We start from the raw sequence: 57,671 nt of genomic DNA, 5'->3' as shown, positions 1-57,671 counted from the left end.
GGCGAGACCGGCCGCAACTTCGCGGCGGGCATGTCCGGCGGTATCGCGTACGTGATCGACCTGGACCGCGCCAACGTGAACGCCGGCAACGTCGGCGCCATCGAGGCCCTGGACGACGCCGACAAGCAGTGGCTGCACGACGTGGTGCGCCGCCACGCGGAGGAGACCGGCTCGACGGTCGCCGAGAAGCTGCTCGCCGAGTGGTCCGTGTCGGTGGACCGCTTCAGCAAGATCATTCCCAGCACGTACAAGGCAGTGCTCGCCGCCAAGGAAGCCGCCGAGCGAGCCGGACTCCCCGAGTCCGAGATCACCGAGAAGATGATGGAGGCGGCGACCAATGGCTGATCCCAAGGGCTTTCTGAACCACGGCCGTGAGGTCGCCAAGTCCCGCCCGGTGAACGAGCGCCTCAAGGACTGGAACGAGGTCTACGTCCCCGGCTCGCTGCTGCCGATCATCTCCAAGCAGGCGTCGCGCTGCATGGACTGCGGCATCCCGTTCTGCCACAACGGCTGTCCGCTCGGGAACCTGATCCCCGAGTGGAACGACTACGCGTACCGCGAGGACTGGCAGAACGCGTCCGAGCGCCTGCACGCCACCAACAACTTCCCGGAGTTCACGGGCCGCCTGTGCCCCGCTCCGTGCGAGTCGGCGTGTGTGCTCGGCATCAACCAGCCTGCCGTCACCATCAAGAACGTCGAGGTCTCGATCATCGACAAGGCGTGGGACAGCGGCGATGTCGCGCCGCAGGCCCCCGAGCGCCTCTCGGGCAAGACCGTCGCCGTGATCGGCTCGGGCCCGGCCGGCCTGGCCGCCGCCCAGCAGCTGACCCGGGCGGGCCACACGGTCGCGGTGTACGAGCGCGCCGACCGCATCGGCGGTCTGCTCCGCTACGGCATCCCCGAGTTCAAGATGGAGAAGCGCCACATCAACCGCCGCATCGAGCAGATGCGCGCGGAGGGCACGAAGTTCCGTACCGGCATCGAGATCGGCCGCGACATGCCGGGCAGCGCACTGCGCAAGCGGTACGACGCGATCGTGATCGCGGCGGGCGCCACGACGGCCCGCGACCTGCCGGTGCCGGGGCGCGAGCTCAAGGGCGTCTACCAGGCGATGGAGTACCTGCCGCTGGCCAACAAGGTCCAGGAGGGCGACTTCGTGGCGCCCCCGATCACGGCCGAGGGCAAGCACGTCGTCGTGATCGGCGGCGGTGACACCGGCGCGGACTGCGTCGGCACCGCCCACCGCCAGGGCGCGGCCTCCGTCACGCAGCTGGAGATCATGCCCCGCCCGAACGACGAGCGGAACCCGGTCGCCCAGCCCTGGCCGACCTTCCCGATGCTCTACAAGGTCACCTCCGCGCACGAGGAGGGCGGCGAGCGGGTCTACTCCGTCTCGACCACGCACTTCGAAGGCGACGAGGACGGCAACGTCCAGTGGCTGCACCTCATCGAGGTCGAGTTTGTCGACGGCAAGCTGACCCAGAAGCCGGGCACGGAGCGCAAGATTCCCGCCCAGCTCGTCACGCTGGCCATGGGCTTCACGGGCACCGACCGTGAGAACGGCCTGGTCGAGCAGCTCGGCCTGGAGCTCGACGAGCGCGGCAACGTCGCCCGCGACGCCGACTTCCAGACCAACGTGCCCGGCGTCTTCGTCGCCGGTGACGCGGGCCGCGGCCAGTCCCTCATCGTGTGGGCCATCGCCGAGGGCCGTTCGGCTGCTCGCGGGGTCGACCGCTTCCTGACGGGCGCGAGCGACCTGCCGGCGCCGATCCGCCCGACGGACCGTGCCCTGATGGTCTGACGGTCCGTCACCGAAACGTCCCGTACAAAGGCGTACGGAACGCCACGCGGCGCCTGCCCCCTGTCCCCGACCGGACATGGGCGGGCGCCGCGGCGCGTTTCCCTACGGGCGGCAGGCGGGGGCCTGCTTCTGCCCGTCGTCGCCGAGGGCGGGCACAGTTCAGCGTGCAGCTGCTCGGCCTCGATCAGGCTCAGCCGCAGCTGGGCGTCGGCGTGATGCTCGCCGTCGCGGACGATCCACAGCGGCACGGCGAGCGCCGACTCGTCGGGCGCGCGCACCACCCGCCTGCCCGGAATCCGGTCCAGCCGCCAGCCCCGCGCGGGGTCGCGTACCTCAGGCATCACGGGTACCTCCTGTTTTCGATTGCCTTGCGTACGCATATGGTTGCGCTGCGTTGTCTACGCTCGATAGTGGAGACAAGTCCTCAACGCCCGTTGCGGACATGAGGGATTGGTGTTCATGGCGGCACGTCCACGCGAGTTGACCCCAGACCGTTCTGTCCGGGATCTGTTCGGCGCCGAGGTGCGCAGGTGCAGGGAGGAGGCGGGTATGTCGTTGGTCCGTCTCGCCGAGGTCCTGAACTACAGCAAGACGCATCTTGGCAATGTCGAGACCGCCGACCGGACCGTTCCGCCCGACCTGCCCGCGAAGCTTGACGCCGCCTTCGACACGGGAGGCCACTTCGGGCGGCTGTATGCACTGGCGCGGCGGGAGGCGCATCCGGACAAGTACCGGCGGTACATGGACTTGGAGGCGCAGGCCGTCAGCATCCTGGAGTACGCCGGACACGTGGTGCCGGGGCTTCTCCAGACCAAGGAGTACGCACGCGCGCTCCTGCGGGCCGGCGCGCCCAGGGCCACGCGGGAGGAGATTGAAGCGAAGGTCGCCGCGAGGCTCGACCGTCAGGCATGTCTGCTCGGAGAGGCGCCGCCCAGGCTGTCGGTTGTCCTGGAGGAGGCGGTGATACTGAGGCCGGTCGGCGGTCCAGCGGTCATGCACGCACAACTGGGCGCTCTCCTGCCGCTGATGGATGGCCCACAGACGGTGATTCAGGTCCTGCCCTTCGACCACGGAGAACACTTCTTGATGGGCGGGATGCAGATCCTCCTGGAACTGCACGACGGCACGCGGATCGCGTACGTGGAGGGTGGCAACTCCGGCCAGGTCATCGAGGAGTACGAGGACGTGTCCGAGCGATGGTGGGCATACGATCGGCTGAGGGCACACGCCCTCTCGCCACGGGACTCCGCGGCGATGATCCAGTCTGCGATGCAGGAGTACGCCTCATGCGAGCCGCCCTCGACCTGACCGCCGCACGGTGGCGCAAATCCAGCTACAGCAACCAGGACGGCGGGGCGTGCGTCGAGGTGGCCGACGGCTGCCCCGGCGTCGTCCCCGTCCGCGACTCGAAATCACCCACCGGCCCGATACTGCCCGTCTCCGCCTCCGCCTGGCGGACCTTCGTGTCCGCAGTGAACTCGGGCTCCCTGTCCAGCTCGTGAACTTTGATCCCCTTGAGGCGCTCGACGCGGCCGCACTATGGCGCACCGGGAATGTGACAGATCGGGCGTCGAGTGTCACGTTTTCAGGGGGAGATGCGCCCAAACGGTCTTGGGTTGGGCGGGCCCAAGTCCACGCCCCAGTGGTCGGCGAGCGCCTTGACGAGGAGGCCGCGGCCCGGACGCGGCAGTACGGAACACGGACGTGGCGTCTGCCCTGTCCTTGACCGGACAAAGGTAGACGCCACGGCGCGTGTGCGTACCGCATCGGTGTCAGGGACAGTCGGTGTCCTCCCGATGATTACCCGGCAGACAGGAGTCGAGCTCTCCGATCCGGTAGGTGAACCTGCGGTGGCAGTGGCCGCACTCCCGTGACTCGGCGATGAGTAGCCGACCGGAGCAGTGCACTACGGGCATGGTGTGGCGCAGCCGCACCTCCAGGCGTCCGCAGCACGGGCAGACCGCTGCGGCGGCGCTCTGCGGGCGGTCCTTCACCGCACGCTCCCGCCGCTGCGTGCGCCCACCGCGAGACATGCCGCCGCGGGCAGCAGCCAGCCCGCTTCCTGCAGCAGTGCGACGGTGGGTGCGGGCAGGAGCACGAGTACGACGCCGAGCACGAGCGCGGCTACGAACGCCAGGCCTACACCCGAGAGGTCTATCCTGAAGTCGACGAACATGAGGTCTCCTGGGACTTCTTGTGTTTTGAGCCGAAGGCCGCTCCCTGCTTCCGTCCAGAAGCATCAGGGGGCGGCCTCGGCTTTTCTCACGGTCTCCGACGTGACGCGGCCTTCATGAGCCGTTGCCGAAGTGGTGGGTCGGTCACATGGGTGTTCCTCCTCTCGGGACCGGCACCGGTCGGCCGGTACCCCGAGTGTGGAAGCGGTAATGGCGCATGGACAACGGCTGCGAGACGCGCGTAGAACAACACGGACACCCGGGGTGCGCTGACGGACTCTGGCGAACACCGTTGACACTGGCGGACAATGACGGTCACTCAGGAACGTTGTGTGACATGGCGAGGAGGAACAGGGTGACCGAACGGCGCGCAGAGAACCCGCCACCGGCACCCCAACTCGTTTTCGCGGCCCAGTTGCGCGAGCTCAGGCGCCGGACCTACGCCGAGCCCACTGAGGCCACGCTGGCGCGGAAGATGGGATGCAGCCGCAGCACGGTCTCCGCGATCCTCAACGGCCGCAGATTTCCCAGCTGGCCGCACACGGAGGCGTTCGTCGTCGGCTGCGAGGGGAACGTACGGGACTGGCGCGAGCGCTGGCTGCGCGCCAAGCGGCAGATCGACGAGTCGCGCCAGGGGGCAGTGGCCGGCACAGCCGCTCCGCTCGACACGGTGGCCGAGGCGCCGCTCGCCGAGGGCCTGCACGCGGCCGCACACACGGGTCTGGCCGTGCGCTGGTACCGCGACAACCGCGAGTTCTATGGCGCGGCTGCCGAGCGCGTACACCGTGCCAGGTCTGAGATCCGCGTCACCTACACGCGGCGCTATCCGCCGACCCAGTACACGACCAGGGCGTCGGCCGAGTACTTCCAGGCCATCCTCGAGTGGGCCGCTGAGGAGAGTGACGACGAGCGGTGCGTCCGCCGTATCATCGGGGTGCCCGAGCAGGGCGGGGTGCCCGACAAGGACATGCTGGCCTGGGCGCGCAGGCATCATGAGGACACCAGCCATCTGCTCAACTACGAGGCGAACGTGCTGCGTTGGATGGCGCCCGCCGACGGGCTGAACATGGCGCTCGTCGACGACAACGCCGTCTTCCTGGCGTTCTCCGGCGGCTCGCGGCAGCGTCTCAACGGCTTCAGCGTCGAGGACCCCACCTTCATGAGCTACTTCGCGGGCTACTTCGAGCAGCTCTGGGCGGCGCTGCAGCCATTGAGCACCTACCTGGAGGAGATCGACGGCCGGCGCCCGGACCCGCGCGGCTGAACCCGGACGCGGGGGCGACGCGCCAGAGGATCACGGGCTCCGGCGCGCCCCTGGTGGGGTGCTTCACCGTCTGCCTACCGAGGGTAGCCAGAGTGCACCCGACCCCCCACACATGAGGAGTGATCCATGCGCCGTCGTATGTCACCGTCCCGGGCGCACTCGCCGCGGCCACCCTGCTCGTGCTGGCCGTTCCCACCCCCGCCCAGGCTGCGGAGGGCACTCTCATCATCAACGGAACCGCTTACGAGAACCTGGGCCGTCCTCCCCTGCCACATGGGAGGACGGCCCTCCGCCACGCCTGAGAGCGACGTGGAGGCTACGGCACCCGGAACGTCTCCCCGTACACCTGCCACACCAGCGGAGTGTCCAGCTCGAAGTTGGCGTTGTAGAGGAAGCGCCGCTGCGCCGTGTCGATGCGGCTCGTGTCGCGGTCGGGCTTCTCGTGCTTCATCGCCTTGCGGCGGACGTCCAGGAAGATGTCCAGGTACGCCTTCTCCTTGCCGCCCTCGGCAGGCGTGTCGGCCTCGGCCATGGCTGCCTCGCGCAGGCCGTAGAAGCCGCGCGGTCCTGTGCCGGGGCCGTGCAGCACCATCGCGTCGTAGTAGATGAACTGGCCGAGCGTGCCGAGCCCGTCGAGCTTCGCGAGACGCACGGCCGGTTCGAAGTAGATCTCGTCCCGGTGGGTGTCCTGAGCCTCGCGGAACTCGTCCTTCTGCGCCTCCTGCACCCAGTCCTCGGTGAAGCCGGGGTCCAGGCCCTTGTGGGAGCCGGTGCCGTCGACCTTGCGCAGGGCGGGCAGATAGCGGGCGAGACCGTTGTCCGGGTGGGACTTCGTGTAGCGCTCGACCAGCGTGAGCAGGTCGTGGGTGCCGGTGGTGAAGCCGATGATGCCCGCCGTGTAGCCGCGGCCGTCGCCGATGTCCTCGATGTAGTCGTACTGGCCGCGCCAGTCGAGCGTGGAGTTCTCGGCGCTCGCCACGATCTGCTGGGCCAGCTCCTTCTTCTCGGGAGCGGCGAGGCCCGGCGGCAACTTGGCTATCAGGCGGTCTTCCTTCGCCCGTTCCGAGGCCGACGACGCACCGGCTCCCTTGCCCGGGGATGCGGACGCGGAGAATCGCGGTCCTTTGCCGTCCTGCGAATCTTCCGAGCCCGAGTCGGTCCCGAAGAGAAAAACGGCCGCCGTGGCCACGGGGGCGACGGCGAGAAAGAGACAGCCAGCACGCTTCATAACGGGACAGGGTACGGGCGGCCCTGACGGGCACGGTGCCCAGGATGCCGCCGCCCGGCCGCCGGTCGGTGCCGCAGGATGCCGCCGCCCGGCCGCCGGTCTTCTCCTACGACTTCAGACCGCGCCGCCCCCGCCCGTCAGCTGCGACACCTTCAGCACCGCCAGTGCGACCAGCAGCACCAGCACCGCCACCGCCCCGGCGGCCTGCGCGAGAGTGCGACGGTTCCGCGGAGCGTACGCGTAGGCGACCGTGACCGCACCACCCGCGAGCAGTCCGCCCAGGTGGCCCTGCCATGAGGTGAACGACGCCGAGATCACCATCCAGATCAGAAAGCCCGCGATGAAGCGGTTGACCGCCCCCATGTCCGCGCCGATACGGCGGCTCATCACGTAGTACGCGGCGGCCAGGCCGAAGACCGCGCCGGACGCGCCGACGGCCGACTGATCGGGAGCGATCAGCAGCACGAGCACCGAACCGCCCAGCGCGGAGAGCAGGTACAGGACGAGATAGCGCGAGCGCCCCAGCCCGCTCTCCACCGCACGGCCGATGTTCCACAGCGACAGCATGTTGAGGACGATGTGGAGGATGCCGAACGTGCCCTGTGTGGGAGGCAGATGGAGGAACGCCCCGGTGATGAGCCGGTACCACTCCCCGTCGACGACTCCCTCGGTGTGGAACTCCGCCGGATACGTGTCCTGGTAGAGGTAGTGGCCACCGTCCGGGCCGATCAGCCCGGCCCCGAGCATCGCGAACCGGTCGACCAGCTCCGGGCGCACCAGCTCACCCAGATACGCCAACACGTTGAGGGCGATGAGTGTGTACGTGACGACGGGGACCGCCGAGATCCGTCCGCCGAAGACCGTACGGGCCTGGCGTATGGACCGGTTGCCCTCCTTCACACACTCCACGCACTGGTGGCCGACCGCCGCCTCGCGCATGCAGTCCGGGCAGATGAAGCGGTCGCAGCGGGTGCAGCTGACGTACGACTCGACTTTGGGGTGGCGGTAGCAAGTGGTGACGGAAGGCTCCACGACCGGCTCCTCGGAGACTTCGGGGATCAGGGCATCACAGAACAGAAGGCCGGTGGGGACGGCGGCGATCAAAATAGCGAACCTGTAAGGCTGTCGCGGCAGTGGGTGCCCCGGCCGCTCCTGGGCGGTGCCGTAGCCTCGACAGCCGGGACGCGCGGAACCAGCCGGGATGGGGGCAGGCGCGTCGAGGGGACCGAGCGAACGGAGAGCCCGGATGGGACCGGCCATCAGCCTCACCAAGGTGGAGCAGACCGCGCCCGCACTCGTCAGTCTCTACAAGAGCGCGGGCGTATCCCTCGTCAAGCACGGGCTGAGCGGCGAGCGGGCCGCCGTCTACCTGGTCGTCGACTACTCCGGCTCGATGAAGCCGTACTACAAGGACGGCAGCGTGCAGGCGCTCGCCGACCGGGTGCTGGGTCTGTCCTCGCACCTGGACGACGACGGCCGCGTGCCCGTCGTGTTTTTCTCCACGGACATCGACGCGGTCACGGACATCGCCCTCGACAACCACCGCGGGCGCATCGACGAGATCGTGGCCGGCCTCGGCCATATGGGCAAGACCAGTTACCACCTGGCGATGGACGCCGTCATCGACCACTACCTCGACAGCGGTGCGACCGCCCCGGCCCTGGTCGTCTTCCAGACGGACGGCGGCCCGATCAACAAGCCGGCTGCCGAGCGCTATCTGTGCAAGGCGGCGAGACTGCCGATGTTCTGGCAGTTCATCGGCTTCGGCGACCCGGGCAGCAAGCAGTTCGATTTCCTGCACAAGCTCGACGAACTGGCCGTGCCGCAGAAGCGGCCGATCGACAACGCGGGCTTCTTCCACGCCGGTGCGGACCCGCGGACCGTGTCGGACGACGACCTGTACGACCAGCTGGTCGCGGAGTTCCCGGCGTGGCTGGCGGCCGCCAGGGCGCAGCGGCTCGTGCGCTGAGGGCTACCGGTCGGTCGCCTGGTCGCCGGGCCGGGGCGTCTGGGGGCCCAGCACCCTCGCCCGGCACGCCCCCGGCGTCCCCCCACGCGCCCCGTAGCGGGCGGGCCTTGCGGAGCCAGAGGGAGAGGTCGCGTTCCTCGGTGTAGCCGATCGCCCCGTGGAGCTGGAGGGCCGTGCGGGCGGCGGCGTACGTGGCCTCGCCCGCCGTGACCTTGGCGGCGGCGATGCCGGCCGGGGCCATCGACAGCGCGGCACCGGACAGCAGCGAGCGCGAGAACTCCAGGGCGAGCAGGGTGTCCGCCAGCCGGTGCTTGACGGCCTGGAACGAGCCGACGGGTGTACCGAACTGCGTGCGCTGCGTGACGTAGGCGAACGGTGCGGTGCAGCAGCTCCAGGCCGACTCCCAGGGACTGGGCCGCGGTGAGGAACGCCGCCCGGTCCGCCGCCCGCACCGCCGCCAACAGAGTCCGACAATGGTGACGTGCCGAAGAACAGTCAGACCAAGTCCCCGGAGTCCCGGGTGACCCCGCCGCCCGAGCGGCGCCGTGAACTCCTCGCCACCGCGGCCGAGGTGTTCGCCGCGCACGGCTACAAAGCGACCACCGTCCGCAGGATCGCCGACGAGGCGGGCATGCTCGCGGGCAGCCTCTACTACCACTTCGACTCCAAGGAGTCGATCCTCGACGAGATCCTCTCCATCTTCCTCGACGAGCTCTGGGACGGGTACGACGCCGTGCTCGCCGCCGGTCTCGGGCCACGGGAGACCATCGAGGCCCTGGTCACCGAGTCGTTCCGGGAGATCGACCGGCACGGGTCCGCCGTCGCGATCTACCAGAAGGAGTCCCGGCACCTCGCGAGGCAGCCGCGGTTCGCCTATCTCGCCGAGTCCCAGGAGAAGTTCGAGAAGGCCTGGCTCGGCACCCTGGAGCGGGGCGTCGCCGACCGCGTGTTCCGCGCCGACCTGGACATCCGCCTCACCTACCGGTTCCTGCGCGACACCGTGTGGGTCGCCGCGTCCTGGTACCGGCCGGGCGGACAGCACAGCCCCGAGGAGATCGCCCGCCAGTACCTGTCGATGGTGCTGGACGGGGTCGCCGTACGAGCCGTACGAGAAAACCCCGAACCGACAGCGAAAGCCCATAGCGACAGCGAAAGCCCATAGCGACAGCGAAAGCCCATAGCGACAGCTGACCAACGGAGGTCCAGCCATGCCCGAGGCCTACATCGTCGAAGCGGTCCGAACCCCGGTCGGGCGGCGCAGGGGAGGCCTCGCGGCCGTCCACCCCGCCGACCTGGGCGCGCACGTGCTGAAGGCGCTCGTCGAGCGCACCGGGATCGACCCGGCCGCGGTCGAGGACGTCGTCTTCGGCTGCCTGGACACGGTCGGCCCGCAGGCTGCGGACATCGCCCGCACCTGCTGGCTCGCGGCCGGGCTGCCCGAGGAGGTGCCGGGCGTGACCGTCGACCGGCAGTGCGGCTCCTCGCAGCAGGCCGTGCACTTCGCGGCGCAGGGCGTGCTCTCCGGCACGCAGGACCTGGTGGTCGCCGGCGGCGTCCAGAACATGTCCATGATCCCCATAGCGTTCGCGTCACGGCAGGCCACCGAGCCGCTGGGGCTGACGGAGGGCCCCTACGCGGGCAGCGACGGCTGGCGCGCGCGGTACGCCGACCAGCCCGTCAACCAGTTCTACGGCGCCGAACTGATCGCGAAGAAGTGGGGCATCACACGCGGCGACCAGGAGGAGTTCGCGCTGAAGTCCCACCAGCGGGCGATCCGCGCGATCGACGAGGGCCGCTTCGCGCGCGAGACCGTGCCGTACGGCGACGTGACCGTGGATGAGGGGCCGCGGCGCGACACGACCCTGGAGAAGATGGCGGGCCTGAAGCCCGTCATAGAGGGCGGCACGATCACCGCGGCCTGCTCCTCGCAGGTCTCGGACGGCGCGGCGGCGATGCTCCTCGCCTCCGAGCAGGCGGTACGCGAGCACGGGCTGACGCCCCGCGCCCGAATCCACCACCTTTCGGTGCGCGGGGAGGACCCGATCCGCATGCTCTCTGCGCCGATTCCGGCCACGGCGTACGCCCTGAAGAAGACCGGCCTCACGATCGACGACATCGACCTGGTCGAGATCAACGAGGCGTTCGCCCCGGTGGTCCTCGCCTGGCTCAAGGAGACCGGCGCCGACCCCGACAAGGTCAACGTCAACGGCGGCGCCATCGCCCTGGGCCACCCCCTGGGCGCCACCGGCGTGAAACTGATGACGACGCTGCTGCACGAGCTGGAGCGCACGAATGGCCGATTCGGACTGCAGACGATGTGCGAGGGCGGAGGCCAGGCGAACGTGACGATCGTCGAGCGACTCTGAGCCGTTCGGGGGACCGTCCGGGCGGTATTCGTGGTTCTGCCGCCCGGACGTGCTACGGTGAGGGCGTTGCGGTTTTGGTACCCATGAACTTTGTGTGCGCCTGACGGAATGATCGTCAGGCGCATTTTGTTTTACCGGGCTTTCCGGCACGGGGTCATGACGCGGCGACTAGGAATCCACAGGTCGTGGATTTCCGCAGCACACCCGTTAGGGAGATTAAAAATGGCTACTGGAACCGTGAAGTGGTTCAACTCGGAAAAGGGCTTCGGCTTCATCGAGCAGGACGGCGGCGGCGCCGACGTCTTCGCCCACTACTCGAACATCGCCACCCAGGGCTTCCGTGAGCTCCAGGAGGGCCAGAAGGTCAGCTTCGACGTCGTGCAGGGCCAGAAGGGCCCGCAGGCGGAGAACATCCTCCCCGCCTGATCGCCGGGACGCGATTTTCGCAGCCGGGGCCCGCACCTTTTCGGTGCGGGTCCCGGTTTCTGCTGCCCTCAGGAAGGCAAACCATATGACTCGATCCAGCTCAGAACGCCCGGCACGCCCCGCCCGCCGACGCCCCGCGAGCTCCCGCGCGGGGGCTCCGGCGAACTCGGCGAAGAGGCCCGGAAAGATTCCCGCCCGCCGGTCGGCGCCGCCCCAGGAATTCACGCTGCCCCGCAGCACCACCCCCGCGCTGCCCGCCGTCGAGGCGTTCGCCGAGCTGGACATGCCCGCCGCCCTGCAGAAGACCCTCGAGGCCCAGGGTGTGGTCGAGCCCTTCCCGATCCAGGCCGCCACGCTTCCGAACTCCCTCGCGGGCCGGGACATACTCGGGCGCGGGCGCACCGGCTCCGGCAAGACCCTCGCTTTCGGGCTGGCCCTGCTCGCCAGGACCGCGGGCCGGCGCGCCGAGCCGAAGGCGCCGCTCGTCCTGGTGCTGGTGCCCACGCGTGAGCTCGCACAGCAGGTCACCGACGCCCTCACGCCGTACGCCACCGCCGTGAACCTGCGGCTCGCCACCGTCGTCGGCGGAATGTCGATCACCAAGCAGGCCGGTGCGCTGCGGCGCGGCGCCGAGGTGCTCGTGGCCACGCCCGGACGCCTCAAGGACCTCATAGACCGGGGAGACTGCCGGCTCGGCGACGTGGCGGTCACCGTGCTCGACGAGGCCGATCAGATGGCCGACATGGGCTTCATGCCGCAGGTCACGGCGCTGCTGGAGCAGGTGCAGCCTACGGGTCAGCGGATGCTGTTCTCGGCGACGCTCGACAAGAACATCGACCGGCTCGTGCGGATGTTCCTGACCGATCCCGTGGTCCACTCCGTCGACCCGTCCGCGGGCGCGGTCTCCACGATGGAGCACCACGTCCTGTACGTCGTCGACGAGACCGACAAGAAGGCCGTCGCCACGCGCATCGCGGCGCGGGACGGCCGGGTGATCCTCTTCGTGGACACCAAGCGCGCCGCGGACCGGTTCGCCAAGCGCCTGCTGGCCAGTGGCGTACGGGCGGCGGCGCTGCACGGCGGCCGCTCGCAGCCGCAGCGCAACCGCACCCTCGACCAGTTCAAGAACGGCCAGGTCACCGCCCTGGTCGCGACGAACGTGGCCGCCCGCGGCATCCACGTCGACGACCTCGACCTCGTCGTGAACGTCGATCCGCCCACCGACCACAAGGACTATCTCCACCGCGGCGGCCGCACCGCCAGAGCGGGCGAGTCGGGCAGCGTCGTGACCCTCGTACTCCCGGACGAGAAGCGGGAGATGAGCCGCCTGATGAACGACGCGGGCATCCAGCCGCGTACGGCCAGGATCAAGTCCAGCGACGAGGAACTCGTCCGGATCACGGGAGCGCGCGAGCCGTCGGGCGTCGCGGTCACGATCGAGGTTCCGCAGCCGGTGCAGCAGCAGGCGGCCAAGCCGCGGTCGCGACGGGGCGGCGCCCGGCGGGCAGGCGGCGCGGGCCGGCCTGGGCGTACGGGTCAGGGGCAGGCGCCGGCCCATGGCGAGCAGCCGCGGAACGGAGAGCCCCGGGGCACGGCCAGGGGACGGCAGCAGGGTCGCGGTGCGGCGCAGAGCCAGGCGCGCCCGAACCGCTCTGAGCGCGGGGGCCAAGGGGGGCGGCGGGCGGCCTAGGCCCACCACTTCGATCAGCTGTCCGTAGTGACCTTGTGACAGGCAGGGGCCGCGCGGAAGTGCGGCTCCAGGGGGATCGAGTCGAGGGTCGCGAAGGGCGCGATCAGCTTGCGGATGCGGCCGGCCGCGACGAGGAGCCCGACGTCCGGGCCGTGCCCTGCGCGGCGCTCTGCCTGGCGCTGCCCGCGGAGGGCGGTGGCGGCGGGGACCAGTGACGGCCGGCGCTCGCCATGGCATGGGGCCGCGGACCGGGAGGTTCCGCGGCCCCTCCCACGACGACAGCCCTAGGTGTCGCACTCCAGCACCGTCCGGCATAGCGCGCACCGCGCGCGGACGCGCCCCCGCACCGGCACCCTGATCCGCTGATGGCACGTCGGACACGGGAAGGACACCCGCAGTGGCGTCCGCCCGTCGAAGGCGTACGGCCCCGGCTGGAGCCCGGGCGGGGGTACGGGCACCTGGTGGTCCTGCGCGAACCGGCGGTCCTTCGCGTACCGCCGCCGCCCCGCCCACCCGGCCGCCGTCAGCGGCGGCTGCTGCTCATCACGGCGGGCCTGCGCCATGCCCTTCGTATACGCCGTGTACGCCTGCGGACTGGTGAACCACGTCGACGGGTCCTCGCCGAAGGCCAGCGCCCGCTTGGCCAGCACGTACCCGAACTCCTCCGGCGTCAGATAGCCCAGCTTCTGCGACGACACGGCGTCCTCCCGGAACGCGTCGAGCAGCAGCCAGCCCGCGCCCAGATACGCCGCGGCGGTGTCGGTCAGGATCTCGTTGTCGCGCGTGCCGGGGAACGACAGGTCCAGGCGGTGCAGATAGATGTGCGTCACCTCGTGCGCGAGCGCCGCGCCGATGTCCCTGCGGTGGTTGCGGAAGCGGTTGTTCAGCTCGATGAAGTACTCGGGGCCCGCGGCGAGTTCGACGTACGCGGCATGCTCCATCTCGCGGAAGCTGACGATCATGCGGGCGTCCGGCAGCCGGTAGTGCCGCACGATCTCGCGGGCCACACGCTGCACGCCCAGATGGAGATCGTCCTGGTCGCAGAACGCCACGTCGGCCGGGACGACGCTGGTGTCGAAGCTGTTGACCGTGTGGTACGAGAGTCTTCTGTACAGCGCGGTGATGGCCGACCGCACCATGTCCAGATGCGGATAGCCGTGCTCGACCGGTCCGCCGTCCGCCACGTCCGAACCCCCTTCAGACGCCAGAACACATCTCCACGCTGTGGCCTCGCTGCACTGCCCCCACTGTATGCGGGACGGGCGCCGACGGGCCTGGCGATCGACGGGCGCCGGCCCCTTGCCGCCCCGTCGTGGAGGCCACCGTGCCGCCCCCGTCGTGGAGGCCACCGTTCCGCCCCGCCCATCATGGGGGCCATGCGCCGCCCACCGTGCGGGCCATGTGCCGCCCACCGTGCGGGCCACCGCGCCGCCCCGTCGGACAGACCACCGCTCCGCCCGCCGCGCCCCAGCTGACCACCGCGCAGGCCGTCGTGCCGGTGGCTGAGGACCGGGGGCCGTGCCCCACCCTCCACCTGCCACGTAGGGTGTCGCCCCATGACCACCAGCAACATCAACGAGCCCGGTACGCCGCACGGGCCCGGCACGGCCGACGACATCGACCCCGCCGTCCGCGCCGAGCTGTCCCGGCTGCGCGACAGCATCGACAACATCGACGCGGCCGTCGTACACATGCTCGCCGAGCGTTTCAAGTGCACCCAGCAGGTCGGCCACCTCAAGGCCGCCCACCAGCTCCCCCCGGCCGACCCGGCCCGCGAGGCCAGCCAGATCGCGCGGCTCCGGCGCCTCGCGGAGAGCGCCAAGCTCGACCCGGCCTTCGCCGAGAAGCTCCTGAACTTCATCATCGCGGAGGTCATCCGCCACCACGAGACGATCGCGAACGACTCGGCGGGCGGGGACTGATCCGCATCGGCACGGCACATATGCGGGCGCTCACACTCGCGTGAGCCCCGCACCGCTCGCTCCGTCCCTGAGGCCCGCACCGCTCGCGCCGTCCCTGAGGCCCGCACCGCTCGCTCCGTCCCTGAGGCCCGCACCGCCCGCACCGTCCCTGGGGCGAGTGCCCGCTCGCGGTGTCCCTGAGCCGAGCGCCCCCGTGCGCCGCCCCTGAGCTCCCCCCGCACGTCCTCCCCGCATCGGCCGGCCTGGGAAGAAAGCCCCTGTCGCCCCGCCCCGGCCATCAGGCAGCATGGCCCCCATGTCCGTACTGACGCGCGCCGAAGCGCAGAACCGAGCCGAGCTCCTCCACGTCCGGCGATACACCATCGACCTGGATCTGACCCGGGGCGAGGAGACCTTCGACTCCCTCACCGTCATCTACTTCACGGCCCGCTCGGACGCGGACACCTTCGTCGAGCTGAAGCCGGCCGAGCTGCGCTCCGCGACCCTCGACGGACAGCCCCTCGACACCGGCACCCTGGACGGCAACCGTCTCCCGCTGACCGGTCTGACCGCGGGCGAGCACGAGCTGGTGATCGACGCCTCGATGCGGTACTCGCACACCGGTGAGGGCATGCACCGCTTCACCGACCCGACGGACGGCGAGACCTACACGTACACCCAGCTGTTCCTGGACGACGTGCAGCGCGTCTTCGCCGCCTTCGACCAGCCCGACCTCAAGGCCGTCTTCGAGGTGACCGTCACCGCGCCCGACGGCTGGACCGTCCTCGCCAACGGCGTCACCGAACACACCGGAGGCGGCGTCTGGAAGGCCGCGCCGACCCCGCTCATCTCCACGTACCTCGTCGCCGTCGCCGCCGGCCCCTGGCACTCCGTACGCACCGAGCACCGCGGCCTGCCCTTCGGCATCCACTGCCGCCGCTCCCTCGCGCCCTACCTCGACGCCGACGCCGAGGAGATCCTCGACGTCACGCGCGCGTGCTTCGACCGCTACCACGAGAAGTTCGAGGAGCCCTACCCCTTCGATTCCTACGACCAGGCGTTCGTCCCCGAGTTCAACGCCGGCGCCATGGAGAACCCGGGCCTGGTCACCTTCCGCGACGAGTTCGTCTACCGCTCCGCCGTCACCGACACCGAGCGGCAGACCCGCGCCATGGTCATCGCCCACGAGATGGCCCACATGTGGTTCGGCGACCTCGTCACCCTGCGCTGGTGGGACGACATCTGGCTCAACGAGTCCTTCGCCGAGTACATGGGCTACCAGACCCTCACCGAAGCCACCCTTGGGGGGTCTGGGGGGACTCCCCCCAGAAAGTGGGGCACTGACACGTGGGTCGACTTCGGCGTCGCCCGCAAGGCCTGGGGCTACGACGCGGACCAGCGCCCCTCCACCCACCCAGTCGCCCCCGAGGCCGTCGAGGACACCGCCTCCGCGCTCCTCAACTTCGACGGCATCTCCTACGCCAAGGGCGCCTCCGCGCTCCGCCAGCTCGTCGCCTGGCTCGGCGAGAAGGACTTCCTCGCAGGCATCAACACCCACTTCGCCCGCCACAAGTTCGGCAACGCCACACTCGCCGACTTCATCGACTCCCTCGCCGGCGCGACGGAACGCGACGTGCACGCCTGGGCCGACGCCTGGCTGCGCACCACCGGCGTCGACACCCTCGTGCCGAGCACCGCCGGCCACAACGGCAGCCACACCCTCACCGTCGACCACCAGGGCAGCCGCCCCCACCGCATCGCCGTCGGCCTCTACGACCAGGACCTCACCGACGGCAGCCGGCTCACCCTGCGCGAACGGTTCGAACTCGACGTACCGCAGAACCGATCCGCGCACCCCATCGGCAGCCGCCCCGCGCTCATCGTCCTCAACGACGGCGATCTCAGCTACGCCAAGATCCGCTTCGACGACCGGTCCTTCGCCACCGTCCAGGAAGCCCTCTCCGGCATCCCCGAGCCGCTCACCCGCGCCGTCGTGTGGAACGCCCTGCGCGACGCCGTCCGCGACGGCGAACTGCCACCCGCCGCCTACCTCAAGGCCGCCCGCACCCACCTCCCGCACGAGACCGACCTCGCCATCGTGCAGGGCGTCCTCGCCTTCGCCACCGGCCAGGTCGCCGGGCGGTACGTGGCCGACGAGGACCGGCCCGACGCCCTCGCCACCCTGACCGACCTCTGCCGCGACCTCATCCGCCGCACCGAGGACGGCGACAACCCCGGCCTCCGGCTCACCGCCGTACGCCACCGCATCGACACGGCCTCGCGGCCCGACACGATCAGCGCCTGGCTCTCCGAGGGCACCGTCCCCGGCGGGCCCGAGCTCGACCCCGAACTGCGCTGGCGCATCCTCGGGCGGCTCGCCGTGCTCGGCGCGATCGACGACGCCGTCATCGAGGCCGAGCTCGTCCAGGACCCCAGCGCCAGCGGCCAGGAGGGCGCCGCCCGCTGCCGGGCCGCGCTGCCCGACCCCGAGATGAAGCGCAAGGCCTGGGACGAGATGTTCGCCGCCGACCATCTCTCCAACTACCTGTTCACCGCCACGGCCCAGGGCTTCTGGCAGCCCGAACAGGCCGCGCTCGTACGTGAGTACGTGCCGCGGTACTACGCCGACGCGGTCGCCGTCGCCGCCCGGCGCGGCCCCGCCATCGCCGACGCCGCCGGGCGCCACGCCTTCCCTCTCTACGCGGTCGACACCGACACCCTCCGCCTCGGCGAGGAGTGCCTCCGCGACGCGGACCCGATCCCGTCACTACGCCGCCGCCTCGCGGACCAGTTGGACGACTTGGCACGGGCGTTGCGGGTGCGCTCCTCAGCCTGACGGGGCGGGCCGGTCCCGTTGTGGGCAGTCGTTCCTCCCCGGGTGGGCGCGCCCCACGACGGCGGGCCGGTCCCGTTGTGGGCAGTCGTTCCTCCCCGGGTGGGCGCGCCCCACGACGGCGGGTGGGTTCCGTTGTGGGCAGTCGTTCCGCTGGGGCGGAACGGGTGGGCACAACCCACGACGGCGGGGGCGTCGCGTACGGCCCGGCCCCCGGCAGGGGTGGGCGCACCCCACACCGGCGGGTGCCCGACGTGGAACCTGCACCCCGGGTGGGGGTGGCCCCCGCCACAACACGGGCCACGCCAGTACCACTTGCGTGTCCCGATCGTTGAGGCTGGTGCCCCCTGCACCCGTCGCGCCCACCGCCCACCCGAAGGACAGCCCATGAGCACCCCGCCCCCGCGGGCACTGCCGTCCCCACCATCAGAGGAGGAGGGGACGGCAGTGCCGCCCCTCTCCGGCGGCCCCCAAGGCCCCACCGCCCTGCGCCCGTTGCTGACCACCGTCCTCGACGCCCTGCACGAAGGAGCCTCCGCCCGCCGCGGCCCCCTCCCGCCGGGAGGACCGGAGGCCGTGGCCGCCCGCGTGCGCGAGGCCGTAGGCGCCGCCCTCCCCCCAGAGGGCACCGGCGCCGACGAGGCACTCCACACCCTCGTCCGCCTCCTGGCGGAAGGCGCCGCCGACCCCGCCGAACCGCTCTGCGCCGCCCATCTCCACTGCCCGCCCCTGGCGCTCGCCACGGCCGCCGATCTCGCCGTCTCCGCGCTCAACCCGTCCCTGGACTCCTGGGACCAGGCCCCCGCCGCCTCCGCACTGGAAGCCCTCGTCACGGCGGCCCTCGCCGCCGAGGTGTACCCACGCGCCCGTACCGCCGACGCCCTCGTCACCACCGGCGGCACCGAGTCCAACCAGCTCGCCCTCCTCCTCGCCCGCGAACAGCACGGCACCGTCCGGCTCGTATGCGGTGAGAACGCCCACCACTCCCTGCACCGCGCCGCCTGGCTGCTCGGACTGCCCGAACCCGTCACCGTGCCCGCACCGGCGGGAACCCTGAACCCCACCGCCCTCGCGGACACCCTCACCCAGTTGCCGGGCCCGGTCCTCGTAGCCGCCACCGCCGGCACCACCGACGCCGGACTCATCGACCCCCTCCCCGAGATCGCCGACCTGTGCGGCGCCCACGGCGCACGCCTGCACATCGACGCCGCATACGGCGGCGGGCTCCTCTTCAGCGACCGGCAGCGCGCCAAGCTCGACGGTCTCGACCGCGCCCACACCGTCACGCTCGACCTGCACAAACTCGGCTGGCAGCCCGTCGCCGCCGGGCTCCTCGCCGTACGCGACCCGCACGACCTCGACGCCCTGGCCCACCGCGCCGACTACCTCAACGCCGACGACGACACCGAGGCCGGCCTGCCCGACCTGCTCGGCCGCTCCCTGCGTACCACGCGTCGCCCCGACATACTCAAGACCGCCGTCACCCTCAGAGCCCTCGGCCGCACCGGCCTCGGCGCGCTCGTCGACCGGGTCTGCGCGGCCGCCCGCGAATTCGCGCAGCTGATCGACGCCCACCCCGGCTTCGAGCTCTACGACACACCCACGATCAGCACCGTCCTGTTCCGACCCACCGGGTCCGACGACGCCGACCTCGCCCGCGTACGACGGGCACTGCTCACCGATGGCCGCGCCGTCCTCGGCCGTGCCCGGCTCGACGGCCGGCTCTGGTTCAAAGCCACCTTGCTCAACCCGCACACACGGCCCGGCGACCTCGCCGGCCTGCTGAAACTGGTGGAAGGAAACACCGCCCGATGAGCCCGACGCCCTCCGACCCCGGCCGGCACGCCGACCGTCCGGCCCCCCGGCCCGCCCACCGCCGCGGCCCCGCCACTCACCGAGAGTGCACCGAGCCCACACCCCAAGCCCCCCGCGACCTGGTCGGCATCGGCATCGGACCCTTCAACCTCTCCCTGGCCGCCCTCGCGCACCCCCTCGCCGAGCTCGACACCGCCTTCTACGACCAGCGGCCCGCCTTCCACTGGCACCCCGGACTCCTCATCGACGGCGCCACCCTCCAGGTGCCGTTCCTCGCCGACCTGGTCACCCTCGCCGACCCCGCGAACCCCTGGTCGTTCCTCAACTACCTGCGCCACCGCGAGCGGCTGTTCCCCTTCTACTTCGCCGAGCGCTTCCACATCCAGCGCGCCGAATACGACGCCTACTGCCGCTGGGTCAGCGAGAACCTCCCCGGTCTGCACTTCGGCCACCAGATCGACACCGTCCGCTGGGACCCCGAACGCTCCCTGTTCGAGATCGACTTCACCCAGCTCGACACCGACGGAGAAGCCGAGGCACTCGGCCGCACCCACGCCAGGAACATCGTCCTCGGCATCGGCACCGCCCCGTACGTCCCCGAACCCCTCAGAGCGCTCGCCGACGCACCCGCCGTACCCGTCGTGCACTCCGCCGAATACCTCCGGCACCGCGAGCGCATCCTGGCCGCCGGGCACATCACCGTCGTCGGCTCCGGCCAGTCCGGCGCCGAGGTGTTCCTCGACCTCCTACGACACCGTCCCGCCGGGCGCGAGAGCATCCACTGGCTGGCCCGCACCGAGGCCTTCGCGCCGATGGAGTACTCGAAGCTCGGGCTCGAGCACTTCACACCCGACTACACCCGCTACTTCCACGGCCTGCCCCAGCCCGTGCGCGACCGCCTCGTGCCACGCCAGTGGCAGCTCCACAAGGGCATCGACACCGACACCATCGCCGCCATCCACGACGAGCTCTACCAGCGCACCCTGCACGGCGGCTGGCCCGACGCCGTCCTCACCCCGGGCGTCCGCGTCCGTGCCGCGTCCCGCGTCGGGCAGGCCACGATCGAACTCGACCTGGAACACGGTCAGCAGGGCACGAGCTCCCGCCTCCGCACCGACGCCGTCGTCCTCGCCACCGGCTACCGCGAGCGGCCCCTCGACCGGCTCCTCGCCGACCTCGCCCCCCACATCCGTCGCGACACGGCGGGGCGCCTCCGCATCGACGAGCAGTACCGCGTGGACCTCGACCCCTCGATCACGGCAACCGGCTGCAACGTCTACGTCCAGAACGCCGAACGCCACACCCACGGCGTCGGCGCCCCCGACCTCGGACTCGCCGCCTGGCGCAGCGCCGCCATCCTCAACGCCGTCACCGGCAAGGACCCCTACCCGCTGCCCCGGCGCACCGCGTTCACCACTTTCGGCCTGGACGAGCAGCCGACGCCGGACCCCGGCCGGACGGGCGGGGCCGGCGCCGGCCGCACGGGCGGGATCGGCCGGGCGCGGCTGGCAGACCCGGCCTCCCTGTAAGACGGGTATCCCCAGCAGACGGGTACCCCTACAAGTCAGGAATTCATAGAAGACCGGCATTCCTACAAGACCCGCAATCCAAGAAGACCGGCATTCCTAGAAAATCGGCATTCCTAGAAGACCGGCGCCCCGTCCCGCGTCAGCTTCCAGTCCACCGACGCGAACTCCGCCGGGTCGATGGACACCTTCTCCTTCACCCACGCGATCATCGTGTTGCGGATCTCTTCGGAATTCGACCACAGCATCTTGGCGGCGGCGACAAACGGGAAATTGCCGCCGCCATTGGCCCGATAGTTGTTCACGGCCAGCACGAACTGCGCGTCGTCAGCCAGCGCCGCACCCTCGAACTGCACATTCGTCACGCGCGAACCGGCCGCCTTCGCGATGTCGATCTCATAGGTGAGACCGCTGACCACGTCGTAGTTGTAGTCCGGCGTACCGTTCGCGTTCGTCAGCTTCGCCGGGTCGACGTCGGCACCCGCGGCCGTCTGGACGAAATAGTTCGCCGAGAACTCCAGATACGCCTTGATCTGCACACCCGTCATAAGCCGCGCCTCCAGCGTGTTCTCGAAGACATACAGCCCCGCCACATCGCGGATCGTCACCTCACCCGCCGGAATCACCGCGCTCCGCGAGAAACACGCCGCCTGCGACAGCACCGGCAGCGACGCGTACTCGGTGCCCGCCAGCGCGTCCTTCACCGTCGCGGCCTGAATGTGGTTGATCAGATCGATGATCGGCACATCCCTGTACGGAGCCTCCGCCGACGTCATCTCCGCCGCGTTCGTCCCGATCACCTGATTGACGTAGGCCACGACCTTCTCGTGCTCGTCCTGCAGGATCTTCGTGATCTCCTGGTCCTCTTCCACCGTGTTGGAGTTCAGGACCTGCGCGCCCACGGTCTCCACCGTCCAGCGGCCCTTCTCCCACACCAGCCCGAAGTCGAACAGCGTCAGCCGCTGCCCCCACTTCAGCGGCTCCGACAGCACCACCTGCTTGCCGGTCTCCTTGTTCGTCACGAAATACTCGGGGATCTCCGTGTGCGCATGCCCGACCAGAATCGCGTCGATCCCCGGCACCTGCTCCGCCACAAGACCGGCCGCATTCTCGATGTACGGCAGCTGGTCCCCGTACGACGACGTGCCCGACGAACCCGAATGCGCCGACACGATGACGACGTCCGCACCCATCGACCGCAGCTTCGGCACCCACTTGGCGGCCTGCTCCTCCAGACCGGGGAACGTCATCTGGCCCTGCACATTGGCCTTGTCCCAGATCGCGATTCCCGGGTTGGTGAGACCCAGGATCGCCACCCGCACATCACGGCCGTACGGAGTGCGCAGCGTCTTGATGACATACGGCGGGAATGCCGGCTTCAGCGTCTTCGCGTCCAGCGCGTTGGCGCCGAGGAGCGGGAAACGGCACTGCTGCTCGAACTTCCGCAGCACCGGTATGCCGTAATTGAACTCGTGGTTGCCGAGCGCCGCCGCGTCATAGCCGATGGCGTTCATCGCCTGCGCCATCGGATGCACCGGGCCGTTGTCCGCGGTGATCGGATCGACCTTGGCGTAGTAGTACGACAGCTGCGTGCCCTGGATCGTGTCGCCCGCGTCGATCAGCAGCGTGTTGCGCCGGCCCTTCTCCCTGCGGACCTGGTCCACCAGCGTGGAGATCTTCGCCAGACCGACGTCGTTGTGGGCCCTGTCGTCGTACTCCTTGTCCGTGAAGTAGTCCCAGTTGAAGACGTTGCCGTGCAGATCGGTCGTGCCCATGACCGTGAACGCGTACCGCTTCGGCGGGTGCCCGCCCGCGGACCCGGCCGTGGCGGCGGAGGCGGGAACGGCGGCCGCACCCGCGAGGGCGACCCCCGCACCCGTGGCGGCGGACCGGCCCAGGAACGACCTTCTGTCGAACGGCATTTCGTCTCCCTGCTTGACTCAGCGGTCGCGATCTACGCGCGATGACACAACGCGCGTAGAATTCTGTCCCACCGGCCCCAGTCGGCAACACCCCTTTCGCGTTTCGATCTGATGACCGCCAACTCCCGGACGCCGGTGCCACAGTGGGCCCATGACCGCTGAAACCCCACAGCCGCCCGCCCCCCACCCGCCCTACGGCACCCCCGACGCCCCCCGCATCGCGGTCCGCGGCGAAGCACACCTCGAAGCCGACCCCGAGATCGCCCGCATCGGCATCACGGTCAGCGCCCGCGGCACCAGCCGCCGAGAAGCCCTCGACGACCTCACCCGCCGCAACGCCACCGTCCTCGACCTCGTCAAGACGTACGGAGAAGCCGTCGAGAAACTCGAAACCGGCGCCTTCTCCATCGCCCCCGAACTCACCAAATACGGCCGCGGCGAACGCGTCCGCGCTTACCACGGCCGCGTCCACATCACCGCAGAACTCACCGACTTCACGGCACTTGGCGAACTCGCCACCCGCCTCGCCGACCTCGACCTCACCCGCGTCGACGGCCCCTGGTGGGACCTCCGCCCCGACTCACCCGCCCACCGCGAGGCCCGCCAGCAGGCCGTACGAGACGCCGTCCAGCGCGCCCGCGAATACGCCGCCGCCCTCAGCACGACACTCGCCGCCCTCGTCGAACTCGCCGACATCGGCGCCGAGAGCCCCGCCCCCTACGGCGCGATGGGAGCCTCTGCCGCACCGCGCATGCGCACAGCCGCCTACGCCGCCGAGACCGCCGACGAAGCCGCACCCCTCGACCTGGAACCCCAACGGCAGCACATCCACGCCCAGGTCAACGCCCGCTTCACCATGACGCCACCCCGTCTGGAGCCCTAGGCGCTGTCGTCAAACTCCCGCCTGCCCCGCGACGTATCCGGGCGGACCGGCGAATGGACGTGTCCGGACCGGCGCGACCGAGCTCCCGAAGCCCACGCGAAACGACATGGAAGAACCACAGGAATACCCATACGGGGGCACATCGAATGCTCATCGGAGCGGCCCTGCGCACAATTCAACCTTTGTCAAGAGACCTTCACGTAAAGGTTGTTGAGTAGTCATGCGCGACCAATTCTCTACCCGCCGGTAAGGCATACGCTCAAACCATGCGCCGAGCAAAGATCGTCTGTACTCTGGGCCCCGCAACCGACTCGTACGACCAGATCAAAGCGCTGGTCGAAGCCGGAATGGACGTCGCCCGCTTCAACCTCAGCCACGGCACGCACGCCGAACACGAGGAGCGCTACCAGCGCGTACGAAAGGCTGCCGACGAGACCGGCCGCAGCGTCGGAATCCTCGCCGACCTTCAAGGCCCGAAGATCCGACTCGGCCGCTTCAGCGAAGGCCCCGTACTCCTTGAACGCGGGGACGAATTCACCATCACCGTCGAAGAAGGCGCCGAAGGCGACCGCCAGACCTGCGGCACCACCTACGGCGGCCTCGCCGCCGACGTCACCCCGGGCGAACGCATCCTCGTCGACGACGGCAAGGTCTGCCTCGAAGTCACCGCCGTCGACGGCCCCCGCGTCCACACCACCGTCGTCGAAGGCGGCATGGTCTCCGACCACAAAGGCCTCAACCTTCCCGGCGTCGCCGTCTCCGTCCCCGCACTCTCCGAAAAAGACGAAGACGACCTCCGCTGGGCCCTCAACACCGGATTCGACGTCATCGCCCTCTCCTTCGTCCGCAGCGGCGACGACATCCGCGACGTCCACCGGATCATGCGAGAAGAAGGCCGCCGCCTCCCGGTCATCGCCAAGGTCGAAAAACCCCAGGCCGTCGAGAACATCGACGACATCGTCGCCGCCTTCGACGGAATCATGGTCGCCCGCGGCGACCTCGGCGTAGAAATGCCCCTCGAACAGGTGCCCATCGTCCAGAAGCGCGCCATCAAACTCGCCAAGCGCAACGCCAAACCGGTCATCGTCGCCACCCAGATGCTCGACTCGATGATCGACAATTCGCGGCCAACGCGCGCCGAGGCCTCCGACGTCGCCAACGCCGTCATCGACGGCACCGACGCCGTGATGCTCTCCGGCGAGACCAGCGTCGGCAAATACCCCATCGAAACCGTCAAGACCATGTCGAGGATCGTCGAGGCAGCCGAGGAGGACATCCTCGCCAAGGGCCTCCCGCCCCTGACCGACCGCAACAAGCCCCGCACCCAGGGCGGCGCCGTCGCCCGCGCGGCCGCCGAAATGGGCGACTTCCTCGGCGCCAAGTTCCTCGTCGCCTTCACCCAGTCCGGCGACACCGTCCGCCGCCTCTCCCGCTACCGCTCCCCGATCCCCCTCCTCGCCTTCACGCCCGACCCGGCCACCCGCTCCCAGCTCAACCTGACCTGGGGCGTCGAAACCTTCCTCGGCCCCCACGTCGACTCCACCGACGCCATGGTCGACCAGGTCGACGAGCAGCTCCTCAAGATCGGCCGCTGCGAGAAGGGCGACATGGTGGTCATCACGGCCGGCTCGCCGCCCGGGGTTCCCGGGTCGACGAACCTGGTACGCGTCCACCACATCGGCGAGGACGACTCCCCGAAGTAGGGGTAGGGAGCGGGCTGGTCCTCTTCATACGGGCCGAAGTACTGGGGTCAGTACTTCGGCCCTACGTGTGCGTCCATGAGGGCTACGGAGGCTTTGCGGGCGATGGAGATATGGAGTGGGTCGCTGCCGCGAGCAAGAGTGCTCCACTCCACGCCGACCTTGTCGAGGGTGTCGCTGAAGAGCTTCCGGATGTCGTCGGACTTGTTGGTGAAGAAGTACCGCCCGTACTCATAGCGCTTGCGCTCGCCGCCGACCAGACGGGTGGTCCAGTTGGTAATCCGGCAGCCGTCGGAGTGGATGAGCCCGCGTATGAATTCCCACGGGTGTGCGTCCACGATCTCCTGCTGCCACGGCTCGAGGGCAATGGCGCGTTCGTGCTTCTTGCCGGGGCCGTGCTGGGGGAAGAAACAGGGCCAGTGCTTGCTACTGCTGGCGACACTGACGCAGCCCTGGTTCTGGACTCGGAACACACTGTTCTCCGGGCGTACAGCCCGCAGTGCGTCTTCGCACGCGTCAATCAGGCCCGGCCAGGCGTCGGCGCACGCGATGCGGATGACGTACACCCCCCGACGGCTGGGGCTGATGCAGCCGTCGCCGAGGTAGAGGCCGAGGAGGTACGAGTACGCCTCGGGCTCCTCGGGTGGCACGGGCACGTCGCGACATCGCGAGCAGGGTTCGCCGGTGCGCTGGAGCGGCTCGATCCGGGTCTGCCAGTCCCGGATGGCTGCTCGCGAGATGCCGGTCTCCTTGCTGACGGAGTTCAGACTGCGGCCTTGGGCAACCAATGCGAGGGCTCGCCTGCGCGTTTGGGTGTCGTACATGCTGCTGAGCGTGACCGAGCGGCATCGGCCGTGCAGGTGATCGGGGGGCATGTAGCGCGATCAAGTGAAGTTCACGGAGTGTCACGTGACCTTGGAAAAGAAGGAAAGTGCCCCGGGTGGGATTCGAACCCACGCTGTCGGTGGTTTGAGCACCGTGCCTCTCCCGCTGGGCTACCGGGGCCTCCTGCAAAACAAAGGCGGGTACTCACCCGCTGCGCCACCACCTTACCGCAGCTGGGTACCCTCTTGGCAGCAGCACCAGCCCGGAACGAGGAGCCCACGTGACCGCCCCCGAGTCGCCCCAGCCCGTAGCCGATGACGATGACAAGTCGCATGTGCCTCCGCTGACGACGCGTGTCGTCATCGCCGAGGACGAGGCGCTCATCCGTCTGGATCTCAAGGAGATGCTCGAGGAGGAGGGCTACACCGTCGTCGGTGAGGCGGGGGACGGTGAGCAGGCCGTCGAGCTGGCCCGGGAGCACAAGCCCGATCTGGTGATCTTGGATGTGAAGATGCCGAAGCTGGATGGCATCTCGGCGGCGGAGAAGATCGGTGAGGAGTCGATCGCTCCGGTGTTGATGCTGACGGCGTTCTCGCAGCGTGATCTGGTGGAGCGGGCGCGGGATGCGGGTGCGATGGCGTATCTCGTGAAGCCGTTCAGCAAGAGCGATGTGGTGCCGGCGATCGAGATGGCCGTGTCCCGTTTTCAGCAGTTGAAGACGTTGGAGAACGAGGTCGCGGATCTCACTCAGCGTCTTGAGACGCGGAAGCTGGTGGATCGGGCGAAGTCGATTCTGCAGACGGAGTATGGGCTGACGGAGCCGGCGGCGTTTCGTTGGATTCAGAAGACGTCGATGGATCGGCGTTTGTCGATGCAGCAGGTTGCTGAGGCGGTTATTCAGGATTCTGAGGAGAAGAAGGCGGCGAAGGGGCAGTAGGCCGAGGGTTCTTGTCAGTGTTGAGGCCCGCCTCCCTTTCGGGGGAGGCGGGCCTCGTCGTATTGGTCTGCGGGTGCGGGTTGGCTCAGTCCTCGCCGAGGTAGGCCTTGCGTACGGATTCGTCGTGCAGGAGGTCCTGTCCGGATCCGGAGAGGACGATCTTGCCGACCTCCATCACGTGGCCCTGGTCTGCCAGTGAGAGGGCTGCCTGGGCGTTCTGCTCGATGAGCAGGATGGTGGTGCCCTGGGATTTGAGTTCCTGGATGGTGGCCATGATTTTCTGCATCATGATCGGCGAGAGGCCCATGGAGGGTTCGTCGAGCATGAGCAGCTTCGGCCGGGACATCAGCGCCCGTCCCATGGCGAGCATCTGCTGCTCACCGCCGGAGAGGGTGCCCGCGGCCTGCTTGCGGCGCTCTCCGAGGATGGGGAAGAGGTCGTAGGCGCGCTGGATGTCCTTCTCGATGCCCTCCTTGTCGTTGCGGAGGAAGGCGCCGAGGCGGAGGTTGTCCTCGATCGTCATGCGGGGGAAGATGTGCCGCCCCTCGGGGGAGTGGGCGAGTCCCAGCGAGACGACCTTGTGGGCGGGGATCTTCTTCAGCGACTTGCCGTCGAACTTGATTTCGCCGGACAGCGGCTGGAGTAGACCGGACAGGGTGCGCAGGGTGGTGGTCTTGCCGGCGCCGTTGGTGCCGATGAGGGTGACGACCTCGCCCGCGTTGACCTTGAACGAGATGCCTTTGACGGCCTCGATCTTGCCGTAGGCGACCCTGAGGTCCTCGACCTCGAGCAGTGCGGTCACTTGTCGTCCCCTTCCGTGGTGCTTTGCGCCTCGGCCTCCGCAGCCTCGACTTCGGCGGCTTCCTCCTTGCCGGGTGCGCCCTCGAAGGGTGTGCCGAGGTAGGCGGCGATGACGCGTTCGTCGGACTGGACGACTTCGGCGGGGCCCTCGACGATCTTCTCGCCTTGGACGAGCACGGCGACCCGGTCGCAGAGGTTCATGATGAACCGGATGTCGTGTTCGATGACGAGGACGGCGATGCCCTTGTCCCGGATGGCGAAGATGAGTTCTTCGGCGGCCCGGGTCTCCTGGGGGTTCATGCCGGCGGTGGGTTCGTCGAGGAGGAGCAGGCCGGGCTCGCTCGCCAGTGCGCGGGCGATTTCCAGCTTGCGCTGTTCGCCGTAGGGCAGGTTGCGGGCGAGGTGGTCGGCCTTGGCGGCGAGTCCGGTGAACTCCAGGAGTTCCATGGCCCGTGCGCGGGATTCCTCCTCGGCCTTCTTGAAGCCGGGCAGGCGCAGGAGGGCTGACCAGAGGCCTTCCTTGGTCCGGGTGTGCCGCCCGACGAGCACGTTCTCCAGAACGGTCATGTTGGCGAAGAGCCGGATGTTCTGGAATGTACGGGCGATGCCGGCCTGGGTGACCAGGTGCGGCTTGGGTGGCAGGACGGTGCCTTTGTAGGCGACCTTGCCCTCGGTCGGCACGTACAGGCCGGTGAGGCAGTTGAAGAAGGTTGTCTTGCCGGCGCCGTTGGGGCCGATGAGGCCGACGATCTCGCCGGTGTTCACGGTGAGGTTCACGTCGCGTACGGCGGTCAGGCCGCCGAAGCGCATCGTGACGCCGGTGGCGTCGAGCACTGTCGTGCTGGTGGGTGCGGTCGTGGTGGTGGTCATGGCGGTCACGCCCCTGCCTTGGCGACGCCGGTCGCGCCTTCGGGCAATGGCTTGTCCTCCGGTACGTCGAGCTGTCCGGTCTCGTGGAATTCGAGCTGCTTCCTGCGGTCGGCGACCAGGCCTTCTGGGCGGTAGCGCATCAGCAGCATCAGCGCGATGCCGAAGAGCAGCAGCTGGTACTCCGCCATGAACTGGAGCTTGGCCGGGATCAGGTAGAGCAGCGCGGCGCCGATGAGCGGGCCGCTGATGGTGCCCATGCCGCCGAGGATGACGGCGGCGAGCAGGAATGCCGAGTTCGGCGGTACGGAGCCGGCGAACTGGTATTGCTCGGGGGTGACGCTGTAGGACACGTGCGCCTGGACGGTGCCGGCGAGGCCGGCGAGGGAGGCGCCGAGTGCGAAGGCGAGGAGCTTGAGGCGGAAGCCGTTGATGCCCATCGCGGTGGCGGCGGTCTCGTCCTCGCGGATGGCGACCCACGCGCGGCCGATGCGGGATTCCGCCGAGCGGCGGAAGACCAGGACGACGATCGCCGTGCAGAGCAGCATCAGCAGGTAGTAGTTGCCGGACCGGGTGAGTTCGGTCCCGAGGACGTTGTGCGGCAGCCCGAGGTTGAATCCGAAGATTTCCAGGTCCGGGATGTTGGGGATGCCGTTGGAGCCGTTGGTGACGTCCGGTCCGCTGTTGCCGTTGAGGTTGTTCATGGTGATGCGGAAGATCTCACCGAAGCCGAGCGTCACGATGGCGAGGTAGTCGCCGCGCAGTCGCAGGGTCGGGGCACCGATCACGACGCCGAAGATCAGTGAGGCGGCGGCGCCGGTGAGGACGGCCGCCCAGAACGGGAATTCGACGCCGATGCTCGACTGTGGGGAGCCGGAGACCAGGGCGGCGGCGTAGGCGCCGACGCCGAGGAAGGCGACGTAACCGAGGTCGAGGAGGCCGGCGAGGCCGACGACGACGTTGAGGCCCAGGGCGACCGTGGCGAAGATCAGGATGTTCGCGCCGATGAGGGCGAACTGGTCGTTGGTCTGGGTGAAGGGGAAGCAGATCGCCGCGACGAAGGCCGCTGCCATGGCCACGTTGCGGTGCTTGGCGGTGAGCGCCGAGAGCCGCTTGAGGAGGCCTGCGCGGGTCACGGCGGTGAAGCCGAAGGCCGTGACGATCAGGAAGCCGATGAACAGCTCGGAGTACTCGGTGCCGATGCCGTACGCGAAGACGTACAGGCCGACGCCGAAGCCCGCGGCGATGATCAGGATCTCCACCCAGGAGGGCAGGTCCTTGGCACGGCTGGGCTCGGGGGCGGTCAGTGAGTGGCGGATGCGGCCCCAGAGGTTCGGGGTCGGGTCCTGAGCGCCGTAGGGCTGGTCGACCGGGAGGCCGAGGGCGCCGATCACGGCGACGAGTGCGCCGATGCCGGAGACCCAGGCGCCGGGCTCCAGGTTGACCAGGCCGCCGAGTTCCTGGCTGATCGCGCCCATGGCGTAGCCCGTGGTGCCGAACACGCCGAGGGCGGCGAGCAGGACGGGGCTGTTCTTGCCGCCGGGGGTGAGCCAGCCGAGGCCGCGGATGCCGTAGCCGGAGAGGGCGAACAGCAGCGTGAGCAGGGCTCCCACGAGCGTGAGCACCTGCAGGCCGCCGGGATAGCCCGTGACGGTGAGGTTGCCCGGGAACTCGTCGGTCCAGGTCCAGGCGAGGAAGGTGCCGATGAGGGCCAGGGCGGAGCCGGCGACGGTCAGCGCGCGTGCCGCGGCGTGGGGCAGCGGGATGATGGGGGTGGCCGGAGCGGTGGACACCTTGGTGGTGTCGGTGGTCTTGTCCATGGGGGTCTGGGTGGTCATGGGTATCACGCCCGATCCGCGACGCGTTCGCCGAGCAGGCCTTGTGGCCTGAAGAGCAGGACGAGGATGAGCAGGCTGAACGCCCATACGTCCTTCCAGGCGCCGCCGCCGAAGAGTTCCATGCCGGGGATGTCGCCGATGTAGCCGGTGGCGAGGGACTCGGCGACGCCGAGTACGATGCCGCCGAGCATGGCGCCGTAGATGTTTCCGATGCCGCCGAGGACGGCGGCGGTGAAGGCCTTGAGGCCCATCAGGAAGCCCATGCGGAAGCCGACCTGACCGTTCTTCAGGCCGTAGGCGACGGCGGCGATGGCGGCGAACGCGGCACCGATGGCGAAGGCCATGACGATGATGCGGTCGGTGTTGATGCCCATCAGCTTGGCCGTGTCGGGGTCCTGGGCGGTGGCCTGCATGCCGCGGCCGGAGCGCGTCTTGGTGACGAAGAGGCCGAGGGCGAGCATGCACAGCGGGGCGGCGATCAGGACGAAGAGGTCGCCGCGCTGGACGTTGGCGCCCAGGACGTCGATGGGGCCGCCTTCGAACTGCGGGAAGGGCTGGTCCTTCTTCGCGTCCGGGTACCACATCCACACGGCCTGCTGGAGGACGATGGACAGGCCGATGGCGGTGATGAGGGGTGCCAGGCGTGGCGCGGTGCGCAGTGGCCGGTAGGCGAAGCGTTCCGCCGCGGTGGCGACGGCGACCGAGACGATGACGCCGGCGAGGATCATGAGGGGGATCGCGGCGCCGAGGGCGAAGCCTTCGGGGAGTACCAACCAGACGGTGAGGGCCCCGAAGCCCCCGACCATGAAAATCTCGCCGTGGGCGAAGTTGATGAGCTGGACGATGCCGTAGACCATCGTGTAGCCGATCGCGATGAGTCCGTACATCGCGCCGAGGATGAGTCCATTGGCCAGCTGTTGCGGCAGTTCGTTCACCGCAGGGCCTCCGTGGAGTGGTTCGGATACGGCGCCGCGCGGGAGCGCTGGTGGGCGCTCCCGCGCGGCCTGGATCAATGTGTGGTGGGGGAGTGCTCTCTACTCGTCCTCTGCTCAGCCCAGCTTGGGTTCGCCGCTGAACTCCGGCGCCCATGCGTTGTTCTTGACCTTGTACGCGGTCATGGTGTGGTTCGTGGTGTCACCGAACTCGTCGAAGGAGATGGCGCCAGTGACGCCGTCGAACTTGACCTTCGCCATGGCGTCCAGGACCGCCTTGCGGCCGTCGGACGGGACCTTGCCGTCGTTGCCCTCGACCGCCAGCTTGACGGCCTCGATGATGGCCCAGGTGGCGTCGTAGGTGAGGCCGCCGTAGGCCTCGTACGCGTCCTCGTAGCCCGCGGCCTCGTAGTTCTTGATGAACGTCTGGGCGGAGTCGAGCTTCTCGACGGGCTCGCCCACGGAGGTGGCGAGGTCGCCGTCGGCCTTCTTGTTCAGCTTCGGGAACTCGCCGGAGTAGATGCCGTCGCCGCCCATGAGCGGGATGTTCTGGCCGCTGTCCTTGAGCTGCTGGCTCAGCGGGGCCGCGGCCGGGTACTCGCCGCCGTAGTACAGGGCCTCGGCGCCGGTCTTCTTGATCTTGGCGACCACGGCGTTGAAGTCACGGTCGTCGGGGTTGATGTGGTCGCTGCCGACGATCTTGCCGCCGAACTTGGTGAAGTTCGTCTTGAAGGAGGCGGCGAGGCCGGCGCCGTAGGTCTTCTGGTCGTCGATCAGGTAGACCTTCTTGATCTTCGCCTGGTTGTAGAGGTAGTCGGCGGCGAAGGCACCCTGGATCTCGTCCGTGGTGGCGGTGCGGAAGAACGTCTTGAACTGGCGGACGGAGTCGCCGGTCTTCCAGCCGTCGCCCTGGGTCAGCTCGGTACCGGTGTTGGCCGGGGAGACCTGGGTCAGACCGGCGTCGTTGAACGGCTTCTGCATCTGCTGCGAGACGCTGGAGTTCAGCGGGCCGACGACGCCGAGGACGTCCTTGTTGCTGATGAACTTCTGGGCGTTCTGCTGGCCGACGGAGGGCTGGGCCTGGTCGTCGAGGGCCTCGATCTTGAACTCGACGCCCTTGACGTACTTCTCCTTGTTCGCCGTCTTGGCGGCGAGGTCGGCGGAGTTCTTGATGCCGAGGCCGAGGGCGGAGAGGTCACCCGTCAGCGGGGCGTCGACGCCGATGACCACGGTGGTGGTGTCGCCGCCGGTGGTGTCGCCACCGCTTTCGTCGCGCGAGCCACAGGCGGTGAGGGTGAGCGCACCCGCCGCCAGGGCGGCGGTCATGGCTATGAGCGAACGTTGACGCACGATCAGTCCTTTCGTGGCACGGCCGCCCCTCGTGGAACGCGCCGAGTCGAGCGCTGGACCGAAACAGACTTCGAATCCTGTGGCGCGGTGACTGGCGGTGACTCTAAGCGCGTGTGTGGGAATGGAGGAGGGGCTGCCCAATGCTGTGATGCTCTTGTTATGCCACGTCGTAATGCAGAGCGGTGCCGAGTGGGTGATAGAGCTGAATTCCAGCCGTTTCGTCCGGTCCACATGGTGAGAACATGCAGGACTGCTCCGGCGGCTATCAGGACTGTTCGAGTGTTTGGTGCTGACATTCTATCGTTGCCGCAGGCGACTGTGAGGGGGGTTTGACACGGCTCGGCTATAGCGCTTGCCCAGGACGAAATGGGGTTTCTCTATTGCGTGCGTATTACACAGCGTTACGGCAATGAAAAGGGAGTCCGGCGTTCCGCGGCAGTTTTCCGGATTCCGCCACAGGGGAGGCCACGGCGGTGCACCGGCGAAGGCCGCGTTCGTTCGCAGCTGATGCGGGCGCTCCAGCGCCACCGTCGGTGCCGGGTGCCCCGGGTGCGGCTTCTCGGCGCGCCCGGGGCCGGCGCGGGTCAGGGCAGGGCGACGAACGGCGCGAGGAAGGCTCGCGCGCCGGGTGTGTCCAGCCGGTACGTCACGTTGGTCGCGTAGCACGGGGTGTCGCCCGTGATGGTCGTGGCGGCGAGGACGTTCTTGCCGCCGATGACCGCGAAGTTCGGGCCGCCCGAATCGCCGTAGCAGGCGCCGCCGTTGCCCTGGGGTGCGGTCATGGCGAGGCGCACCCAGGAGTCGTTGAGGGCGTTGAAGGTCACGGGGGCCTTCATGCGGACGCCGCCGCCCGGGTGGGTCTGGCCGCCGGGGCCGTTGACAGCCTCCTGGGTGCCGTATCCGGCGACGAACCAGTCGGTGGAGTTCAGCCCCTGCGGGCCGAGCGCGCCCAGCTGGTTCGCGGTCGGCAGGGTGGCCGGGGTGAAGGACCAGCGGGACTTGACCTTCGCGGCGGGCAGTTCGATCACCGAGATGTCGTGCGTGTCCGAGGCGGGTCCTGGGTAGCCGGGGTGGCTGTGGGCCGTGCCCTGGACGGCGACGGCGTTCGCCTGGGCGGCCGGGTCGCCCGGGTACTTCTTCGCGGCGGCGTCAAGACCGGCCTGCACGTCCTGGTCGAGCGAGACGTAGAACTTCACGTTGTCCGGCCAGTCGGTGGTGCAGTGCGCGGCGGTCAAGAACGTGTCCGCGTCGATCATGGTGCCGGAACAGACCCAGTCGACCCGGTCAGGGGTCGCAGGGTCGCCGTCGTTGTCCCAGGTGGCGACGAGCGCGCCGACCTCGGTGCGTTCGGGCGCGGGCTTCGCGTTGTAGGAGTTGATGGCGGAGGACGGCAGCGCGGTGGCGAGCACGGCGGCACAGGCCGCCGCGGTGACGGCGGTGGCGCGTATGGCGGTCAAGAAGAAACCCTTCGATGGTGGGACGGGTGTTCTCCCCGCGGGAGTTGAGCGCCAGTGAAGCGCCTGGGACGGGCTGCCACAAGGGCATGCCCGCCCCGGAGCGGAGCCTTTGCTGTCAGCCCGCGGCGCGGATGCGCTCCTCGTCGCTGGGGCTGACGTCCCGCAGCAGGCACGTCAGACGTGCCGTGCAGACGCGCTTGTCCTGCTCGTCCGTGATGACGATCTCGTACGTCGCCGTGGAGCGCCCCTGGTGCAGCGGCGTCGCGACGCCGGTCACCAGGCCGGACCGCGCCCCGCGGTGGTGCGTGCAGTTGAGATCGACGCCGACGGCGATCTTCTTGCTGCCGCCGTGCAGCATCGAGCCGACCGAGCCGAGGGTCTCGGCGAGCACGGCGGAGGCGCCGCCGTGCAGCAGGCCGTACGGCTGGGTGTTGCCCTCGACGGGCATCGTGCCGACCACGCGGTCCGCCGACGCCTCCTGGATCTCGATGCCCATACGGGTGCCGAGGTGCCCCGCGGAGAAGAGCGCGGGCAGGTCGACGCCGAGTGAGGCGTACTCGTCGATGACCTCTTGCGGGAACTTCACTGTGTGCTGTTCGCCCATGGGATGGCCCGGCTCCGTTCGTTGTCTCGCCGCCGTACGGCGGTGCATGGCATGTGCACCGTTTCTTATCAGGACGACTGAGCGAACGCTTAGGCCGGGGTCCTCTGTTCCCGACGGGAGCGTCCGTTGTTCCCGACGGGAGCATCCGTTCCGTTCCAGCCGTACCGCGACCGGCGTGCTCACCGGCGCCCCTGGTCGTACGGGGGACCGGCTCGCTCGTCGGCGCCCCGGTCACCCGCCGACCGACCTGCTCACCGGCGCTCCAGGCGTACGACGACGGACTTGCTCACGGGCGTGTTGCTGGTGTCGGCGGTCGCGTCCAGCGGGACCAGGACGTTCGTCTCCGGGTAGTACGCCGCCGCGCACCCGCGTGCGGTGGGGTAGTGCACCACCCGGAAGCCGGACGCCCGCCGCTCCACGCCGTCCTCCCACTCGCTGACCAGGTCCGCGTACGCACCGTCGGCCAGGTCGAGCGCAGCCGCGTCGTCCGGGTTGACCAGGACGACCCTGCGGCCGTTCTTGATGCCGCGATAGCGGTCGTCCAGGCCGTAGATCGTGGTGTTGTACTGGTCGTGCGAGCGCAGCGTCTGCAGCAGCAGACGGCCTTCGGGGAGCGTCGGGTACTCGACGGCGGCGGCGGTGAAGTTGGCCTTGCCCGTGGCCGTCGGGAAGCGGCGCTCGTCGCGCGGGCCGTGCGGCAGCGTGAACCCGCCGGGGCGCGCCACGCGCGCGTTGAAGTCCTCGAAGCCCGGGACGACGCGCGCGATACGGTCGCGGATCGTCGCGTAGTCCTTCTCGAACTCCTCCCACGGGGTGCGGCTGTCCTCGCCCAGCACTCGCCGCGCGAGACGGCACACGATCGCCGGCTCCGACAGCAGGAGCGGGCTCGCCGGCTCCAGGCGGCCGCGCGAGGCGTGCACCATGCTCATGGAGTCCTCGACGGTCACGAACTGCTCGCCGCTGCCCTGCAGGTCCCGCTCGGTGCGGCCGAGCGTGGGCAGGATCAGGGCACGCGCGCCCGTGACCACGTGTGAGCGGTTGAGCTTCGTCGACACGTGCACCGTCAGCCGTGCGCGGCGCATCGCCGCCTCGGTCACGTCGGTGTCGGGCGAGGCCGACACGAAGTTGCCGCCCATCGCGAAGAAGACCTTCGCCTCGCCGTCCCGCAGTGCGCGGATGGCCCGTACGACGTCATAGCCGTGCTCGCGCGGGGGAGCGAAGCCGAATTCCTGCTCCAGCGCGTCCAGGAAGGCGGGCGCCGGGCGTTCGAAGATGCCCATCGTGCGGTCGCCCTGCACGTTGGAGTGGCCGCGGACCGGGCACACGCCCGCGCCCGGGCGGCCGATGTTGCCGCGCAGCAGCAGGAAGTTGACCACCTCGCGGATGGTGGGCACCGCGTGCTTGTGCTGGGTGAGGCCCATCGCCCAGCACACGACGGTGCGCTGGGAGGCCAGCACCATGCGCAGGGCCTCCTCGATCTTCTCGCGCGGCAGACCGGTCGCGGCGAGGGTCTCGTCCCAGTCCGCGGCCTGGGCGGCGGCCGCGAACTCCTCGTAGCCATGGGTGTGCTCGCGGACGAACTCCTCGTCGACCGCACCATCCGTCTCGAGGATCAGCTTGTTGAGGAGCCGGAACAGGGCCTGGTCGCCGCCGATGCGGATCTGCAGGAACAGGTCCGTGAGCGCCGTGCCCTTGGTGAGGCCCTTGGGGGTCTGCGGGTTCTTGAACCGCTCCAGGCCGGCCTCGGGCAGCGGGTTGACCGTGATGATCCGCGCGCCGTTGGCCTTGGCCTTCTCCAGGGCCGAGAGCATGCGGGGGTGGTTCGTGCCCGGGTTCTGCCCGGCGACGATGATCAGGTCCGACTGGTAGAGGTCCTCCAGCAGGACGCTGCCCTTGCCGATGCCGATCGTCTCGGTGAGCGCCGACCCCGACGACTCGTGGCACATGTTGGAGCAGTCGGGCAGGTTGTTCGTACCGAACTCGCGGGCGAACAGCTGGTACAGGAACGCGGCCTCGTTGCTCGTGCGGCCCGAGGTGTAGAAGACGGCCTCGTCCGGCGACGCGAGGGCCTGAAGCTCCTCTCCGATGATGTCGAAGGCCCGCTCCCACGGCACCGCCTCGTAGTGATCGGCGCCCTCCGCCAGATACATGGGGTGCGTGAGCCGGCCCTGCTGGCCCAGCCAGTAACCGCTGCGGGTCGAGAGGTCCGCCACGGAGTGCGCGGCGAAGAAGTCGGGCGTGACGCGGCGCAGCGTCGCCTCCTCGGCGACCGCCTTCGCGCCGTTCTCACAGAACTCCGCCGTGTGCCGGTGCTCGGGCTCGGGCCAGGCGCAGCCGGGGCAGTCGAAGCCGTCCTTCTGGTTCACGCGCAGCAGCGTCAGCGTCGTGCGGCGCACACCCATCTGCTGCTGGGCCATGCGCAGCGAGTGGCCGATGGCAGGGAGCCCGGCTGCTGCGTGCTGCGGCTCGGCGACGCTCGGCGCGTCCTGCACCGGATCGCCCTGGGGCGGCTTGGTGGCCATCGCTGCTCTCCTTCGGGACCCTCGTCGGTCACCTGTGATCGCATCTGTGAGGAACGTCTCCGCATCCTCGCACGTACTGCTGACAACGAGGGCGGGTGGGCCGGGCCGGACCTGCAAGCATCGCTTGCCCGGCTGTCAGATCGCTTGCTCGGCTGTCAGAGCGTGGCTCGGTTGTCAGTGGCCCGTGGCAGGATCGGGGGCGTGGCAGAGACAGCATCGAAGAAGACCGAGAAGACGACCGCCGGGGACCGGCCGCGCCTGATGCTCATGGACGGGCACTCGCTGGCGTACCGCGCGTTCTTCGCGCTGCCCGCGGAGAACTTCACCACCGCGACGGGCCAGCCGACGAACGCGATCTACGGCTTCGCGTCGATGCTGGCGAACACGCTGCGCGACGAGGCGCCCACGCACTTCGCGGTGGCGTTCGACGTGTCCCGCAAGACCTGGCGAGCGGAGCAGTTCGCGGAGTACAAGGCGAACCGCTCCAAGACCCCCGACGAGTTCAAGGGCCAGGTCGAGCTGATCGGCGAGCTGCTCGACGCGATGCACGCCCACAGGTTCGCGGTGGACGGCTTCGAGGCGGACGACGTCATCGCCACGCTTGCGACGCAGGCCGAGGCGCAGGGCTTCGAGGTGCTGATCGTCACGGGTGACCGTGATGCGTTCCAGCTGGTCAGCGACCATGTCACGGTGCTGTATCCGACGAAGGGCGTCTCCGAGCTCACGCGGTACACACCCGAGCAGGTCGAGGAGAGGTACGGCCTCACCCCCCAGCAGTACCCCGACTTCGCGGCGCTGCGCGGCGACCCGTCGGACAACCTGCCGGGCATCCCGGGCGTCGGTGAGAAGACGGCCGCGAAGTGGATCAAGCAGTTCGGTTCGTTCGCCGAGCTCGTGGAGCGCGTCGACGAGGTCAAGGGCAAGGCCGGGCAGAACCTCCGCGACCACCTCGAGGCCGTGAAGATGAACCGCGTCCTCACGGAGATGGTGCGGGACGTCGAGCTGCCCAAGACGGTCGACGACCTGGCCCGCGCTGCGTACGACCGCAAGGCCGTCGCCCTGTTCCTGGACACCCTGGAGATCCGCAACCCGTCGCTGCGGGAGCGGCTGCTCGCCGTCGACCCCGGCGCCGAGGTGGCCGAGGAAGCCCCGGTCAGCGAGGGCGTCGAACTGCATGGCGCCGTGCTCGGCGCGGGTGAGGTGGCGCCCTGGATCGCCGAGCACGGCAAGGCGGTCCTGGGCCTGGCCACCGTCGACTCCTGGAAGCTCGGCAGCGGCGCGGTCGCCGAGATCGCGCTGGCCGCCGCTGGAGGCGCGGCCGCCTGGTTCGACCCGACGCAGCTGGACGAGGCCGACGAGACCGCGTTCGCGCAGTGGCTGGCCGACCCGGCGAAGCCCAAGGTGCTGCACAACGCCAAGGGCGCGATGCGGGTCTTCGGCGAACACGGCTGGAGCGTCGAGGGCGTGACCATGGACACGGCCCTCGCCGCGTATCTGGTCAAGCCCGGCCGCCGCTCCTTCGCGCTGGACGCGCTGTCCCTGGAGTACCTGGGCCGCGAGCTGGCACCGGCGGCAGCGGCCGACGGGCAGCTCGCGTTCGGCACCGACGAGCAGGCCGAGGCCGAGGCGCTCATGGTGCAGGCCCGCACCATCCTGGACCTGGGGACCGCCTTCGGCGACCGGCTGCGGGACGTGGGCGCCGCCGAGCTGCTGCGCGATATGGAGCTGCCCACGTCGGAGCTCCTTGCCCGCATGGAGCGGCACGGCATCGCCGCCGACCGGGCGCACCTCGAGGCCATGGAGCAGATGTTCGCGGGCGCCGTGCAGCAGGCCATAAAGGAGGCGCACGCCTCCGTCGGACACGAGTTCAACCTCGGCTCGCCCAAGCAGCTCCAGGAAGTCCTCTTCGGCGAACTCGCCCTGCCCAAGACCAAGAAGACGAAGACGGGCTATACGACGGACGCGGACGCCCTCGCCTGGCTCGCGGCGCAGACCGACCACGAACTGCCCGTGATCATGCTGCGCCACCGTGAGCAGGCGAAGCTGCGCGTCACCGTCGAAGGCCTGATCAAGACGATCGCCGAGGACGGCCGCATCCACACCACCTTCAACCAGACGGTGGCGGCGACGGGCCGGCTGTCCTCCACCGACCCGAACCTGCAGAACATCCCCGTGCGCACGGACGAGGGCCGCGCCATCCGCCGCGGCTTCGTCGTCGGCGAGGGCTTCGAGTCCCTCATGACCGCCGACTACAGCCAGATCGAGCTGCGTGTGATGGCGCACTTGTCCGAGGACGAGGGCCTCATCGAGGCGTTCACCTCCGGCGAGGACCTGCACACCACCGTCGCCTCGCAGGTGTTCTCCGTCGAGCGCTCCGCGGTCGACGCCGAGATGCGCCGCAAGATCAAGGCCATGTCGTACGGCCTCGCGTACGGTCTGTCGGCCTTCGGCCTCTCGCAGCAGCTGAACATCGAGGCCGCCGAGGCGCGTGGGCTGATGGAGACGTACTTCGAGCGCTTCGGCGGCGTGCGCGACTATCTGCGACGCGTCGTCGACGAGGCGCGCGCCACGGGGTACACGGAGACGCTGTTCGGCCGCCGCCGCTATCTGCCGGACCTCAACAGCGACAACCGGCAGCGCCGCGAGATGGCTGAGCGGATGGCCCTCAACGCGCCGATCCAGGGCACCGCGGCCGACATCGTCAAGCTGGCGATGCTGAAGGTGGACCGCGCGCTGACCGAGGCGCAGCTCAAGTCGCGGATGCTGCTTCAGGTCCATGACGAGATCGTGCTCGAGATCGCCCCCGGCGAGCGGGCGGCGGCCGAGGAGCTGGTCCGTCGCGAGATGGCGTCGGCGGTTCAGCTGCGGGCACCGCTGGATGTGTCGGTGGGGGTGGGCGCGGACTGGGAGTCGGCAGCGCATTAGTCCTGCCGGACGGGCGGGAGGGCAGGGGCGCCGTTCCGCCCCGCTGTACCCATCCTGCCCCAAGCTCTCGGCTTCTCCCCCAGCGTTGGCTGGGGGAGGGACGCCTGCCCACAACGGCGGCCGCCGGAGTCAGCGCGGCAGCCGCTCAGGCGGTCGGCGTCAGGTCGTCCAGGCCGTCACGGCCCGGCGTCCGCTGAGGCCGCCTCCGCCTCGGCCTCCGCCGGTGCCGCGGAGACGGAAGCGTCGGTGGCGGCAGAGTTCGGCCCTGCCGGCCGCAAGGCGCGCAGCGCCACGCCGTACACGACGAGCCCCAGGGCGAGGCCCGCCCCCGCCCCGAAGCACACGGTCGGGATCAGCTCCCACGGCTTGGCGGTCGCACCCCAGTACTCCCACCAGCGGAGCGCCCGGTGCACCGCCGCCACTACCGCACACCCGCCGAGCACAGCGCCAGCCAACCACCGCCCGCACACGGACAGCTGAGGCACGCCGACGGGTTCCGCGGGCGCCACCCGGCGCAGCGCGGACGCGACGAACAGGGCGGTCACCACCAGGGCCAGCGCCGAACCGCCGTACTGCGCGTACCAGTAGAGCGGGAAGCCCGCGACCGTCTCACCGAGCGCGGGGAACACCCGCATCCCCCACCGGTCGAAGTGCGTGAACGCATCCCACACCACATGCGTGGCGGCGCCGAGCACCGCGGAGACGTACCCCCACACGAACAGTGCCCCGAGCGACCGTCGCCCCGGCTCTCCTCCGCCGCGCAGCAGCGCATACGTACGGCCCTGCCAGATGCGCGGCAGCAGCGCCACCAACGGCTCGCGAAGCACCCGCCAGACGCCGACGAGCGCCGCCACGACGAGGACGTCGACCGTGAACACGCCCAGGAAAGAATGCGTGACCTCTCCGAACTCCATGGCGCCGGGGAGAACACTCGCCGCGAAGTACGTCATGTCGGGCGCAAAGGAACCCGCGACGAGCGCCGACGGAACCAGCGGCCCTCGCCCCGTGCCGTCACGGCGGATCACCGGCAGTACAGCGGCGGCATGGCTGAGCGTGAACGGCAAGAGGCCCCCTTTTTGACAGTCCCACTGATCGCGCCGCCCCCTGACTGTGGCGCGAGGCAATGCCGCCCAGTATGCGAGACGCGCTGATTAGGCCGATGTGGGTGGCCCGGGCCTGGAGGATGGCTGAAATCCAGAGGTGGCCAACCGGTGAATATCGGGCACGAACAGGTGTCTACGCGCTCCGAGTTGTCGTAGTGTCACGTGGGTCGACGCGCTGGGGAGCGCGCACGGTCCCGCACGATCGTCAATGGGAGGGGTTCTCGGCATGGCGGCGCATTTCCGCAGGAGGCTGCGCAAGGGGGTGGCGACCGCCACCCTGGCGGCGGCCGCGGTCGCGGCACTGTCCGCGTCGCAGGCCCCGGGCCTGACCGACACCGGCACCGGTCGGCAGCGCACGGACACTCCCGCGGCCGACTCCGACACCGACCCCGGCGCGACCGACTCCTCCTACTACACGGATCTGCCGCCCCTCAACAGCCCCACCGCGTCGCCCAGCCCCGGCAACGGCGACGGCAACACGGGCGACACGGAGGCCGGCATACCCGCCACCGTCCTCGACGCGTACAAGAAGGCCGAGGCCGCTCTCGCGGAGTCCAAGCCCGGCTGCAACCTCCCCTGGCAACTGCTCGCGGCCATCGGAAAGGTCGAGTCGGGCCAGGCCAACGGCGGACGCGTGGACGCGAACGGCACCACGACCGGCATCCTCGGACCGCCCCTCAACGGCAACGGCTTCGCGAAGATCACCGACACCGACGGCGGCGCGTACGACGGCGACACGGTGCATGACCGCGCTGTCGGCCCCATGCAGTTCATACCCTCGACCTGGGAGAGCTGGGGATCGGACGGCAACGGCGACGGCAAGCGGGACCCCAACAACATCTACGACGCGGCGCTCGCCGCCGGCCGCTATCTGTGCGCCGGCGACCGCGACCTGTCGGTCACCTCGCAGCTGCACGCGGCCATCCTCAGCTACAACCACTCGCGGGAGTACCTGAACACGGTCCTGAAGTGGCTCGAGTACTACCGCAAGGGCACCCACGAGGTCCCGGACGGCACGGGCGTCCTGCCGAACAACCGCAGCGACGACAGCGACGGGCCGAGCCCCAGCCCGTCACCGAGCACGCCCGGTACGTCCAAGCCCAGCACACCGGGCACCACGAAGCCGGGCGGCGGTACGACGAGCCCCGCCCCGAACGATCCTGGCACCGGATCCGGCTCGCCCTCGCCCAGTCCCACACCGCCCACCGGCACCGACACCGTGGCGCGCCTGGAGGACGCCGGCACAGGGGAGCTGACCGCGATGGCGGGCGACGCGTTCGGTGAGAGGGTGTCCGTGCGGGCCGAGTCCGCGTCGGGCGTCGGCGTGCCGAAGGTCAGGGTGCGTTTCACGATCGTCGGCGACACGGACGCGACCTTCGCGGGCGGCGAGACCGTCGCCACGATCGTCACGTCGGCCACCGGCACGGCCACGGCTCCCACGATCCAGGCCGGCGAGAAGGCGGGCGACTTCACCGTCCGTGCCGCCGTCGTGGGCCGTACGCTCTCCGGTCTCGACTACACGGCGACGGTCACCGAACGCCAGGCCGACACCCTCGTACGCACCAGCGACGCCGCGCTGACCTGCACGCCGGGCGGCGAGTTCGCGAACGACGTCGAGGTCAAGGCCACGTACAAGGGCGCCGTCGCGGACGGTGTCGCGGCCACCGCGACCCTGATCACGTCGGCGGACGACGCCACGGCGAACGACAAGGGCCCCTACTTCAAGGACGCGGACGGCAACCCGGTCCGCAGCCTCGCAAACCTGGAGACGGACGCGAACGGTCTGCTGAAGCTGCCCAAGCTGTACGCGGACGACACGACCGGTACGTTCCTGCTCCGCATCAACACCGCGGGCGGCGCGACGCTGACCGTCGAATTGAAGGTGGCGGCTGCCACCACCTCGTAACGACATCTCGGACGTACCAGCGGCGCCCCTCTGCCACCACCGGCAGAGGGGCGCCGTTCTGCATGTGCAACGTGTTCTCATCTCGCGCGGCCGTTGCTACGGTGCCCCAGCCCTGACGCCCCATCAGTTACCGCCTATGAGCCTGCCGGGAGGCCCCATGCGTGCCCTCATAGCCGCTGCCACCGGTCTCGCCGTCGCGTTCGCCCTGGTCCTCACGCTCACCGCAGTCGGCTCACCCCCGGGCGAGACCTCACCGAAGCCGCTGCTCACCACCGTCCCCGCACACCCCTGACCCGTAGGAGGGCCGTCGAGATGCGCCGCAAGGCCAGCCTGGTCCTGCTCGCCCTCGCCGTGTTCTGCACGGCGCTGTCCCCGCTCGTGCGCTGGTACGCCTTCCCCCGGCTGGCGAAGATCCCCGCGAGCCACTACCAGACCATGGTGCTGGAGGCGAAACCCGCGACCCTCCTCGACTACGGCACCATGCAGGCCAAGAAGGTCGACAAGGTCACCATCGTGCAGACCCTCAAGGGCGATGTGGAGGAGTCCGAGAAGATCGAGAAGAGCGCCGGCCGCGACGTGGTGGTCTGGGACGGGCTCTCCTACGTTCAGGGCCCGGACGGCAAGATGGTCTCCAAGATCCCTGAGCGCTACATCTTCGACGCGCACACCCAGGAGCCCGTTCACGCAGCGGGCGAGATGGTCGACGGGGACCCGGTCGAACGCGAGGGCATCGAGTTCAAGTGGCCCTTCCTGACAGAGAAGCGGGACTACGAGTACTTCGACGCCCAGGCCCGCATCACCGCGCCCATCCACTACAAGGGGACGCAGAACTTCCGCGGTGTCGAGGTCTACTACTTCGAGCAGACGATCCCCTGGACCAAGGTCAGCATGCCGAAGACGATGCCGGTCGAGGGCATCACCCCCGAGTCGGTCGCGAAGACGGGCACCACCCGCTGGTACACGACCGTACGGAAGTTCTGGGTCGAACCCGTCACCGGCGCCCCCGTCTACGGCGAGGAGATCCACAAGGAGGAGCTGCGAGGCGGGACGCTGCTTGGCGACCGCGACAAGGTCACGGCGTTCGCCGGGCACGTCAAGATGCGCGAGGACTACATCAGGTCGACTGTCGACCTGGTTGCGTCCCAGCGCACGCTGGTCCTGCTGCTGACCTCGTATCTGCCGTGGGGCTTCCTCGGTCTCGGCGCCGCGCTGCTCACGCTGTCGCTCGTGCTGGAGGCGCGCGGCCGAAGGCCGGGGGACCCGGCGCCCGCGGGGGAGTGGGAGCCGGAACCGGAACCGGTCAACGCCTGAGCATTCGGTTGCCGGGCGCCAGTGTCCGGCAACGTCAGCGCCTGAGCCGCGCGTTCGTATGGCGGGTGGGCTCGGCGGTGGCAGGGTCCTCGGGCCACGGGTGCTTGGGGTACCGGCCACGCAGTTCTGCGCGTACGGACCGGTAGCCGTCGCGCCAGAAGGAGGCCAGGTCGGCGGTGACGGCGGCGGGGCGGCCGGCGGGCGAGAGCAGATGGACGAGCAGCGGCACTCCGGCCACGCGCGGCGTCTCGGCCAGGCCGAACATCTCCTGCAGCTTCACGGCGAGTACGGGCTGGTCGGGGTTGCCGTAGTCGATCCGGATTCTGGACCCGCTCGGCACCTCCACACGCTCAGGGGCCAGTTCGTCCAGCCGGGCCGCCTCACCGGATGCCCACGGCAGCAGCCGCGTGAGCGCCTGTCCGGCGCCGATGCGCCCCAGATCGGCTCGCCTGCGGGCGCGGCTCAGCTCCGGCTCCAACCACTCGCCCACGCGCGCGTGGAGCGCATCGTCCGAGACGTCGGGCCATGGGGCGCCGCTGTGCCGGTACAGGAAGGCCAGCCGCTGCCGCAGCGCTTCGGCGTCCCCCGTCCAGCGCAGCAGACCGAGCCCCTCGCGCCGCAGCCCCTCCAGCAGCGCCTCGCGTACGAGGCCGGGGTCGGCGTCCTTGAGCGGGCTCGCGGCCAGCTCCACGGCCCCCAGCCGCTCGACACGCCGGGCGACGACGTCGCCGTCCACCCAGCCGACCTCCTCCCCCTCGGCGTACAGGGAAGCGGCGGCCCGGCGCGCGGTCGCCTCGTCGATCACGGCGCCGAGCCGCACGCGCGCGTGCCCGGCGCCCACGGGCCGGTCGGCCACGGCCACCGCGATCCACGGCGCCCCGCGCAACGCGGAACCCTCACCGAGCTCGGCACCGGTCCCGGACACCATGCGATACGCCTCGTCGCCCCGCGCCCGCGCAACCCGCTCCGGAAACGCCAACGCGGCGACGAGCCCGGCTACGAGATCGTCGGTGTACCCGGCACGCGCCGTACCGCCGTACGAGGCCAGGGCGTGCGGGGTGGCACTGCTGTGCTCGTCCTTGCCGCCTGCGGCGCCGGCATGGGCGGCACGGCTGTGCTCGTCCTTGCCGCCTGCGGCGCCGGCATGGGCGGCACGGCTGTGCTCGTCCTTGCCGCCTGCGGCGCCGGCATGGGCGGCACTGCCGTGCCCGCCCCTGCCGCCCGCGGCGCCGGCACGCCCGGCACGAGCCGGTCCGGCACCGTCGTCCGTGTGCCCGCCGCCCGACGGCACGGCGTGTGCGGGTACGGCGTCCTTGGCGGCCGAGCCCAGCCCTGCGGCCTCGACGGCTTCGACGGACCGGGCGTCTGCCGCGCCCCGGCTGTCCGCGGCACTGACAGACGCGGGGCCGTCGTCCGCGCGGCCGCGATCCGTATGCCTGCCCTCGGCGAGCCCGCCGTCCGTGTGCCCGCCGCCCGACGGCACGGCGTCTGCGGGTACGGCGTCCTTGGCGGCCGAGCCCAGCCCGGCGGCTTCGACGGCTTCGACGGACCGGGCGTCTGCCGCGCCCCGGCTGTCCGCGGCACTGACAGACGCGGCGCCGTCGTCCGCGCGGCCGCGATCCGTATGTCCGCCCTCGGCGAGCCGGCCGTCCGCGGGCCCGGCGTGCACCGCGTCCTCGGGGGCCGAACCGGCCCCCGCGGGCCCGACGGCCTCGACGGACCCCGCGTCCGCCCTGCCCCCGCCACGAAGGGCGACCGCGGACGTGAGTCGCCGCGCCTCCGCACGCCAACGCGCGCCGTAGGCGTCACCCCCGCGGCGTGCGGAACGCCACGCCGCGGCGAGGTCGTCGCCGTACTCGCGCGGCGGCTCCTCGCTGAGGAGGGCGATCACCTCGGCCGCACGCCGCGCGCCTACCTCGGCGGCCCCGTCGAGCAGAGCCCTCGCCAGCCGCGGATGGAGCCCGAGCTGCGTCATACGGGTGCCCCGCTCGGTGGCGCGGCCGGCCGAGTCCACGGCCCCGATGGCGCGCAGGACCTCCCGCGCCGCGGCCATCGCCCCGCCCGGCGGCGGATCGAGCAGCGCGAGACCGGACGCGTCAGGGTCGCCCCAGCAGGCCGCCTGCAGGGCGAACGAGGCGAGGTCCGCCACCCTGATCTCGGGCGCCGGAAACCGCGGCAGCCGCCCGTCCTCCGCCTCCGACCAGCACCGGTACACGGCACCCGGCGCCTCACGCCCGGCCCGCCCCGTCCGCTGCCGGCCGGCCGCCTGTGAGGCCCGCACCGTGGTCAGCGCGCTGAGCCCGCGCGCGTGGTCCACCCGCGGCTCGCGCGCGAGCCCGGAGTCGACCACCACCCGCACCCCCGGCACGGTCAGACTCGACTCCGCGACCGACGTCGCCAGCACCAGCCTGCGCGCACCGTCCGCCGACCCCGCCAGCACCGCGTCCTGCACCGCCGCCGGTGCCCGGCCGTGCACCTGCAGCACCTCGACCCCGTCCAGATCCCCCAGCCGGCCGGCCACCCGGGCGATCTCCCCCACCCCCGGCAGAAAACACAGCACATCCCCGTCCCGCTCGCCCAGCGCCCGCCGCACCACCGACGCCACATGCGACAGCAGCGCCGGATCCACCCGCATCCCGTGCGGCGGCCGCACCGGCTGCACGGGTGGCGCCCACACCACCTCCACCGGATACGAGACACCCTCGGCCTCGATCACCGGCGCCGCGCCCAGCAGCCGCGCCCATCCCTTCGCATCGGTCGTCGCCGACGCCGCCAGCAACCGCAGCTCTGGCCGCAGCGCGGCCCGTACGTCCAGGAGGAACGCAGCGACCGTGTCCGCGTCCAGATGCCGCTCATGACACTCGTCGATGACCACCGCGTCGACGCCCGCCAGCTCCGGATCCCGCTGCAGCCGCTGCAGCAGGACACCGGTGGTGACGACCTCCACGCGCGTGTGCCGCCCCACCACGCGCTCACCGCGCACGGTGTAACCCACCCGCTGCCCGGTCTGTTCGCCCAGCAGCCACGCCATCCGCCGGGCGGCGGCCCGAGCGGCGATACGCCTCGGCTCGGCGACGACGACACGCCGTACCGCACCCTCCGCATCCGCCGGAGCGTCGCCCAGCAGACCGGCCAGCGCGAGCGGCACGAGCGTCGTCTTGCCCGTCCCGGGCGGCGCGCACAGCACCGCGGTGCCATGCGCGTCCAGTGCGCCACGCAGGGCGGGCACGGCGGTACGGACGGGCAGCTGTTCCAGGGCGTCGGTACGGATCACGCCCCCAGTCTCGTACGCCCGTCCAAAACGGCCGACACGCCCGCCAAAACGGGCGGCAGCGCGAAGCGGCCGGAACGCGTGCGTGCGTACGCAGACCAGCAGATCACCCGTACCGGCAGATCACTCGTCCCGTACGCAGACGAAGATCGCCGTCCCGGGGATCAGATTCCCGCGCAGCGGGGACCAGCCGCCCCACTCCTGGCTGTTCCAGGCCGGCCACTCCGGCTCGACGAGATCGACGAGCCGGAAACCCGCCGCGGCCACGTCCCGCACCCGGTCGCCGATCGTCCTGTGGTGCTCGACATACACGGCACGCCCCTGCTCGTCCTGCTCCACGTACGGCGTACGGTCGAAGTACGAGGCGGCCACCGACAGGCCCTCCGGGCCCGGCTCGTCCGGGAACGCCCACCGGATGGGATGCGTGACCGAGAAGACGAACCTCCCCCCGGGACGCAGCACTCGCCGCACCTCCCGCAGCACCTGCACCGGGTCGGCGACGAACGGCAGCGCCCCGTACGCCGAGCAAGCCAGGTCGAAGGAGGCGTCCGCGAACGGCAGTGCCTCCGCATCGGCCTGGACAAGGCCGAGCCCCTCGGCGCCGATCCGCAGGGCGTGCTGCAGCTGCCGGTGCGAGAGGTCCAGGGCGACGGGCCGGGCGCCCTGCGCGGCCAGCCAGCGCGAGCACTGCGCCGCGCCCGCACCGATCTCCAGGACGTCCTTGCCCTTCAGCTCGGCCGCAGGGCCGAGCAGCGCCGCATGCGCCTCGTCGAGCCCCTCCGGGCCCCAGACGAAACGGTCGTCGCCGAGAAAGGCGCCGTGATCGCGCTGGTACTCGTCCGCGTTCCGGTCCCACCAGCCGCGGCTCGCGCGACTGCTCTCCGTGACATTCGTGTCACGTCGAGTGGCTTCCGGTTCGGGCAGCTCGGACTCTTGGATGATCGGCTCCCTCGTCGTACTCTTCCGTCACCTGCCGCTGATCTGTCGTGACGGGTCTCGACGGCGGCGCGGCGCGGCGGCGTGCTGTCACGTCAGCCGTGACGCTGTGTGCGTGTCGCGACCGAGCGTTCTGCGGCCCCTGTGGCCTCAGACAACAGGTCTTGTGCCGGGAATGCGGCGATCCGCCCCGGGTGTGCGCGTTCGCGCATTGACCCTGCCCGGCTGCCCCCGTATGCTACAAGTTGCGCTGCGGGCCTGCGCTCCTCAGACATAGCAGGCTGCGCTCGCATCTGTTGTATGTCCCCTCGGTTGTCGAGGCGCTTTCCGTTTTCACATGGAAATCCGGAGAGCACGCCTCCTAAGCTGTCCGGCTTCTGCAGAGCGAAACGGGCTCCCGGCGTAAGCAGTACCTACGACTCAATGTCCGTACCGGAGCCCTTTCCCACATGACGAGCAGCACCGAGACCACCGCCACCACCCCGCAGGTTGCGGTCAACGACATCGGTAACGAGGAAGCCTTCCTCGCCGCGATCGACGAGACGATCAAGTACTTCAACGACGGCGACATCGTCGACGGCGTCATCGTGAAGGTCGACCGGGACGAGGTCCTGCTCGACATCGGTTACAAGACCGAAGGTGTCATCCCGAGCCGAGAGCTCTCGATCAAGCACGATGTCGACCCGAACGAGGTCGTCGCCGTGGGCGACGAGATCGAGGCCCTGGTCCTCCAGAAGGAGGACAAGGAAGGCCGCCTGATCCTCTCGAAGAAGCGCGCCCAGTACGAGCGTGCCTGGGGCACCATCGAGAAGATCAAGGAAGAGGACGGCATCGTCACCGGTACCGTCATCGAGGTCGTCAAGGGTGGTCTCATCCTCGACATCGGCCTCCGCGGCTTCCTCCCGGCCTCTCTCGTCGAGATGCGCCGCGTCCGCGACCTCCAGCCGTACGTCGGCAAGGAGCTCGAGGCGAAGATCATCGAGCTGGACAAGAACCGCAACAACGTGGTCCTGTCCCGCCGTGCCTGGCTGGAGCAGACCCAGTCCGAGGTTCGCCAGACCTTCCTCACCACCCTCCAGAAGGGTCAGGTGCGGTCCGGTGTGGTCTCCTCGATCGTCAACTTCGGTGCCTTCGTGGACCTGGGTGGCGTCGACGGTCTGGTCCACGTCTCCGAGCTGTCCTGGAAGCACATCGACCACCCGTCCGAGGTCGTCGAGGTCGGCCAGGAGGTCACCGTCGAGGTCCTCGACGTCGACATGGACCGCGAGCGCGTCTCCCTGTCGCTGAAGGCGACCCAGGAAGACCCGTGGCAGCAGTTCGCCCGGACCCACCAGATCGGTCAGGTCGTCCCGGGTAAGGTCACGAAGCTCGTGCCGTTCGGTGCGTTCGTCCGCGTCGACGAGGGCATCGAGGGCCTGGTCCACATCTCCGAGCTGGCCGAGCGCCACGTGGAGATCCCGGAGCAGGTCGTCCAGGTCAACGACGAGATCTTCGTCAAGGTCATCGACATCGACCTCGAGCGTCGCCGGATCTCGCTGTCGCTGAAGCAGGCCAACGAGGCCTTCGGTGCCGACCCGGCCTCGGTCGAGTTCGACCCGACGCTGTACGGCATGGCCGCGTCGTACGACGACCAGGGCAACTACATCTACCCCGAGGGCTTCGACCCCGAGACCAACGACTGGCTCGAGGGCTACGAGACCCAGCGCGAGGCGTGGGAGCACCAGTACGCCGAGGCGCAGGCTCGCTTCGAGCAGCACCAGGCGCAGGTCATCAAGTCCCGCGAGGCGGACGCCCAGGCCGCTGCCGAGGGTGGCGAGGCTGCGGGTGCGGCTCCGGCCGCGGCCGGTGGGTCGTACTCCTCGGAGTCCGCGGACAACTCCGGGGCGCTTGCCTCGGACGAGGCGCTGGCTGCGCTTCGCGAGAAGCTCGCGGGTGGCCAGAGCTGAATTCCCGCAACCTTCGGCCGGGGGGACCCCCCAGCCGCTAGGGCTTAGCCGGTAACGCTGGGGCCCGCACCCTTCGGGGTGCGGGCCCCAGTGCGTTTCCCGCAGCGGCATCCGAGAAATGTGGTCGATACACGAATCCCGTTGGCCTGTAACAGGTTCTTGTCAGGATCCCCTGGTCAGATCATGATCGATTAGGGGAGCCGAAGACACATGGCACAGCCTCAGGCCGGTTCGGGCACCAGCCGACGCGCGTTTCTCCGCAATGTGGGTCTCACGGGTGGTGCGGGCACGATGTTCGCCACCATGGGCGCCCTGGGCCTCGCACCCACCGCGCAGGCCGCGCAGCGTGAGCAGCCCTTCCGTGCCCCGCAGTACGGGGACTTCACGCTCAGCGGCCGCGGCGCGGCCAAGGTGGTCATCGTGGGAGGCGGCATCGCCGGGCTCGCATCCGCGTACGAACTCGGCAAGGCCGGCTACGACTGTACGGTCCTCGAAGCCAGAGACCGTACCGGTGGCCGCAACTTCACGGTGCGCGGTGGCGATTCCACCACCGACCTCAACGGCACCAAGCAGACGGCCCGGTTCAGCGACGGGCAGTACATGAACGCGGGCCCGGCCCGTCTCCCGCAGTGGATGGTCACCCTCGACTACTGCCGTGAACTCGGCGTGCCCGTCGAGGTGTTCACGAACACGAACGCCGACGCCTACATCTTCAACGAGTCCGCCGGCATGACCAAGCCGATGCGCTACCGCACAGCCAAGGCCGATGTGTACGGCTACGTCTCCGAGTTCCTGGCCAAGGCGACCGACAAGGGCGCTCTGGACCAGCAGTTGACCACCGCCGACCAGGAGCGGCTGATCGAGTTCCTGAAGGACTTCGGCGAGCTCGGCGACAAGCTCGGCTACGAGGGCGGTTCGCGCCGGGGGTACACCACCGTTCCGGCCGCAGCGGGGACCCCCGGTGTGCTCCTCGGCGACATCCCGTCCGCCTCCGACGTCTTCGCGACCGGCGTCGGGCGCTACTTCTCCTTCGAATTCGAATTCGACCAGGCGATGCTCATGTTCCAGCCGGTCGGCGGCATGGACGAGATACCCAAGGCGCTGACCGAGGCGATCGGTGCGCACCGGGTCCGTACAGGCGCCGCCGTCACGAAGATCACCGACAGGGGCGACGGCGTCACCGTCACCTACACACAGGGCGGCCGCACCCACATCGTCGAGGCCGACTTCTGCATCGCGGCGACGCCGCCCAACATCCTCGCCAAGGTCCCGCACAACCTCGGATCCGGAGTGCAGTCGGCCCTGGAGGCCATCACGCCGCAGTCCGCGGCCAAGATCGGCCTCGAGTACAAGTCCCGCTGGTGGGAGCTCGATCACAAGATCTACGGCGGCATCACCGAGACCGACCTCGACGTCAGCCACATCTGGCACCCCTCGTACGGCTACAACGGCGAGCGCGGCCTGATGATCGGTTACTACAACTACGACGAGGACGCGGACTCGTACGGCGCGCTCACTCCGAAGGAGCGCGAGAAGCGTGCCGTTGCCGCCGGAGTGAAGATCTACGGCGAGAAGTACCGCACCGAGCTCGCCTCCTCCTTCTCGCATCACTGGCGGCAGACCCCGTATCTCGAGGCGGCCTGGCACGACACTCCCGACGGTCCCGACCACCCGCGGTACAAGCCGCTGAACGAGCCCACTGGGCGTGTCTACTTCGCCGGCGACTGGCTGAGCTACACCGACGCGTGGCAGCACGGTGCTTTCGCCTCGGCGCGCAAGGCTGTTACCGCGCTTCACGCGCGCGTACTGGCGTTGTGAAGCACGCGCGCGTGTCGGTGTGAGGAGGCACGCGCGTGTCCGTCTGGTGAGGTGTGCGCATAACCGCCGTCCCCGTGTCCGGGTGCCCGGATACTGGGACGGCACGTAAGACGCACAGCCACGAGCCGGGTGTGCAGGGGCGCGGGACGGGAATGCCCGCGCTCTGTCGCGCGTTCTGCTGTACGAACACGAGGAGGAGCGGTCACAGTGCTTGATCCGCAGGGTTTGTACGCATGGGAGCCCAAGGGGCTCACCGCCGTCGACATGGCGCTCGCACAGGAGTCGGCGGGACTGGTGATGCTCTACCACTTCGAGGGTTACATCGACGCGGGCGACACCGGCGATCAGATCGTCGACCGTCTCCTCGACTCATTGCCGAACCAGGTTGTGGCGCGCTTCGACCACGACCGCCTCATCGACTACCGCGCCCGGCGCCCGCTGTTGACGTTCAAGCGCGACAGCTGGACGGACTACGAGGTTCCCACGCTGGACGTGCGGCTCGTACAGGACGCCACGGGGGCGCCCTTCCTGCTGCTTTCAGGCCCCGAACCCGATGTCGAGTGGGAGCGTTTCGCGGCCGCCGTCCAGCAGGTCGTCGAGCGGCTCGGCGTGCGGCTGTCGGTGAACTTCCACGGCATTCCCATGGGTGTCCCGCACACCCGTCCCGTGGGGCTCACCCCGCACGGCAACCGCACCGATCTCGTCCCCGGTCACCGCAGCCCCTTCGAAGAGGCACAGGTGCCAGGAAGTGCCGAGTCGCTGCTCGAGTACCGACTCGCGGAGGCCGGACACGACGTGCTCGGCGTCGCCGCACACGTTCCGCACTACATTGCTCGCTCCCCGTATCCCGACGCCGCACTGACCGTCCTGGAGGCGATCACGGCCGCGACCGGACTGGTACTTCCGGGCATCGCGCACTCCCTGCGCACCGACGCGCACCGTACGCAGACCGAGATCGACCGGCAGATCCGGGAGGGCGACGAGGAACTCGTCGCGCTGGTCCAGGGCCTTGAGCACCAGTACGACGCCGCGGCGGGCGCCGAGACCCGCGGCAACATGCTCGCGGAACCGGCCGACATCCCGTCCGCCGACGAGCTCGGCCGGCAGTTCGAACGGTTCCTGGCGGAGCGGGAGGGCGACGCCTAGCGGTATGCGGCACCGGGAAACTCTCAGCGCGGCCGCGGAACTGGGGCGGAAGACCGGATCGCTCACCCGGGCCGAGCGGAGCGCTGCATGAGGCGAGGGCCTAAGACCGACCGGCAAATGGGGGGCGGCGTCGCGGGGCTGGGCACGCACCGCGTTGCCTCCCTCCTCCTCGTTGCAGCTGCACGCACCCAGCCCCGCTCCTTCTCCCACCCCCCGCATTTGCCTGTCGGTCTAAGCTTCCGGACATGCTGAGAGTGGGCCTGACCGGAGGCATCGGTGCCGGCAAGAGCGAGGTGTCGCGGCTGCTCGTCGAGTGCGGCGCGGTTCTGATCGACTCGGACAAGATCGCACGAGAGGTGGTCGAGCCCGGAACTCCGGGGCTCGCCGCGATCGTTGAGGCCTTCGGCGAGGAGGTCCTGCGCGCGGACGGTTCGCTGGACCGCCCGAAGCTGGGCTCGATCGTGTTCGCCGACGCCGGCCGGCTGGCCGTGCTGAACTCGATCGTGCACCCGCTGGTGCGGGATCGCTCCGCGGAACTGGAGGCCGCCGCCCCGGACGACGCCGTCGTCATCCACGATGTGCCGCTGCTCGCCGAGAACAGCCTGGGCCCCCTCTACGACGCGGTGGTCGTCGTCGACGCGAGCCCGGCGACCCAGCTTGACCGGCTCGTGCGCCTGCGCGGCATGACCGAGGAGGACGCGCGGGCGCGGATGGCAGCGCAGGCGACCAGAGAAAAGCGGCTGGAGATCGCGGACATCGTGATCGACAACGATGTGCCGCTCGCTGAGCTGCGGCAACGGGTCCAGACGGTGTGGCGGGAGCTGGCGGAGAGGGCGTCCGGAGCGGCCCAGCACTGAAGTGGCCGGTTCCGGCACGGTGCGTCGTCGGCCTTCCGTGGAATAGCAAGGCCTGTGGCGGGCGTTGAACACGTGCAGTCAGGGAAGGACTCAGCCGTGCCCGAACATGTCGAACGTACGCCGGAAACCGATGTCATCGACTTCCGTGCGGCCGAGCAGTTGCTCGCCGCCCGTGATCCGCGTGGTGCGGTGAAGTTGCTGGACCGGGTCATCGCCGTGCACCCGGAGAACACCGCGGCACGGCTGCTACGCGCGCGTGCGTTCTTCGCCGCGGCGCAACTGCGGCCTGCCGAGCTCGAGTTCACGATCGTCCTGGAACGCGAGCCCGACAACGCGTTCGCCCACTTCGCACTCGCCCGTACCTATGAGCGCGCGGGCAAGCCCGAGCAGGCCCTGCGGCATTTCCGGCTCGCCGCGGCGCTCGACCCGCAACCGCAGTACGTCAAGGCAGCGCGGTTCGATTCCTGACGCAGCCGGACACACCGATCCGACGAGGAGCCGGCGCCGTCACCAGCGGTCGTCGGGCGGCTGGTACGGCGGAACGTCGCGGCCTGGCTGGTAGCGCGGACCCTCGCGGATGTGCCGGAGGATCAGCGCCATGTCGATGACCGTGATCAGCCACAGGGCGGCGCACGCGGCCGCCCATCCCGGACGTCCCGCCAGGGCGAACGCCACCGTGCCCGCGACCGTGATGATCAGGCCCCAGACGCTGAGCCAGAAGCGCATCCGCAGGGGACTGCGGGCAGTCACCGGTTCACTACCTGTACGCATCGCCATCACTACTCCCTCCGCGCGGGAGTACCCCTCCAGGGATGGGGCGAACGCGGGGGTCCGGGTGAGCGTGGTTTCACCCGTATGAGGTAGTCGCCGGCGGCACTCGCCGGGGATCGTGCACGTTGGTCCTGGCAGTGAGCGCGGAGGGAACTGGGGGGACGACACCATGCCGGGCACATCGGATGTTCTGGACGTACTCAGGGGCGATGAGGGTACCGCCGACTGGCTGAGGGAAATGGAGAGCGCGGGCGAGCCCGGGGTGGAAGCCGTGATTCCGTCCGCGGAGGATCTGCCGGACATCCTGCTGGACCTCGCCGTGCCGCACGAGGACATCAACGAGCTGGTCGGGCTGCGGGAGCGGGTGGCAGGCGACCCGGCGGTGCGATGGCTCCTGAAGCGGTGCGTGAGCGGTCTCGTGCGCGACATGGGGGAGATCGGCCGTGGGGCCGGTCTGCGTTCCCTTCCCGAGCAGCTTGGGCTCCTCGGGCGGTGCTTCGCGGTGTACGTGTTCGTGGCGGCGCTTCCGTCTGTGCGCGCCTACCACCGTGCGCGCGGCATTCCGGACGACGTCTCGCGCCGCACACTCGCCGACCTCGGCCGTCATATGGCGGTGCACCGCAGGCGTCGTGGCACGAGCGGGCTGCTTGCGCCGGGCTGGCTTGCGCTGCACTTCCACGGAGAGCTGTACCAGCTGGGCCGGCTGCAGTTCGAGCGCACGAGGCTGGGGCAGCGGACGGGGCAGGCGATTGCCGCAGCCGGTGCTGGTCCCGGCGCGGGAGGGCTCTGCCTCAACCTCCATATATCCGACTTCCGAGGACCGCTCTCACCGGCCGCCTGCGACCAGTCCCTGGCACTGGCCAGGGAGTTCTTCCCGCGCCACTTTCCGGAGGAGCGGTACGAGGCCGCCGTCTGCCACTCCTGGCTGCTCGACCCTCAGCTCAAGCGGCTTCTGCCGGAGGAGTCCAACATCGTCCGCTTCCAGAAGCGGTTCCGGGTTGCCTATGAGGAGACGGAGCCGGCCGACAGCGATCCGGTCGCCTTCGTGTTCGGCGATCCGGATCTGCCGGTGGCGGAGCTTCCGCGGCGCAGCAGCGTGGAGCGGGCGATCGGTGACCATCTCCGCGCGGGCGGGCACTGGTACGGGGGGCACGGCTGGTTTCCGCTGTAGCGGCGGGTAGAGGGAACGGCCAGGGAGGGGGCGTGGCAGGCCATGAGCGACGAGACGCGCAAGGGAGTCGGCGAGACGCGCAAGGGAGTCGGCGAGACGCGCAAGGAATGCGGTGAGATGCGCGAGGCAAGCGGTGAGACGCGCAAGGAAAGGCGGTGAGATGCGCGAGGCAAGCAGTGAGACGCGCAAGGAAAGCGGTGAGATGCGCGAGGGATACGAGGGGACGGGGCCCGGCGCGATCACGCCGGACGGCTGCGCGGTCGAGTTGTATGCGCGGCTGCCCGTGGGTGACGAGCCGGACATCATCGCCGGGGCGGTGCCGGCGGGGGCGCACATCCTGGAGCTCGGCAGCGGGGTGGGGCGGGTGACGCATCCGCTGCTGGAGCGCGGCTTCACGGTCACGGCTGTGGACGAGTCCGCCGAGATGCTGGAGCGGGTCCGCGGAGCGCTCACGATATGCACGCCCATCGAGAGGCTGGACCTCGGTGAGAAGTTCGACGTGGTGATGCTCGCCTCCTTCCTGGTGCACGCAGGAGACGTGGAGGTGCGGCGCAGCCTGCTGAACACCTGTCGGCGTCATGTCGCCGACGACGGCTGCGTGTTGATCCAGCGGGAAGGGGAGGACTACCACACGAATCTGCCGAGGGAGCGGGTCGACCCTAGTGGTTTCACCGTACGGATGGTCTCCGCGAAGCCGGTCGGGGACGGCGTGAACTCGGTGCGCGCGGAGTATGTCTTCCCGGACGTGGCATGGACTCAGACGTTCCTGTCCCGACCGCTCACAAGAGAGGCCTTCGAGGGGGCACTTGCGGAAGCCGGTCTGACGGTCGACCGGTATCTGACGGACGACGGGACGTGGGTGCGGGCGCTGCCGGTGCC

General features: G+C 69.8%; 47 protein-coding genes, 1 tRNA gene and 2 pseudogenes (1 of these 50 running past the window's edge). 29 read left to right on the top strand and 21 right to left on the bottom strand.

The features are described 5' to 3' along the window. From gltB to H1D24_RS36150, 4 genes are all read left to right on the top strand, one after another. On the top strand, positions 1-345 hold the 3' portion of the coding sequence (gene gltB / locus H1D24_RS36165; protein WP_181661959.1) for a glutamate synthase large subunit. The gene continues 4,272 nt to the left of window position 1, outside the view; the window shows 345 of its 4,617 coding nt (coding positions 4,273-4,617); its start codon lies beyond the left edge, outside the window; it ends in the stop codon at positions 343-345. After that, positions 338-1,801: a glutamate synthase subunit beta gene (locus H1D24_RS36160; RefSeq protein ID WP_181661958.1), complete on the top strand. Its 1,464-nt coding sequence runs from the start codon at positions 338-340 to the stop codon at positions 1,799-1,801. The genes gltB and H1D24_RS36160 overlap by 8 nt, the downstream gene beginning before the upstream one ends. A gap of 459 nt (positions 1,802-2,260) precedes the next feature. Beyond that, positions 2,261-3,109: a helix-turn-helix domain-containing protein gene (locus tag H1D24_RS36155; RefSeq protein WP_181661957.1), complete on the top strand. Its 849-nt coding sequence runs from the start codon at positions 2,261-2,263 to the stop codon at positions 3,107-3,109. Further along, on the top strand, positions 3,088-3,303 hold the full coding sequence (locus H1D24_RS36150) for a DUF397 domain-containing protein (RefSeq protein WP_181661956.1): 216 nt from the start codon (positions 3,088-3,090) through the stop codon (positions 3,301-3,303). The genes H1D24_RS36155 and H1D24_RS36150 overlap by 22 nt, the downstream gene beginning before the upstream one ends. Positions 3,304-3,791: 488 nt before the next feature. Here the strand turns inward: H1D24_RS36150 and H1D24_RS36145 are convergent, their stop codons facing one another. Then, on the bottom strand, positions 3,792-3,977 hold the full coding sequence (locus tag H1D24_RS36145; RefSeq protein ID WP_181661955.1) for a hypothetical protein: 186 nt from the start codon (positions 3,975-3,977) through the stop codon (positions 3,792-3,794). Between the two features lie 353 nt (positions 3,978-4,330). On the opposite strand from H1D24_RS36145, the gene H1D24_RS36140 reads away from it, so the two are divergent. Both H1D24_RS36140 and H1D24_RS36135 read left to right on the top strand, forming a co-directional pair. Then, positions 4,331-5,239 (top strand): helix-turn-helix transcriptional regulator, encoded by a 909-nt coding sequence (locus tag H1D24_RS36140; RefSeq protein ID WP_181661954.1) that lies wholly within the window; start codon positions 4,331-4,333, stop codon positions 5,237-5,239. 119 nt (positions 5,240-5,358) lie between these two features. Continuing rightward, positions 5,359-5,541, top strand: a complete 183-nt coding sequence (locus tag H1D24_RS36135; RefSeq protein ID WP_181661953.1) for a hypothetical protein — start codon at positions 5,359-5,361, stop codon at positions 5,539-5,541. A 14-nt stretch (positions 5,542-5,555) separates the two neighbouring features. On the opposite strand, the gene H1D24_RS36130 is transcribed toward H1D24_RS36135, so the two are convergent. Both H1D24_RS36130 and H1D24_RS36125 read right to left on the bottom strand, forming a co-directional pair. After that, positions 5,556-6,467 carry a chitosanase gene (locus tag H1D24_RS36130; protein ID WP_181661952.1) on the bottom strand — a complete coding sequence of 304 codons (912 nt, stop codon included), beginning with the start codon at positions 6,465-6,467 and terminating at the stop codon, positions 5,556-5,558. 114 nt (positions 6,468-6,581) lie between these two features. Beyond that, positions 6,582-7,499 (bottom strand): rhomboid family intramembrane serine protease, encoded by a 918-nt coding sequence (locus tag H1D24_RS36125; RefSeq protein WP_309484574.1) that lies wholly within the window; start codon positions 7,497-7,499, stop codon positions 6,582-6,584. 214 nt (positions 7,500-7,713) lie between these two features. Between H1D24_RS36125 and H1D24_RS36120 the strand changes: the two genes are divergently transcribed. After that, complete coding sequence (locus tag H1D24_RS36120; RefSeq protein ID WP_181661950.1) at positions 7,714-8,436, top strand: VWA domain-containing protein; 723 nt, start codon at positions 7,714-7,716, stop codon at positions 8,434-8,436. A 3-nt stretch (positions 8,437-8,439) separates the two neighbouring features. On the opposite strand, the pseudogene H1D24_RS36115 reads toward H1D24_RS36120, so the two are convergent. Beyond that, a pseudogene (locus H1D24_RS36115) lies at positions 8,440-8,894 on the bottom strand (acyl-CoA dehydrogenase family protein); the annotation flags it as partial. Between the two features lie 62 nt (positions 8,895-8,956). Between H1D24_RS36115 and H1D24_RS36110 the strand changes: the two are divergent. From H1D24_RS36110 to H1D24_RS36095, 4 genes are all read left to right on the top strand, one after another. After that, on the top strand, positions 8,957-9,598 hold the full coding sequence (locus tag H1D24_RS36110; protein WP_181661967.1) for a TetR/AcrR family transcriptional regulator: 642 nt from the start codon (positions 8,957-8,959) through the stop codon (positions 9,596-9,598). Between the two features lie 46 nt (positions 9,599-9,644). Beyond that, positions 9,645-10,802, top strand: coding sequence for an acetyl-CoA C-acetyltransferase (locus H1D24_RS36105; RefSeq protein WP_181661949.1), 1,158 nt, complete (start codon positions 9,645-9,647; stop codon positions 10,800-10,802). A gap of 222 nt (positions 10,803-11,024) precedes the next feature. Then, positions 11,025-11,228 (top strand): cold-shock protein, encoded by a 204-nt coding sequence (locus tag H1D24_RS36100; protein ID WP_067270399.1) that lies wholly within the window; start codon positions 11,025-11,027, stop codon positions 11,226-11,228. An 85-nt stretch (positions 11,229-11,313) separates the two neighbouring features. Beyond that, entirely contained in the window at positions 11,314-12,918 is a 1,605-nt protein-coding gene (locus H1D24_RS36095) for a DEAD/DEAH box helicase (protein ID WP_181661948.1), read from the top strand. A gap of 47 nt (positions 12,919-12,965) precedes the next feature. Here the strand turns inward: H1D24_RS36095 and H1D24_RS43140 are convergent. Together H1D24_RS43140 and H1D24_RS36090 are read right to left on the bottom strand one after the other, a co-directional pair. Beyond that, positions 12,966-13,070: pseudogene (locus H1D24_RS43140) on the bottom strand (acyl CoA--acetate/3-ketoacid CoA transferase subunit alpha); the annotation flags it as partial. A gap of 132 nt (positions 13,071-13,202) precedes the next feature. After that, entirely contained in the window at positions 13,203-14,102 is a 900-nt protein-coding gene (locus H1D24_RS36090) for a hypothetical protein (protein WP_181661947.1), read from the bottom strand. Between the two features lie 372 nt (positions 14,103-14,474). Here H1D24_RS36090 and H1D24_RS36085 point away from each other — a divergent pair, with 372 nt between their 5' ends. The 4 genes from H1D24_RS36085 to H1D24_RS36070 all read left to right on the top strand — a co-directional run bounded on the left by H1D24_RS36085 (position 14,475) and on the right by H1D24_RS36070 (position 20,996). Continuing rightward, positions 14,475-14,840, top strand: coding sequence for a chorismate mutase (locus H1D24_RS36085; protein WP_181661946.1), 366 nt, complete (start codon positions 14,475-14,477; stop codon positions 14,838-14,840). Between the two features lie 295 nt (positions 14,841-15,135). Then, on the top strand, positions 15,136-17,655 hold the full coding sequence (gene pepN / locus H1D24_RS36080; protein ID WP_181661945.1) for an aminopeptidase N: 2,520 nt from the start codon (positions 15,136-15,138) through the stop codon (positions 17,653-17,655). 384 nt (positions 17,656-18,039) lie between these two features. Next, positions 18,040-19,467, top strand: coding sequence for a pyridoxal phosphate-dependent decarboxylase family protein (locus tag H1D24_RS36075; RefSeq protein WP_181661944.1), 1,428 nt, complete (start codon positions 18,040-18,042; stop codon positions 19,465-19,467). Beyond that, the gene (locus H1D24_RS36070; RefSeq protein ID WP_181661943.1) at positions 19,464-20,996 is read left to right on the top strand and encodes a lysine N(6)-hydroxylase/L-ornithine N(5)-oxygenase family protein; all 1,533 of its coding nucleotides are present in this window, start codon (positions 19,464-19,466) and stop codon (positions 20,994-20,996) included. Before H1D24_RS36075 ends, H1D24_RS36070 begins: the two co-directional genes overlap by 4 nt. A 113-nt stretch (positions 20,997-21,109) precedes the next feature. Here H1D24_RS36070 and H1D24_RS36065 read toward each other — a convergent pair whose 3' ends face one another. Beyond that, a complete protein-coding gene (locus H1D24_RS36065) occupies positions 21,110-22,915 on the bottom strand; it encodes a bifunctional metallophosphatase/5'-nucleotidase (protein WP_181661942.1) in 1,806 nt (601 codons plus the stop codon). A gap of 151 nt (positions 22,916-23,066) precedes the next feature. On the opposite strand from H1D24_RS36065, the gene H1D24_RS36060 reads away from it, so the two are divergent. Then, the gene (locus H1D24_RS36060) at positions 23,067-23,798 is read left to right on the top strand and encodes an SIMPL domain-containing protein (protein ID WP_181661941.1); all 732 of its coding nucleotides are present in this window, start codon (positions 23,067-23,069) and stop codon (positions 23,796-23,798) included. 266 nt (positions 23,799-24,064) lie between these two features. Further along, on the top strand, positions 24,065-25,501 hold the full coding sequence (gene pyk, locus H1D24_RS36055; RefSeq protein WP_181661940.1) for a pyruvate kinase: 1,437 nt from the start codon (positions 24,065-24,067) through the stop codon (positions 25,499-25,501). Positions 25,502-25,548: 47 nt separating this feature from the next. Here pyk and H1D24_RS36050 read toward each other — a convergent pair whose 3' ends face one another. Then, a complete protein-coding gene (locus H1D24_RS36050) occupies positions 25,549-26,322 on the bottom strand; it encodes a helix-turn-helix domain containing protein (protein ID WP_181661939.1) in 774 nt (257 codons plus the stop codon). Positions 26,323-26,430: 108 nt separating this feature from the next. Then, positions 26,431-26,503, bottom strand: a tRNA-Leu gene (locus H1D24_RS36045). Between the two features lie 100 nt (positions 26,504-26,603). Here H1D24_RS36045 and H1D24_RS36040 point away from each other — a divergent pair. Beyond that, positions 26,604-27,260 (top strand): ANTAR domain-containing response regulator, encoded by a 657-nt coding sequence (locus H1D24_RS36040; protein WP_181661938.1) that lies wholly within the window; start codon positions 26,604-26,606, stop codon positions 27,258-27,260. Between the two features lie 85 nt (positions 27,261-27,345). On the opposite strand, the gene H1D24_RS36035 is transcribed toward H1D24_RS36040, so the two are convergent. From H1D24_RS36035 to H1D24_RS36000, 8 genes are all read right to left on the bottom strand, one after another. Further along, complete coding sequence (locus tag H1D24_RS36035; RefSeq protein WP_181661937.1) at positions 27,346-28,062, bottom strand: ABC transporter ATP-binding protein; 717 nt, start codon at positions 28,060-28,062, stop codon at positions 27,346-27,348. Beyond that, the gene (locus H1D24_RS36030; RefSeq protein WP_181661936.1) at positions 28,059-28,931 is read right to left on the bottom strand and encodes an ABC transporter ATP-binding protein; all 873 of its coding nucleotides are present in this window, start codon (positions 28,929-28,931) and stop codon (positions 28,059-28,061) included. The genes H1D24_RS36035 and H1D24_RS36030 overlap by 4 nt, the downstream gene beginning before the upstream one ends. 5 nt (positions 28,932-28,936) lie before the next feature. After that, positions 28,937-30,748, bottom strand: coding sequence for a branched-chain amino acid ABC transporter permease (locus H1D24_RS36025; protein ID WP_181661966.1), 1,812 nt, complete (start codon positions 30,746-30,748; stop codon positions 28,937-28,939). A gap of 23 nt (positions 30,749-30,771) precedes the next feature. Continuing rightward, positions 30,772-31,701, bottom strand: a complete 930-nt coding sequence (locus tag H1D24_RS36020) for a branched-chain amino acid ABC transporter permease (protein WP_181661935.1) — start codon at positions 31,699-31,701, stop codon at positions 30,772-30,774. Between the two features lie 114 nt (positions 31,702-31,815). Continuing rightward, on the bottom strand, positions 31,816-33,024 hold the full coding sequence (locus H1D24_RS36015; protein ID WP_181661965.1) for a branched-chain amino acid ABC transporter substrate-binding protein: 1,209 nt from the start codon (positions 33,022-33,024) through the stop codon (positions 31,816-31,818). A gap of 608 nt (positions 33,025-33,632) precedes the next feature. Next, entirely contained in the window at positions 33,633-34,505 is an 873-nt protein-coding gene (locus H1D24_RS36010) for a trypsin-like serine protease (RefSeq protein WP_181661934.1), read from the bottom strand. A gap of 115 nt (positions 34,506-34,620) precedes the next feature. Then, positions 34,621-35,109 carry a PaaI family thioesterase gene (locus H1D24_RS36005; RefSeq protein ID WP_181661933.1) on the bottom strand — a complete coding sequence of 163 codons (489 nt, stop codon included), beginning with the start codon at positions 35,107-35,109 and terminating at the stop codon, positions 34,621-34,623. 251 nt (positions 35,110-35,360) lie between these two features. Beyond that, the gene (locus tag H1D24_RS36000; protein ID WP_181661932.1) at positions 35,361-37,631 is read right to left on the bottom strand and encodes an FdhF/YdeP family oxidoreductase; all 2,271 of its coding nucleotides are present in this window, start codon (positions 37,629-37,631) and stop codon (positions 35,361-35,363) included. Between the two features lie 201 nt (positions 37,632-37,832). Between H1D24_RS36000 and polA the strand changes: the two genes are divergently transcribed. Continuing rightward, positions 37,833-40,556: a DNA polymerase I gene (gene polA / locus H1D24_RS35995; RefSeq protein ID WP_181661931.1), complete on the top strand. Its 2,724-nt coding sequence runs from the start codon at positions 37,833-37,835 to the stop codon at positions 40,554-40,556. A gap of 176 nt (positions 40,557-40,732) precedes the next feature. On the opposite strand, the gene H1D24_RS35990 is transcribed toward polA, so the two are convergent. After that, complete coding sequence (locus tag H1D24_RS35990) at positions 40,733-41,620, bottom strand: DUF4184 family protein (RefSeq protein ID WP_181661930.1); 888 nt, start codon at positions 41,618-41,620, stop codon at positions 40,733-40,735. Positions 41,621-41,885: 265 nt separating this feature from the next. Here H1D24_RS35990 and H1D24_RS35985 point away from each other — a divergent pair, with 265 nt between their 5' ends. The 3 genes from H1D24_RS35985 to pgfA all read left to right on the top strand — a co-directional run bounded on the left by H1D24_RS35985 (position 41,886) and on the right by pgfA (position 44,876). After that, positions 41,886-43,565 carry a lytic transglycosylase domain-containing protein gene (locus H1D24_RS35985; protein ID WP_181661929.1) on the top strand — a complete coding sequence of 560 codons (1,680 nt, stop codon included), beginning with the start codon at positions 41,886-41,888 and terminating at the stop codon, positions 43,563-43,565. Positions 43,566-43,722: 157 nt separating this feature from the next. Continuing rightward, positions 43,723-43,857 (top strand): SPW_0924 family protein, encoded by a 135-nt coding sequence (locus H1D24_RS35980; protein WP_181661928.1) that lies wholly within the window; start codon positions 43,723-43,725, stop codon positions 43,855-43,857. Between the two features lie 20 nt (positions 43,858-43,877). Further along, positions 43,878-44,876 carry a cell envelope lipid trafficking protein PgfA gene (pgfA, locus tag H1D24_RS35975; RefSeq protein ID WP_181661927.1) on the top strand — a complete coding sequence of 333 codons (999 nt, stop codon included), beginning with the start codon at positions 43,878-43,880 and terminating at the stop codon, positions 44,874-44,876. A gap of 34 nt (positions 44,877-44,910) precedes the next feature. Here the strand turns inward: pgfA and H1D24_RS35970 are convergent, their stop codons facing one another. Both H1D24_RS35970 and H1D24_RS35965 read right to left on the bottom strand, forming a co-directional pair. Beyond that, positions 44,911-48,150: an ATP-dependent helicase C-terminal domain-containing protein gene (locus H1D24_RS35970; protein WP_181661926.1), complete on the bottom strand. Its 3,240-nt coding sequence runs from the start codon at positions 48,148-48,150 to the stop codon at positions 44,911-44,913. Between the two features lie 120 nt (positions 48,151-48,270). Further along, positions 48,271-49,089 (bottom strand): class I SAM-dependent methyltransferase, encoded by an 819-nt coding sequence (locus H1D24_RS35965; RefSeq protein ID WP_181661964.1) that lies wholly within the window; start codon positions 49,087-49,089, stop codon positions 48,271-48,273. A gap of 443 nt (positions 49,090-49,532) precedes the next feature. Between H1D24_RS35965 and rpsA the strand changes: the two genes are divergently transcribed. The 5 genes from rpsA to H1D24_RS35940 all read left to right on the top strand — a co-directional run bounded on the left by rpsA (position 49,533) and on the right by H1D24_RS35940 (position 55,318). Then, the gene (rpsA, locus tag H1D24_RS35960; protein ID WP_181661925.1) at positions 49,533-51,029 is read left to right on the top strand and encodes a 30S ribosomal protein S1; all 1,497 of its coding nucleotides are present in this window, start codon (positions 49,533-49,535) and stop codon (positions 51,027-51,029) included. 291 nt (positions 51,030-51,320) lie between these two features. After that, positions 51,321-52,847 carry a flavin monoamine oxidase family protein gene (locus H1D24_RS35955; RefSeq protein WP_374064470.1) on the top strand — a complete coding sequence of 509 codons (1,527 nt, stop codon included), beginning with the start codon at positions 51,321-51,323 and terminating at the stop codon, positions 52,845-52,847. A 207-nt stretch (positions 52,848-53,054) separates the two neighbouring features. Further along, positions 53,055-53,993, top strand: coding sequence for a PAC2 family protein (locus tag H1D24_RS35950; RefSeq protein ID WP_181661923.1), 939 nt, complete (start codon positions 53,055-53,057; stop codon positions 53,991-53,993). 245 nt (positions 53,994-54,238) lie between these two features. Continuing rightward, a complete protein-coding gene (coaE, locus tag H1D24_RS35945; protein ID WP_181661922.1) occupies positions 54,239-54,850 on the top strand; it encodes a dephospho-CoA kinase in 612 nt (203 codons plus the stop codon). A 96-nt stretch (positions 54,851-54,946) separates the two neighbouring features. Next, the gene (locus H1D24_RS35940; RefSeq protein ID WP_181661921.1) at positions 54,947-55,318 is read left to right on the top strand and encodes a tetratricopeptide repeat protein; all 372 of its coding nucleotides are present in this window, start codon (positions 54,947-54,949) and stop codon (positions 55,316-55,318) included. A 39-nt stretch (positions 55,319-55,357) separates the two neighbouring features. Here the strand turns inward: H1D24_RS35940 and H1D24_RS35935 are convergent, their stop codons facing one another. Further along, positions 55,358-55,621 carry a DUF6343 family protein gene (locus H1D24_RS35935; protein WP_181661920.1) on the bottom strand — a complete coding sequence of 88 codons (264 nt, stop codon included), beginning with the start codon at positions 55,619-55,621 and terminating at the stop codon, positions 55,358-55,360. 238 nt (positions 55,622-55,859) lie between these two features. Between H1D24_RS35935 and H1D24_RS35930 the strand changes: the two genes are divergently transcribed. Then, positions 55,860-56,792: an acyltransferase domain-containing protein gene (locus H1D24_RS35930; RefSeq protein ID WP_258564594.1), complete on the top strand. Its 933-nt coding sequence runs from the start codon at positions 55,860-55,862 to the stop codon at positions 56,790-56,792. Positions 56,793-56,994: 202 nt separating this feature from the next. After that, positions 56,995-57,671, top strand: a 677-nt coding sequence (locus tag H1D24_RS35925) for a class I SAM-dependent methyltransferase (RefSeq protein ID WP_181661963.1), incomplete at its 3' end; no start/stop codon positions are given.

The sequence above is a fragment of the Streptomyces himalayensis subsp. himalayensis genome, from assembly GCF_013778455.1.
In the GTDB taxonomy this organism is placed as follows: Bacteria; Actinomycetota; Actinomycetes; order Streptomycetales; family Streptomycetaceae; genus Streptomyces; species Streptomyces himalayensis.
Note: the sequence above shows the minus strand (reverse complement) of the source record. Positions and strands in the feature narration are given on the sequence as shown.

Excerpts from the sequence above, each read along its gene's own strand:
- H1D24_RS36025 (WP_181661966.1), bottom strand. The coding sequence starts at position 30,748 with ATGGACAAGACCACCGACACCACCAAGGTGTCCACCGCTCCGGCCACC.
- rpsA (WP_181661925.1), top strand. The coding sequence starts at position 49,533 with ATGACGAGCAGCACCGAGACCACCGCCACCACCCCGCAGGTTGCGGTC.
- H1D24_RS36155 (WP_181661957.1), top strand. The coding sequence starts at position 2,261 with ATGGCGGCACGTCCACGCGAGTTGACCCCAGACCGTTCTGTCCGGGAT.
- H1D24_RS36005 (WP_181661933.1), bottom strand. The coding sequence starts at position 35,109 with ATGGGCGAACAGCACACAGTGAAGTTCCCGCAAGAGGTCATCGACGAG.
- H1D24_RS36150 (WP_181661956.1), top strand. The coding sequence starts at position 3,088 with ATGCGAGCCGCCCTCGACCTGACCGCCGCACGGTGGCGCAAATCCAGC.
- H1D24_RS36030 (WP_181661936.1), bottom strand. The coding sequence starts at position 28,931 with ATGACCACCACCACGACCGCACCCACCAGCACGACAGTGCTCGACGCC.
- H1D24_RS36145 (WP_181661955.1), bottom strand. The coding sequence starts at position 3,977 with ATGTTCGTCGACTTCAGGATAGACCTCTCGGGTGTAGGCCTGGCGTTC.
- H1D24_RS36070 (WP_181661943.1), top strand. The coding sequence starts at position 19,464 with ATGAGCCCGACGCCCTCCGACCCCGGCCGGCACGCCGACCGTCCGGCC.
- pepN (WP_181661945.1), top strand. The coding sequence starts at position 15,136 with ATGTCCGTACTGACGCGCGCCGAAGCGCAGAACCGAGCCGAGCTCCTC.
- H1D24_RS36085 (WP_181661946.1), top strand. The coding sequence starts at position 14,475 with ATGACCACCAGCAACATCAACGAGCCCGGTACGCCGCACGGGCCCGGC.
- H1D24_RS36100 (WP_067270399.1), top strand. The coding sequence starts at position 11,025 with ATGGCTACTGGAACCGTGAAGTGGTTCAACTCGGAAAAGGGCTTCGGC.
- H1D24_RS36095 (WP_181661948.1), top strand. The coding sequence starts at position 11,314 with ATGACTCGATCCAGCTCAGAACGCCCGGCACGCCCCGCCCGCCGACGC.
- coaE (WP_181661922.1), top strand. The coding sequence starts at position 54,239 with ATGCTGAGAGTGGGCCTGACCGGAGGCATCGGTGCCGGCAAGAGCGAG.
- H1D24_RS36075 (WP_181661944.1), top strand. The coding sequence starts at position 18,040 with ATGAGCACCCCGCCCCCGCGGGCACTGCCGTCCCCACCATCAGAGGAG.
- H1D24_RS35935 (WP_181661920.1), bottom strand. The coding sequence starts at position 55,621 with ATGCGTACAGGTAGTGAACCGGTGACTGCCCGCAGTCCCCTGCGGATG.
- H1D24_RS36120 (WP_181661950.1), top strand. The coding sequence starts at position 7,714 with ATGGGACCGGCCATCAGCCTCACCAAGGTGGAGCAGACCGCGCCCGCA.
- H1D24_RS36015 (WP_181661965.1), bottom strand. The coding sequence starts at position 33,024 with ATGACCGCCGCCCTGGCGGCGGGTGCGCTCACCCTCACCGCCTGTGGC.
- H1D24_RS36130 (WP_181661952.1), bottom strand. The coding sequence starts at position 6,467 with ATGAAGCGTGCTGGCTGTCTCTTTCTCGCCGTCGCCCCCGTGGCCACG.
- H1D24_RS36160 (WP_181661958.1), top strand. The coding sequence starts at position 338 with ATGGCTGATCCCAAGGGCTTTCTGAACCACGGCCGTGAGGTCGCCAAG.
- H1D24_RS35930 (WP_258564594.1), top strand. The coding sequence starts at position 55,860 with ATGGAGAGCGCGGGCGAGCCCGGGGTGGAAGCCGTGATTCCGTCCGCG.
- pyk (WP_181661940.1), top strand. The coding sequence starts at position 24,065 with ATGCGCCGAGCAAAGATCGTCTGTACTCTGGGCCCCGCAACCGACTCG.
- H1D24_RS36065 (WP_181661942.1), bottom strand. The coding sequence starts at position 22,915 with ATGCCGTTCGACAGAAGGTCGTTCCTGGGCCGGTCCGCCGCCACGGGT.
- H1D24_RS36050 (WP_181661939.1), bottom strand. The coding sequence starts at position 26,322 with ATGTACGACACCCAAACGCGCAGGCGAGCCCTCGCATTGGTTGCCCAA.
- H1D24_RS35955 (WP_374064470.1), top strand. The coding sequence starts at position 51,321 with ATGTTCGCCACCATGGGCGCCCTGGGCCTCGCACCCACCGCGCAGGCC.
- H1D24_RS36105 (WP_181661949.1), top strand. The coding sequence starts at position 9,645 with ATGCCCGAGGCCTACATCGTCGAAGCGGTCCGAACCCCGGTCGGGCGG.
- H1D24_RS35980 (WP_181661928.1), top strand. The coding sequence starts at position 43,723 with ATGCGTGCCCTCATAGCCGCTGCCACCGGTCTCGCCGTCGCGTTCGCC.
- H1D24_RS36000 (WP_181661932.1), bottom strand. The coding sequence starts at position 37,631 with ATGGCCACCAAGCCGCCCCAGGGCGATCCGGTGCAGGACGCGCCGAGC.
- H1D24_RS35985 (WP_181661929.1), top strand. The coding sequence starts at position 41,886 with ATGGCGGCGCATTTCCGCAGGAGGCTGCGCAAGGGGGTGGCGACCGCC.
- pgfA (WP_181661927.1), top strand. The coding sequence starts at position 43,878 with ATGCGCCGCAAGGCCAGCCTGGTCCTGCTCGCCCTCGCCGTGTTCTGC.
- H1D24_RS36060 (WP_181661941.1), top strand. The coding sequence starts at position 23,067 with ATGACCGCTGAAACCCCACAGCCGCCCGCCCCCCACCCGCCCTACGGC.